The following is a 56,450-nucleotide window of genomic DNA, read 5'->3' as shown; positions in this document are numbered from 1 at the left end:
GCTCCAAGGAAAAATAAGATAATTGCTTTCATACCTATTAGTTCGCAAAAGGGAGAGGAAAATGAGATATTTTTTAAAATTTTTTTACAAAATTTCGATGGTACTCTGGATAATGCCAAAGGAATGGAGAGAATTCCGTATTTTTGCTTTGGTCTTGTCTGCTACAGCAGGATTTGTCAGTTTGACCGTCACAGTCGCACAATGGTCATATCCATCCATGGTCCAGACATTTAGCTGAGTGATTTCGTGAACATTTTCAAGAGCCAGGAGGACTCCTTTAACTTCTTCAAGATTTACTCCTTGCGGACTGGTTTCAAGTAAAATCTTAACATTGTTCCAAGCTTTTGGCAGGGCTTTGGAGAGGATGAAGATAGCAATACCGAGTGAGAGTAATGGGTCTAGAAAGTACCAATCAGTGAATTGAAGAATGATGGAAACAAGGATGACCGCCAGCCATCCCAAAATATCCTCTAAAAAGTGTAAGCTGAGAATGGATTCATTATGGCTATGGCCATTTTTTACAATACGAGAAGCAAAGAAATTGATGATGACAGCGATAATCCCAAGTATCAGCATCCCATCCTGATTGACAGGCTGGGGATGGAAAAGATTGGGAATGTTTTCTACAAGGATCAAGCTGGAGCCGATAATCAGAATGCTGGAAGTCAAGAGAGCAGCCAAAATATTCCATCTCTTGTAGCCAAAAGGATAGAACTTGTCAGCAGGTTTATTGGCATAGGTTTGCATGATGGCAGAGCTTCCGATGGCGAGGGCGTCACCCAAATCATGAACAGCATCTGCTAAGATGGCGCTGGAACCAAAGAGCCAGCCAAAGATAAACTCGATGATAGAAAAGCTGAGATTGAGGAGAAAAGCGATAAATGTATTTTTAGAAGATGACATGAGATTCCCTTTCTGTGTTATACTGTTTATAGGTTTATTATGTACTGTAATGAGCCGAAAAACTAGAAACAAGAGAAACGGTTTGTCTTTTTCTGAACAAATTGTTTGAAATGTACGAAAAATGGATAGACGAATTGCAAAAACAAAAAGAGCTATTTTTCAGGCTTTTTTGACCTTATTAAATGATAAAGGTTATGATGACATGCGCGTGCAGGATGTTATTGACCTGGCAGATGTGGGGCGTTCCACTTTCTATGCCCACTATGCCAGTAAAGAGGCTCTTTTGGAAGAACTTTGTCATGACCTCTTTCACCACTTATTTACAGGTCGTGAAGATGCGGATGTGAAGACTTTGTTGGCTCATATTTTCAAACACTTTCGAACCAATCAAGACCGAGTTGCCAGCCTTTTATTGTCCCGCAATGCCTATTTTCTAAGAGAACTGGAAGCGGAGCTGAAACACGACATTTTTCCAAAAGTGGTTGAAGACTACATGCAGGGCAAGGGGAATCTTCCAGAGGATTTGCTGGTACATTTTGTTGTGACCACTTTTGTGGAGACGGTCAGCTGGTGGTTGCAGCAACGCAAAAAGGTGGACGAAGCCACCTTGACCGAATATTATGTAAGATTATTAGCTTAAGGAGTGAAAATGCTTAGACCTTTACACATGGCTCATGCCTTTTTAGAAGAGATTTTAACAGACCAGGACCTAGCGGTCGATGCGACTATGGGAAATGGCCATGACACGCTATTTTTAGCCCAGCGAGCAGGAAAAGTTGTGGCCTTTGATATTCAGGAACAAGCCCTGACCACAACAGCTGAAAAACTAGAAAAAGCTGGCTTGACCAACGCCCAATTGGTCTTGACTGGTCATGAAAACCTGGACCAGTATGTAGATGAGTGTAAGGTAGCTATTTTTAATCTAGGCTATTTACCGTCAGCGGATAAATCGGTCATCACCCTACCTGATACGACCTTGGAGGCCATTCAAAAAGTCCTGGACCGCCTGGTGGTAGGTGGCCGTCTGGCCATCATGATTTACTATGGTCATGAGGGTGGAAGTAGAGAAAAGGATGCTGTGCTGGACTTTGTGAAAGGATTGGACCAGACTGTCTTTACAGCCATGCTCTACCAGCCCCTCAATCAGGTCAATACACCGCCATTTTTGGTCATGGTAGAACGGATGAAGTAGTTTAGTGCTATCCTACTGAGAAAGCGGAGGTGATTCTATCAGTCATACATTTATCTTGATACTCTTATTGATTCTATTGATTGTGTCCAATACCCTTTATAGGCTCAATCCAAAACTGCCCCTGCCCTTTGTCCAGCTGCTCTTGGGGGTCCTGGTCGGTGCCTTGTTTGGTGACGAAACTGTAGGGATTGACGCCGGGCTTTTCCTGGCCCTGGTCATTGCTCCCCTCAACTTCCGTGAGGGACAGGAGAGTGATATTGAGAGCTTGAAGCGACATAAGTCTACTATTGCTTACTTGATTTTTCCTCTGGTCTTTTTGACCACTCTGGCTATTGGTGGTTTGGCAGGCTATCTTCTCCCAGTGGAAATTCCCCTGCCACTTAGCTTTGCCCTGGGAGCTGCCTTAGCTCCGACGGATGCTGTGGCCTTTCTGGCCTTGTCCAAACGCTTTAAGTTTCCCAAGAAGTTAGAAGAAATCCTGACCCTGGAAGGCTTGCTCAACGACGCGAGTGGCCTGGTTGCCTTCCAATTTGCCATCCTGGCCTTGACGACCGGGACCTTTTCCCTCCTGCAGGCCAGTGGGCAATTGGGCTGGGTTTTGCTTGCTGGTGCCCTTGTTGGCTTACTCTTTGTATTCTTGCACCGAGCGGCCGTTTCTATTCTGGAAAAATTAGATGCGGCTGATGTTGCTGGGGTCCTCTTGCTGGAAATCTCCTTGCCTCTCTTGGCCTATCTAGTAGCTAGTTATCTAGGCGGGTCAGGCATTATCGCCGTCGTGATTGCAGGTCTTTTCCAGTCCAAGCAATTGAAGAAAATGTCCCTCTTTGATGCGCGTGTCAACCGAGTGACGTTCATTATCTGGGAGACTCTGAGCTTTATTCTCAATGGCTTTGTCTTTATCGTTTTTGGTTATGAATTTACCCGGATTGTCCAGCCGGCCTTGAAGAATCCCTTCATCAGTAATGCTTGGCTGATGACGACGGTCTTGGTCTTGACTGCCAGTCTCTTTCTGGTTCGATTTGTGGGTATTTTCCTGTTGAAATTAGTTAAGAAATCTGGCGATTACCAACTAAAGAACCTGCTTATCTTGACCTTTTCTGGAATGAAGGGCTCGGTTTCCATAGCAACCATTCTCCTGCTGCCGGAAGTGGATCAGACAACCTACAGTCTCATCCTCTTTACGGTCGGCATGGTTACCCTCTTTAGTTTCCTGACCGGTCTCCTTGTCCTGCCCCTTTTAGCAGAACCTCGAACAGAGGCGACCATCCCAGAAGGTCCCGCACGCTTGGCGATTTTGAAGGAAGTGATTGATGTCTTGGAAATGGATGTGGAGCATGCCAACAATCCTAGTACTATCTATGCAGTTATCGGTCAATACTATAAGCGGATGGAAAATCTGCAACGCCAGCTCATTCCTGTGGAGCAACGACGTGAAGTTGCCAAATTACGCTTGAAAATCCTAGAAATTGAACGAGCTGGTCTTGAAAAACGGTTTGAAGAGGGCCTGTTGGATATGCCTTCCTACCGGATTTACCAATCCTATCTCAGCGAAATGGAGCAGGACATCAACCGAGACTTGGTAGCTACCTGGACCTATCTATTTATGATTGGTCGCCGGGTCCTGGCCAAGTGGTACCATGAATGGGTGGAATTGGTGAAAAACAAGGGACGACGGATGAAAGCTGACAATCAACATGGTCATCCAGCCCTGTCAGATTTGTTTATTGCAAATACGGTTGATATCATTGCCTTCCTCAATAGTTGCCAGTCAAACTATCCCAAGGACTATCTGACTATTCTCAAGCACTACCGGGTCTACCAGTCCAAGCTTGTCTTGGCTGGGGTTCGAGTAGAAGACCTGATTGGTCGTCTCAAGCCGGATAATTTGGAGGATTTGCTGCGAGGATTTTACCTGGAAAGGAAGATTGTGGCCGAATACGAGGCAGATCAGCTCATTTCCAATCAGGTTGCCAAGGACCTTCGCCGCAATATCAACCAGCTGGAAAGCTACAGTTTACGGGAATTTGATTCATTTTAATAGTGGGCTCGTAAGCTAATTCAAATAAACAGCAAAAAACCAGGTTTTCCTGGTTTTTTAGTCTAATATTGGCTTGATAAAAATCCGTTCCTCCCCGAGTTCAATCAGTTCGACCTGATTGCCATAGAAGTCACCCAAAAGTTCAGGCGTCAGGATTTTCTCCTTTGGTCCTTGGGTCAAAACCTTGCCTTCCTTGAGCAGGAGGACATGGCTGAAGTTGCTGGTGATTTCCTCCGCATGGTGGGTCACAAAGATGATAGCAGGCGCCGTCGGTAGCTGACAGATATGGTCGATATGCTGGAGTAGGCGCTCACGAGCCAAGAGGTCCAGACCAACCGTCGCCTCGTCCAAAATCAAAATTGCTGGATTTTCCATAAGACTGCGGGCAATCAGCAGCAGCTGACGCTCCCCCTGCGACAGACTAGCATAGGTCCGCCCAATCAAATGCCCCGCACGAATTTCCCGCAACATGGCTGTGGCCTCATCGATTTCTGCCTGACCGTATTCCTTGTAAAGAATGGAGGACTTATACTTTCCTGTCAGGACAATCTGCTCTGCCGTCAGGTCGATAGGAAAACGTTCGGCTAGAAAGGAGCCAACCACACCGATTTTTGTACGGAGGCTGGGGATGTCCCCTCTGCCAAATTCAACTCCGAGAACAGTCAGGTCCCCAGACGATTTCCAAAATTCTGCCATGAGAATGCGTAGCAGTGTAGATTTTCCAGCCCCGTTAAGACCCAGGATGGCCCAGCGCTCGCCTTCCTTGAATTCCCAGTTGATGTCCTCTAGTAAGTTTTTACCCTGTCGGCGGTAGCTGACATTTTTCATTGAAATAATCATGACCCATCTCCTCATCTTTTTGACCATTTTACCACAGAATGAAAGATTCAGCACATTTCTAGCAAATTTTAGAAATTGTGGTATAATAGGAATGCTATAACTTTTATTTTAGGAGACATTCATATCATGGAAGACCCCGGTAGTCAGACCATTTACATTCAATTATTTGTTTTGCTCTTGTTGACCCTGCTCAACGCCTTTTTCTCGGCTTCAGAGATGGCCCTGGTGTCGCTCAACCGCTCTCGTGTGGAGCAGAAGGCAGCCGAGGGGGAGAAGAAGTACATTCGCCTGGTTTCCGTCTTGGAAAATCCAAATAACTTCTTATCGACCATACAAGTCGGCATCACCTTCATCTCCATTCTTTCGGGTGCAAGTTTGGCTAGTGATTTAGGTGCGATTTTGGCCCAGTGGCTGGGCGATTCGGCTACAGCTCAGACAGCTGGCTATTGGTTGGCTCTGGCACTTTTGACCTTTATTTCCATTGTCCTTGGTGAGCTTTATCCCAAGCGGATTGCCATGAATATGAAGGAAAATCTAGCAGTTGTAACGGCTCCTGTCATTATTTTTCTTGGCAAGATTGTCAGCCCCTTTGTCTGGCTGCTTTCAGCTGCGACCAACCTGATTAGCCGTATCACACCTATGAATTTTGATGATGCGGATGACCAGATGACCCGTGACGAGATTGAGTATATCTTGACCAAGAGCGAGCAGACCTTGGATGCGGAAGAAATCGAGATGCTGCAGGGGATTTTCAATCTGGACGAGCTCATGGCCCGTGAGGTTATGGTTCCTCGTACCGATGCTTTCATGGTGGATATTGATGATGAAATTGCCGCCATTATGGCTGAAATTCTCAAGCAAAACTTTTCTCGTATCCCAGTCTACGAAGGCGACAAGGACAATGTGATTGGCCTGATTCATACAAAGAAAATCTTGGCGGAAGGCTTTACCAACGGCTTTGATAATCTCAATATTCGCCGCATCATGCAAGAACCGCTCTTCGTACCGGAGACAATTTTTGTGGATGATTTGCTCAAGGCCCTTCGCAATACCCAAAACCAAATGGCTATTTTGCTGGACGAATACGGTGGCGTTGCTGGTCTTGCTACCTTGGAAGACCTTCTGGAAGAAATTGTCGGTGAAATCGATGATGAGACCGATAAGACAGAAGTCTTTGTCCGTGAAATTGCAGACAATACCTTTATCGTTCAGGGGAATATGACCCTCAACGACTTCAATGAACATTTTGATATGGAGTTGGAGAGCGATGATGTGGATACCATTGCCGGCTATTATCTGACAGGTGTGGGTACCATTCCAAGCCAGGAGGAAAAAGTTTCCTTTGAGGTGGACAGCAAGGGCCACCACCTGGTTCTCAGCAATGATAAGGTGAAAAATGGTCGTGTGACCAAGCTGAAGATTCTTATCACACCGATTGAAGAAGATTCAAACGAGAAGGATTAGGAAACTAGTCCTTCTTTTTTTGCATTTTTATCGGAAATAGGCTAGACTAATAGCTTATTAAGAAAAGTGGAGAAGTGTTATGAGAAATTTGATTGTATTTTTGCATTCGTCAGTAGACGGCATGGTTGAGGGACCAAATGGTACCATGGATATTGGCTTTGTAGCTTACAATGAAGAATTGGAGGCGGTAGCCAATCAGGTCCTGTCTACTGTCGATACAATCCTGTGGGGACGCAAGACCTATGAGATGATGTATGGCTACTGGCCGACTATGCTGGACAATCCTGATGCTAGTGACCATGAGAGAAACCATGCTGCCTGGATTGAGAAGGTTGAAAAGTTGGTCTGCTCGACCAGCCTAGAGAAAGCGGGTTGGAACAATACGAGCTTGCTTAAAGGTGACATTGTTTGACAGTTGAAGCAGCTAAAAATGCAAGAAGGTGGAGATATTCTGGTCTTGGTGAGCTCACGTCTGGCTAAATTTCTCATGGAAGAAGGCCTAGTAGATGTATTGAAATTAAGCATTTCTCCTGTATCTTTCGGTGGTGGATTCCGTCTTTTGGAGGGGATTACAGCAGAATTTCAGCTTCAATAGAGCCAGGTTCTGAAGTCTGGCGTGCTGGCTGTGACTTATGAGATAAAATAAAAATCCTGAATATAGGATTTTAAATAAAATTTGGTAAAAAGAAGAGGCATCCCGATTGGAATGCCTTTTTCTACCGATTAAGCTAGCCTCTGGGACTATCTTAACGACGGATTTCTTTGATACGAGCTGCTTTACCTTGAAGAGCACGCAAGTAGTACAATTTAGCACGACGTACTTTACCGTAACGAACAACCTCAATCTTGTCAACACGTGGAGTGTGGATTGGGAATGTACGTTCAACACCTACACCACCAGAGATTTTACGTACAGTGTACATTTCTGAGATGCCTTGGCCTTTACGAGAGATAACAACACCCTCGAAAATCTGGATACGTTCGCGGTTACCTTCGACAACCTTAGCGTGAACACGTACAGTGTCACCAGGACGGAAAGAAGGGATGTCAGTGCGAAGTTGACCTTCTGTCAAACTTTGGATCAATGGATTCATTTTTTTCTCCTATCTTTGTCAATCATAGGTGCTTTTAAACCCAGCGGATAAACTGTATTTTTGTGCGTCCATTACACACGAAAAATATTCTACCTTATTTTGATAGATTTGTAAAGTAATATGCTGGATCTTAGAAAAAAGTGAAAGAAGGATGGGCTCGGTTTTGGGACAAATCATGAAAACGTATTATTTTTCTTTTCAAGGTAAATCCCAACCTTTCTCTCGGGTTTGTGTTATACTGGATAAGTTGCAAGTCTGATGTCGGCTCGTTCGCGACCGATAGAATGTATTGTTACAAAAAAAGCCGTATAAGACAGCTTCGCACTGTCTTGTTAGAAAAGAGAAAACATTGAAATTTACAGATTTACAGTTGTCCGAAGACATTTTGCTTGCCGTTGAGAAGGCGGGGTTTGAAACACCGTCACCTATCCAAGAGCAGACTATTCCGCTTGCTCTTGAAGGCAAGGATGTGATTGGTCAGGCCCAGACGGGGACTGGGAAAACCGCAGCTTTTGGTCTGCCAACCCTCAACAAAATTGACATCGACAATCAAGCTGTTCAAGCCTTAATTATTGCTCCAACACGTGAGTTGGCAGTGCAAAGTCAGGAAGAACTCTTCAAATTTGGTCGTGAAAAGGGTGTAAAAGTTCGCTCTGTTTACGGAGGTTCTAGCATTGAAAAACAAATCAAGGCCCTTCGTTCAGGTGCCCATATCGTAGTTGGTACACCTGGTCGTCTTTTGGACTTGATTAAGAGAAAAGCCCTCAAGCTTGACGGAGTTGAAACCCTCATTCTTGATGAGGCGGATGAAATGCTCAACATGGGCTTCTTGGACGATATTGAAGCGATTATCGAACGTGTGCCAGCAAGTCGCCAGACCCTTCTATTTTCTGCGACCATGCCTGAGCCAATCAAGCGTATCGGTGTCAAGTTCATGAAAGAGCCTGAGCACGTTAAGATTGCGGCCAAGGAATTGACCAACGTCAACGTGGATCAATACTATATCCGTGTCAAAGAAAATGAGAAATTTGACACTATGACACGCCTCATGGATGTTGACCAGCCAGAATTGTCTATCGTCTTCGGTCGTACCAAACGCCGTGTCGATGAATTGACTCGTGGACTCAAACTGCGTGGCTTCCGTGCAGAAGGGATTCACGGAGATTTAGATCAAAATAAACGCCTGCGTGTTATCCGCGATTTCAAGGGAGATCAAATTGATGTTCTCGTTGCGACAGACGTTGCAGCGCGTGGATTGGATATCTCAGGTGTGACACATGTCTACAACTACGATATTCCACAAGACCCTGAAAGTTACGTACACCGTATCGGTCGTACAGGTCGTGCTGGCCAGTCTGGTCAATCGATCACCTTTGTTTCGCCAAATGAAATGGGTTACTTGGCTATCATCGAAGAGTTGACCAAGAAGCGTATGAAGGGGCTCAAGCCTGCGACCGCTGAAGAGGCTTTTGAAGCCAAGAAGAAAGTTGCTTTGAAAAAGATTGAGCGTGACTTCGCAGACGAGACCATTCGTGGAAACTTTGATAAGTTTAAGAAAGACGCAGTTAAGTTGGCGGCCGAATTTACCCCTGAAGAGCTTGCTCTATACGTACTCAGCCTGACCGTACAAGATCCAGATAGCTTGCCAGAAGTGGAAATCGCGCGTGAAAAACCATTGCCATTCAAGTTTGCTCCTGGTCAAGCCAAGGGCAAAGGTGGACGTGGTGGTCGCGACCGTGATCGCGGTGGCCGTCGTGATGGAGACCGCAACCGAGACCGTGGAGGACGCCGTGGAGACCGCAACCGTCGCGATGACAAGTTCAAACGTGATAACCGCCGTCAAGACAACAAAAAACCACACCAACGCACCTCAAGTGAAAAGCAAACAGGCTTTGTAATTCGCAATAAGGGTGAGAGATAAAGTTGAAACTGCTTCCTAATTGGAGCAGTTTTTGTTATACTAGAAGTAGTAAAACAGGAGGGTTGACCATGGGCATTTTGACAATGGATAAAGCCTTTGTATTCTAAAAAACAATACAAAGGAGAAAGACATGATTACTTACAAACAAAATCCTCAACTCGACTTTCAAGCAGTCATTGAAATCTATGATTCAGTTGGTTGGACAAATTATACTGACCGGCCTACCATGTTACAGAAGGCCTTGGAACATAGTCTGCTCGTTCTTGCGGCCTTTGACGGTGACCGTCTAGTGGGTCTCTTGCGAGCAGTTGGTGACGGGCAATCAATCGTTTTTATTCAGGACATCTTGGTTCTGCCAACCTATCAACGACAAGGGATTGGGCGTCATCTTTTGGAACAGGTCATTGCCTATTTCCCAGGTATTTATCAGCTTCATCTCTTGACGGACAATACTGAGAAAACACGGTCTTTTTATGAGGAACTTGGCTTTACAGCTGTTGAAAGATTGGACTGTGTTGCTTATACTTATGTAAAATTAAGAACAATTTAGAAATGGAGAGGCTGGTCGACCAGCCTCTTGCTTTGAGCAGATAATTTGAATTTCAAATCAAAAAGAGTAGAATATAATTATCAATAGTTAGTAACACGGAGAAAAACAATGGCAAGTCTATTAATCGTAAAAGCCCACCCACTTGATGCCCAAAAATCCTACGCCTTACGAGCCTTGGAAGAGTTTCAAACTCGTTACGCCAGTTTGCACCCAGAAGATCAGATAGAAGTAGTGGATGTTTTTGAAGACCAGATTCCAGCCTTGGACAAATCCTTGTTAGCGGCTATGGGAGCAGCTAAAAAAGGCGAGAATATTAGTCCTGAACAAGCAAAGCAATTGGACCGTTACAATGCCTTGACCCAGCAATTTCTTGCAGCTGATAAGATTGTCGTCGTCAATCCTCTCTGGAATCTCAATGTGCCAAGTCAGTTGGTATCTTGGGTCAATACCATCAATGTAGCAGGCCTGACCTTTAAGTATGGTTCAGAAGGCTCTATCGGTTTGGTCAAGGACAAAAAGCTCCTGCACATCCAGTCCAATGGTGGTGTTTATGCAGGTCAGGATCCAGCTGCCCAGTACATCAAGTCTATCTTTGAATTTTTAGGCTTTGAAGATATTCATCAAGTCTTTATCGAAGGGCAATCGGCTGATCCGAGCCAGGCTCAGGCTATTTTTGAAGAGGTAATGGCTAAAATTGATCGGATTTTAGAAAGATTTTAAACCAAAACCTCGACCTATTTGGGTCGAGGTTTTTTTGTCATTTCTGCGATGTAGTCTAACTTGCTCTGCCGACTGCGTTTCTTAAACAAAGCCTCGGCAGACATGGCTTCCTGCTTGCTGGAAAAGGCTTCTTGGTAGACCAGGCTGACAGGCAAGCGTGCGCGGGTGTACTTGGCCCCTTTCCCACGATTATGGGTAGCAAGCCGCTTCTCCACATCAGTCGTATAGCCAGTATAAAGACTCCCGTCGGTACATTCCAAGACATAAAAGTAGGCCTTATTTACCATAATAAATCTCACGAATGGCAGGAGTGTAGTCGCCGTTTTCCTCATGGACAACCAGAGGTGGCAGGATGTGTAGCCCATCTACCGATCCGTCCTTGATAGCCTCAATTAGCAACATATTGGCCTCCTTGCTGGCCTTGGGATAGACAAACTGGATGCGTTTGGGAGCCAATTTGTAGGTTCTCAGCGTGTCTAAAATATCCAAAAATCGATCTGGTCTATGCACCATGGCCAAGCGACCATTGGACTTGAGCACCTGTTGGGCCATCTGACAAATGCTGTCTAGGTTGGTTGCAATCTCGTGTCTGGCTAGCAGGTAATGCTCGCTTTCATTGAGGTTTGACTCTTTATCTACCTTGAAGTAGGGAGGATTGCAGAGCATCAAATCAACCTTGGACCGCAGATCATACTGGGGTAGATTTGCCAAGTCATCATTGATAACGGAAAGTTGTTCCTCCAGACCGTTGAGGACAATGGAACGGCGGTTCATATCCGCCAAGCGTTCCTGTAATTCAACCTGAATAATCTGGGCCTTGGTGCGTGTAGAAGCAAAGAGCCCCACCGCCCCATTTCCGCTACAAAGATCAACAATTAGCCCCTTCTGAGCAGGCATTTTTGGAAAGCGAGAGAGGAGGACGCTGTCAATCGAGTAGCTAAAAACCTCCCGATTTTGAATAATCTGAACATCTGTCGAGAAGAGCTGGTCAATCCGCTCCCCGTCTAATAAAACTGGATTGTGCATGAGATTATTATAGCATATCGCAGGCTGTTTAGGTGGGGAAGGAAACACGGAGGTCTAGGATTTTTCTTTCAAATGGATTTTTTAAAACAAGTTTGTTTACATTTGTAGTCAATTGTTGTAAAATATAATTACAAATGTAGTCAAAGGAGAGAAAAAAGAAAAATGCAAAAAGAAAGTATTAGTGTATCAGGCATGACCTGTGCCTCTTGTGCCATGACAGTGGAAAAAGCTGTTGGGAAATTGACAGGAGTAGAGGAAGCCAGCGTCAATTTGGCAACTGAAAAATTGAGTGTCAGTTTTGATGAAAATGTCTTGAGCCTTAGCGACATTGGTCATGCAGTTGAAAAGGCTGGTTATGGCTTGGTCCGCAACCTTATTACAGAAACCTATGCTATTGAGGGCATGACCTGTGCTTCCTGTGCCATGACGGTAGAAAAGGCGCTAGGGAAACTGGCTGGTATGGAAGAAGTGGCTGTCAATCTGGCAACGGAAAAGGCAACGATGACATATGACAAGGATCGCTTAGATGCAGCTGCGATTCTGTCTGCCGTTGAGCAGGCTGGTTACAAGGCTGTCTTGCCACAAACAAATTCGCCTGTTACAGCTGTCGAAAGTAAGGAACAATATCAATCAGATTTGTGGTCCCGTTTTATCTGGTCAACTGTGTTCACCCTGCCCGTACTCTATATCGCCATGGGGCCAATGTTACCGGGTGGTGGTTTACCTTTACCTGCCTTTCTTCATCAACCCTTGACTTTCGCCTTGGTTCAACTATTTCTGACTCTGCCGGTCATGTATATTGGGCGCGCCTTCTATCAAAAAGGTTTTAAGACACTGTTTGCAGGCCATCCCAATATGGACAGCTTGATTGCGGTGGGAACTAGCGCAGCTCTTGTGCAAGGTCTGATTATGACGGTTCTGATTGCGAGAGGTCAGGCGGATCTGTCGCATGGGCACCCCGAGCTCTATTTCGAGTCTGCCGCTGTGATTTTAACCTTGATTACCCTTGGGAAACACATGGAGGCCCTGTCCAAAGGATGGACGTCCGATGCCATCAAGAAATTGATGAACCTAGCTCCTAAGACAGCCAGACTAATCCGCGACGGGCAAGAAGTCACCCTTCCCTTAGAACAAGTCCAAGTTGGGGATGTCTTGCAGGTCCGTCCGGGTGAACAAATTCCAGTTGACGGAAAAGTTCTCCAAGGTCAATCGACCGTGGATGAGTCTATGCTGACGGGAGAAAGTTTGCCGGTCAAAAAAGCAGTCGGTGATAGCGTAGTGGGTGCCACACTCAATCAGCATGGTGCCTTTCAAATGCAAGCGACCAAGGTTGGAGCAGATACGACTCTGGCACAAATTATTCGGCTGGTTGAAGAGGCACAGGGTTCTAAAGCGCCCATTGCCCAGCTGGCTGACCGTGTTTCAGCGGTTTTTGTGCCGATTGTTATGGTCCTGGCCCTCCTATCTGGGTTAGCATGGTGGACCTTGGGGCAAGAGCCTTGGATTTTCTCTCTTTCCATCACTATTTCAGTGCTGGTCATTGCCTGTCCTTGTGCTCTGGGACTTGCGACACCGACGGCTATTATGGTCGGGACTGGTAAGGGGGCGGAAAATGGTCTCCTCTTCAAGTCAGGTCAAGCCGTTGAGGTCCTTCAAAAGGTCGACACCATCGTTTTCGACAAGACGGGAACCATTACCCAAGGCAAACCTCAAGTGACGGACATGACAGTTTTCAGTTCTGCCACTGAGGAAGAAGTTCTCCAGCTGGCAGCAAGTGCGGAGCAATACTCTGAGCATCCGCTGGCTCAAGCCCTGCTCAAATCCGCAGAGGACGCTGGATTATCTCTTCTCCCTAGTCAGGATTTCCAAGCCCTTTCCGGTCGCGGTTTGTCGGTGAAAATAGCAGAGCAGACTATTTTGTTGGGCAATGAAAAGCTGATGAAGGAGTCTGGGATTGCGCTTGGCTCTGCCATTGCGACAGCAGAAACCTACGCCAACCAAGCCAAGACGCCTGTCTATCTGGCAGCAGACGGACACTTGTTGGTAGTCATTGCCATTGCTGACCAAGTAAAACCATCCAGTCACGCAGCCATCCAGGCTTTGCACCAGATGGGATTGGAAGTGGTCATGCTGACAGGGGACAATGAGAAAACAGCTCAGGCCATTGCTGACCAAGTGGGAATTGACACCGTCATCAGCCAAGTCTTGCCAGAGGACAAGGCCAATCAGGTCAAGGCCCTACAAGCCCAAGGCAAGCAGGTAGCTATGGTCGGAGACGGCATCAATGATGCTCCTGCCTTGGCCCAAGCCGAGGTTGGTATTGCCATTGGTTCTGGTACTGATGTCGCTATCGAAACGGCAGACTTGGTTCTCATGCACAGTGATTTGATGGATGTTCCTAAGGCTGTTCGACTGAGCCAATTGACCATGAAAACCATCAAGCAAAATCTCTTCTGGGCCTTTGCCTACAATGTCATCGGCATTCCGATTGCCATGGGCCTCCTCCATCTCTTCGGCGGTCCCCTTCTCAATCCAATGCTGGCTGGAGCAGCCATGGCCCTCAGCTCTGTATCTGTCCTGCTCAATGCCCTGCGTTTGCGGACCAGAAAATTGATTTAAGCAAATTTGTGTCAATCTCTACATCTTTAGTCAAATTAGTGGTAATTTTTTCAAAAAACGCTTACAATGGGTATAGCAATCGGAAGGAGATTGAAAATGACGACATTTATCGGAAAAGAAGTGACCCTAGTAGGTCCACGTTTGCAGGTTGGTGACAAGGCGCCTGACTTTGTCCTCATGGACAATGAACTCAATCTCAAGAGTCTCAAGGACTATGGCAAGAAGACCAAGATTATCAGCGTCGTGCCGTCCATTGATACAGGTATTTGTGATACCCAGACCCGCCGTTTTAATGAAGAGCTGGCTGGCAAGGAAGACACAGTGGTTATCACGGTTTCTGTCGACCTACCATTTGCCCAAAAGCGCTGGTGTGGAAATTCTGGCCTGGAGTCTGCAGTGACCCTGTCCGACTATTATGACCATGCCTTTGGAAAATCCTATGGCCTTCTCATGCAGGAGTGGAACCTCTTGGCGCGTGCGGTCTTTGTCCTCAATGCCGACAATGAAATCACCTACGTAGAATACCTGGACAATGTCAACGAACACCCAGACTATGAAGCGGCTTTAGAGGCTGTCAAATAAAAGAATATAACGGTGTCTGAACAGGCATCGTTTTTTGATAGCAAAAAGCCACCATTTTCGAGGTGGCTTATTTTAGCTTATATCTTTGTAGGACTTTAGCAGTTGCTAATCGGATAAAGGTCAGATAGAAAACTGTCACTCCAGCCATTACCAGCAGGAGTTTCTGTAATTGTTCCCTGATAGATATGGTAGATAGAGTATTTGTGCCGACAAGTAGAGGATAGTCTTCTTGGAAGGTAAATTGGAACTGATGTGCCAATAGAAGTAGCATGAACAGGATGAGAGTATAGATCGCAACTTGGAGGAGAAGAGCAAGTAAGGTCAGGCTAGTGGCATATTGACTAGGGGATAGTCCGTTGATAAGGAGGAGGCCACGATGTTTGGAAAGGTCGGTCATGAGGAGCCAGACTATCAAAGAGCAGATGACAAGGGGGATGATATAGATACTAGCTGGAAGAAATTGTAACAAGGTCAGATAAAAGTCCTTGGGAGCAGTAGGGTAGTGAAAGGTAAGAGTTTGCTCTAGAACTTTTTTATAGACTGTGATACGTTCTGCCAGTTCGCTACTCGTAAAATGATTGACTCTATTTCCCTTTGCCTCCCAGTTTTGCAAGGTCTGGTAGAGTTCTAACTCCGTTTCCAAGACCTCCTGACTTTTTCCTTGGATATGTTCCTTTTCTAAGTAGGTGGTCGTCAGTTCCAAGAGTTTTTTATAATAATCCATGCTTTCCTGGTCTAAGGCTTGGACTTCCTTATCGTCAGCATACAAGACAATTTCAGCTTCTTTTTTGATTTGTATGATACGGGTTCGATCCTCAAATCGTAGGTTTTCGGCCTCTAGAACATTCCGATAGGACAGAGCAAGTGGGATAAGAGCCACAGCAGTCATGAGGGCTAGAAAAATAGCATTACGTTTCAGTCGTAGAATGAAAAGAGTTAGGGTGTTCATAGTCAGACCTCCCTATTCAAATAGTTCTTTATAGATTTCTTCGGACTGGTGCTCCTGAATGCTAATATCCAAAATTTTCACCTGACAAGTCATGACTTGGTCAAGGTAGAAATGCAGACTATGAACACTGGTATCTACCTGAATGCTATCATTGACCAAAGTCAATCCCTCTACTTGTCTAAGTTTCTGATAAACTGTCTGATTGTCACTAGTCTGAACGGTATATTGTCGCCCAACCTGTTCCAGTTTCCACTCAATGATTTTTCCCTGTTTAAGAAAGAGCAGTTGGTCGGTTAGTTGGTCCACTTCGTTTAATTGGTGGGAAGACACGATAATGGTTGAACCATTTTTGGCTAGTTTCTGGAGCAATTTTCTGGTCTGGATGTAGCTGGTTGGGTCCAAGCCGTTCAAGGGTTCATCCAAGAGCATGACCTGGGGCTTGTTCATAATACCGATAGCCAGCAGGAGATGTTGTTTCATTCCTAGGGAATAATTTTTGACAGGGATATTCACATAATCACGGATGCCGATTTCTTGGATGACTTCCTCAATCCGCTCTTTTGGTAAACCTTGGATAGTTTGGACCAATCGCAAATGCTCCAGCCCCGTCAATTCAGGGTAGAGGACACGGTTGTCCTGCAGGTAGGCAAAGGTTTGGTAGACAGTTGGATTATCGTGCTTTTTGCCATTTATTGAAATCTCTCCCGAATCAAAGGTTTGCAGGTTGGCAATGCAGTCTAGGAGGGTTGTCTTTCCAGAACCGTTTGGTCCAATCAAGGCCCAGATTCCAGGTTCCACCAGTTCTAGGTTTAGCTGGTCTAGTATTTTCTTTTTTCCGTAGGATTTGCACAAATTGTGAATGGATAATCGCATGGTTAGACCTCACTTTTTCTTGTCAGGAGATAGAATTGCAGGATATAGATGAGCAGGTTACTGATGAGAAGAACCATAAAGACTTTTGGAATGCTGTATCCTGTTAATTGTTGGTAGATGATAGCACTTCCGTCCGCCAGATTGCCTGCATTCCAAAGGCTGAATGGATTGAAGATATGGGGATAGAAGTTGGCAGAGATGACAAGTCCTAGTGTGACAACCAGTCCAGCCAGTCCATTTTTTAAGACTCTAGCCAAGGTCTGTGCCACTCCCAGCAGAAATAGAAGGTAGAGATAGTGCATGCCACAGGCCAGCAAGATGACTTGATATATAGGTTTAATGGCTGTAGTGATAAAACTGTAAGCCAGTCCACTACTGCTATAGGTGGTAACGGGATAGATCCAGCTACTATTGCCATTTAGCAAAAATGCGATGAGCAAATGGCTCAGATAGAGGGTGAGAAAGAGGGCAGTATAGAGTGTTAGGAAGGCTAGGTATTTATTGGTTGTGATTCGGATTCTAGTCAGCCCTAGGGTCTGTAAAAGGCGAATCTGCCGGCTAGTTCCCTGCTGGTCTTTGATGAAAAAATTGGTGAAAGTTAAGAGAAAGAGGGGAAGGGTGATGACCAGGCCCAGCTGTTTTTGTCCCTGCCAGATTTCATGACTGGTTCCTTTTAAGGCCTGCTGGCCCAGGCTCTTGACGATTTCTCTATCTGTTGGTGTTTGGGGATGTTCAAAGGCTGTTAGGTAAAGCTCAGTTGGAAAGGCTGAGGGTATCTCCTTTTCTAGCAGATACTTGGAAATCAAGTAGGTATTTTCGATAGTTTGTGGGGTAAATTCATAGCTTCGGTAGGAATGGCTGATGTATTGGCCATCCCGCTGATAGTGCTGGATATTTTTCTCATAAAAATAGGTCCAGTCCTCCTTCTTGACCGCCTCAATCTCCTTTTGGTAGTTGGCAATATAGTCTGTAAAGAAGTCCTTTTCAGCCTGATAATCTTCTTTGCTGAGGGCTTGTTTCTGATACTGTGTTTCTAAATCTTGTATGATATTTTCAAATTTTTGAATGTATTGTTCATAGTTCTGGATGACCTTTAATTTAGCTTGCCGATTGTGGTAGCCTGCTAGAAATGAACTAGACAGGATGGCAATCAGCATGACCAAGATAGCGAACAAGTTTTTCTTGCTACGGAAAAATAGCTTACCTTCAATTTGAAACATAGATACCTCCAAAAGAGAAGAGATTGTAGGGACAGGTATTAATTTTTATCTAGAGATAGTTCCTGAATAATATGCTAAGTAACTACCGTCACTAGTTTTTTGATAATCGGTTAAGCATAAAGAGCCAGAATATCTTACGCTATTTCGGTATTCTGTCTATTATTTAGTTTGAGTTAGATTACGAACTACAAAAAATTTTCTGTCAATGTAATAGGAACGAGGGATTGCTGCCACTCTTAGAGAGGTTTCAGCATTTACAGATAGAGTTGTAGTTGTTGCTAGTATAGGGCTAATGATAGATAGTAGCAAGGCTGAACGCAAAACAATCTTTTTTATGTTGTATTCTCCATTCTTTTGTAGAAAACCTCTTTTCTGCATACTATTATATTAATTTTTTTAAATGTAGTCAATATAAAAATGAAAATTTTAATATAAAAATGAGTAAATTCATTCCGGAATAGTGTATAATATTATTAAATAAATTTGGAGTATGTTATGAATAGTATAAGTGGTAGTCGTTTTAAGCAACGAAGAAAAGAACTTGGACTGACTCAGAGTGCTTTAGCTAAGGATATTTGTGAGCAGAGTTTGATTAGTAGAATCGAAAATACCAACCTTTCTCCCTCATCGGAAATTCTTTTCCTATTGTCTAATAGGCTGGGTGTGACCATGAATTATTTTTTTGAGGAATTTGTTCAAGAAAGTAGACATAGTATAGGGAAAATACGAACTATTTTCTCCCAACAATTGCTTCTCAGAAATTATGAAATTGTAGAGCAATTGTATGTGAAAGAGGTGGAAAGCAAGCACTTATTGAATGAGGAAGATAAGGCCTATTTAGATTATATTTTTATCTTGGTTCGATTTTACTTATACAATGAAAGGGATTTTGCGACAAAAGAGTTTGATAGACTAAGTGCCATTATCGCTCCTCATTACTATTTTTATTTAGATTTTTTGAACAGCTACGCCAGTTTTCTAGGTGAAGTTGGTGAAGATGACAAATATATGGAGTTAATCAGCAATGTAAAATCAGAGGTAAATAAGCTTGATTTATCAACCAATGCCGACTTTCAAGCCTATATAAAGATTGGTTACAATTATGCTAGATTTCTTCTAAAACGAAAACAGACGAACTTAGCTTTAGATGAAGTGACAGAGCTAATCAACCAATTGAATGCCTACAACAGTAGTTTTTTATTGCCAGATTTACTATGTTTGTTGGGGAATATCAGCAAAGGCTTATTGAGAGAAGATGAAGTTTTAGATTTGTATGAGCAGGCACTAGTTTTATACAAGTTACAAGGAAATACAAAGTTATATTTGTCATTGAAGAATTTTTTAGTAACAATGGGTAAGGAAATATATTGAAAAATTAGTTATATCAAAAAGGAGGTAGTTATGAAACGGATAATTAAATTCGTGTGTCTGTTTCTCGCAATCGCAATAGTAATCATTCCCCTTAAACGAACCGTTACGAGAACTTCTGATGGATTTGATCCTGGGGGAATTAATATTATGAAATAATAAACAACTTGAATATCTTCGTCTAATTTGATATACTAAATTTATCAAAAACAAGGAGGGTCTTTTATGGAAAAGACACGGATTATTCAGGATGTTTTGGCCCTCATTCAAGACTTGAATCGGGCCTTCCAAGCAGACAAGCTAGGAACAGCTGATGAACAACGACTCCAGCATAATCTGACAGAGACGACACGCATATTGTCGGAGGCAGAGTCTGTTACCAATTCTGAGCTGATTGCGATTGAGAAATTTTATCGTTCGACCAGTTTTTTGGTTGGACTGGGCGATCTGCGGTTGAGTGAGACTAGCAGGCAGGCTTGGAAGGCCTTTGATCGTTACTACTACCAAACAATCAGAGAAGAGTTAAAACTCTATGGTGGCTCTGCTATTGCCCAAGTGTAAAAGATGAAGGAGAGGGTAAAAACCCTCTTTTGTGCTATAATAAGTAGTAAGAATACAGTTGTTAGGAAGAGAAGTAGCGAGGTGTACCATGTCCTATATCCAAGTAATCAATTCGTCAAAATACTACCAAATGGGGGATGCGACCATTGTGGCCAATGACGGTGTGTCCTTTGAGATTGAAAAGGGAGAGCTGGTCATCATTCTTGGTTCATCTGGTGCGGGAAAATCCACCCTGCTCAATATTTTGGGTGGTATGGACTCGGCTGATGAGGGGCAAATTCTGATTGACGGCGTTGATATTGCCCAATTGACCAGTCACCAGCTGACCAATTACCGCCGAGATGATGTGGGTTTTGTCTTCCAATTTTACAATTTAGTGGCTAATTTAACGGCCAAAGAAAATGTAGAGCTGGCAGCGGAAATCGTCCAGGATGCCCTGGATGCGGAAGAGGTCTTGGAGCAGGTTGGCCTGGGTCATCGAATCAATAATTTTCCAGCCCAGCTATCAGGCGGTGAGCAGCAACGGGTTGCCATTGCCAGAGCCGTCGCCAAAAAGCCTAAGCTCTTACTCTGTGACGAGCCGACAGGTGCCCTGGACTACCAGACAGGCAAGCAGGTCCTGCAAATCCTCCAGGACATGTCCCGCAAGCAGGGGGCGACCGTGATTATTGTCACCCACAATGCGGCGCTTGCTCCTATCGCGGACCGGGTCATTCGGATGCGGGATGCGCGTGTGCATGAGATTGTTCTCAATCCTTATCCCCAGGACATCGCCAGTCTGGAGTACTAGGAGGTGGCTATGAAAAAGAAGATTTATTGGAAGGACATTGGTCAGGCCCTGACGACTTCCAAGGGGCGTTTCCTGTCTATCTTTAGCCTCATGATGCTTGGAGCTCTTGCTCTGACAGGGCTCAAGGTCACGGCCCCAAATATGGAGAGAACTGCCCAGGCGTATTTGCAAGAGCATCAGACCATGGACTTGGCTGTCCTATCTGGTCTGGGAATTTCTCGGGATGACATCAAGGAGCTAGAGTCCGTCGAGGGTGCGCGGGTTGAGGCTGGATATTTTAAGGATGTGACTCTTGAAAAGGACCAGGCAGTTCGCCTCTTTTCGGCCAGTCCGACCATTTCAGGCTATCAGCTCTTGGAAGGAAATTTTCCCAAGCAAAAAGACGAAATTGCCCTGTCACCCTCGCTTCAATCATCCTTCAAAATCGGTGACAGGATAGACATGACGGAGCCAGACAAGGGTGGAACTCTTCTCGCGCAAAACCAGTTCAAGGTAGTTGGCTTTGTGGCCTCTTCGGAAATCTTGGACAACACGACCATGGGTCTGGCCTCTAGCGGCAATGGACAGCTGGCTGGCTACGGTCTGGCCATGGAAGAAGCCTTCGACTCGGACGTTTACACCATTGCCCGGATCCGCTACGATGATTTGGCAGGCTTGGATTATGCCAGTCCAGCCTATGAAGACAAGTTGGAGCAGCACCAGGAAGACTTGGAAAAGCTCCTGTCTGATAACGACGAGCTCCGTTTGGCCAGCATCCAGTCGGAAGGCCAGGAAGAGATTGCCAAGGGAGAGCAGGATATTTCTAAGGCCAAGGCTGATTTGGAAAAGGCAGAGCAGGACCTCCAGTCTGGTAAAGAGCAGCTGGAAACGGGTAGGTCAGAATTTGCCCGTGGCAGAGCCAAGATTATCCAATCTGAAGCAGAATTGCAAGCGGCCTATGACCAACTCATGGTCAGCAAGGCCCAATTAGAAGCCAGCAAAGCAGAGTTGGATGCCAGCAAGCTCCAGCTGGACCAGACAGGTGTCTTCCTAGAAGAAAACTATGCCCAGCTGGAAGTATCTGCCAATCAGCTTAACCAGGCCAAGGCCCAGCTGGATGCAGACCTAGAAAAATTGGATCCCAATGCTGCGGATTACGACACAGCCTATCAGACCTACATGTCAGGCTACAGCCTCTACCAAGCTAAGTTAGGCGAGTACGAGGCAGGTCTTGCCAGCTTCAATGAATGGAACGCCCAGCACCAAGCAGGTCTAGCCCAATACCAGGCGGGTCTGGCCCAATACGAGCAAGGTCTGGCAGCCTATCAGGCTGGTTTCGCTGATTATGAATGGGGGGCTAGTCTTCTGGAATCATCCAGTCTGACCCTCAATCAAGAGGCTCTCCGTCTCAATCAGGCGGATCAGGACTTGAACCAGGTCCAAGCAGAGCTCAGCAACAAAAAAGCAGATGCCACCAAGGACATCAAGGAGGCCGAGGATGAATTGGCCCATGCCAAGGAAGACTTGACCAAGCTGGAGAAATCACCCTATCAGGTCTTTACTCGGTCCAGCCTACCAGGTGGAGACGGCTATACGACCTACAGCAATGCTACTCGCTCTATTGCCGCAGTGGGTAATGTCTTTCCAGTAGTCCTCTATCTGGTAGCGGCCCTGGTTACCTTTACCACTATGGCTCGATTTGTCGACGAGGAGCGCAGCCAGTCGGGTCTCTTCAAGGCTCTGGGCTACACCAACCGTCAGATTATGACCAAGTTCATCCTCTATGGTCTAGGTGCCGGTCTATTGGGCACCTTGGTTGGTATTTTGGCAGGCAATTTCGCCCTGTCGCCCATGATTTCGGATATCATCACCAAGACCACGGTGATTGGCCCTGCCAAGCTCCATTTCTATCCCCTCTGGACCCTGCTAGCCCTGGTCCTGTCCCTCATTTCCTCGGTTCTGCCGGCCTATCTGGTGGTCCACCGGGAACTCAAGGAAAAGCCAGCCCATTTGCTCCTGCCCAAACCTCCAGCAGCGGGCTCCAAGATTCTTTTGGAGAAGTGGCAGGCAGTCTGGTCTCGTCTCAGCTTTACTCACAAGGTGACGGCCCGCAATATCTTCCGCTACAAGCTCCGCATGCTCATGACCATCTTTGGCGTGGCCGGCACCGTCGCCCTCCTCTTTGGCGGTCTGGGGATTCGCTCCTCTATCTCTGGGGTGGTCGATCGCCAGTTTGGAGACCTGCTCCATTATGACCTACTGGTGGTGGAAAATGGCAGAGCTTCTGAGGAGGACTTGGACAAGTTGACTGCCTTTCTCCAGTCAAACCAGGTCCGCCAGTCCTTGCCAATTGCCTTTGAACAGACCAATCAGACCCTGCAGATTGGCGATGTGAGAAAAAAACTGTCTGTCGGTATCTATGTGACGGACAGAGAGGATATAGGAAATCTGGTCAGCCTGGAAAATAAGGCTGGTCAGTCCATCCAGCTTAGTGGCAGGGGCATTGTCCTAACGGAAAAACTGGCCCAGCTCTACGGTGTCGGAAGGGGTGATAAGCTCAAGCTGACTCTGGAAGATGAGCAAGTGACCGTCCGTGTGGCCGATGTAGCCGAGATGTATGCAGGTCACTTCATCTATATGACGGACGCCTACTATGAGCAGGTGACGGGCAAGCGGCGGACGGCTAATGGCTATCTGGTCCAGCTCAAGCAGGGGCAAGTCGACCAGGTCCAAGATACAGCCAGTCAGCTCCTAGCCATGCCTGGAGTCAAGAGTCTGGTGCAAAATACTTCGCTCATGAACATGCTGACGGCCATGGCAGGCTCCTTGCAGTCGGTCATGACCATCTTAGTGGTTCTCTCTATCCTGCTGGGCTTGGTCATCCTCTACAATCTGACCATCATCAACATGTCCGAGCGAATCCGGGAGCTGTCTACCATTCGGGTGCTGGGATTCCACAATAAGGAAGTGACCATGTATATCTACCGGGAAACCATTGCCCTGTCCTTGATTGGCGTGCTGGTCGGTCTGGTATCAGGTTTTTACCTGCACCGCCTGCTCCTGGCCATGATTGGCTCAGACTCCATTCGCTTTAATCCCCATGTGGGTGCAGAAGTCTACATCATCCCTGTCCTAGCCATAGTGGGCATTCTGGCAGGCTTGGGCTGGTATGTCAACCACCAGCTCAGAAAGGTCGACATGCTGGAAGCCCTCAAGTCAGTGGAGTAGAATTTATTTGATGAAACCTTCAGGAAGTCCTAGCAACCTAGCTAGGATTTTTCTTTTTCCAGCCCTCCCCAGCCCACCAAAACCTCTTTTTCATGCTATAATAGACCTATGAATAAAAACAAGCTTTTACTAATCGACGGCTCTTCTGTAGCCTTCCGTGCTTTCTTTGCACTCTACAACCAAATTGACCGTTTTAAGAGTCCGACTGGGCTCCACACCAACGCGATTTATGGCTTTAACCTCATGCTGGACCACATGATGAAGCGGATTGAGCCGACCCACATTCTTGTGGCTTTTGATGCTGGAAAGACCACCTTCCGGACGGAGATGTACGCCGACTACAAGGCGGGCCGCGCCAAGACACCGGACGAGTTCCGCGAGCAGTTCCCTTTTATCCGTCAGATGCTGGATGCCATGGGGGTCAAGCACTATGAGCTGGCACAGTACGAGGCAGATGATATTATCGGTACCTTGGACAAAATGGCAGAGCGGATAGAGACTCCTTTTGATGTAACCATTGTCAGTGGTGACAAGGACTTGATCCAGCTGACAGATGAAAATACAGTTGTGGAGATTTCCAAGAAAGGCGTGGCAGAATTTGAGGAATTTACCCCAGCTTACCTCATGGAAAAAATGGGGATTACCCCAGCCCAGTTTATCGACCTCAAGGCCCTCATGGGGGATAAGTCGGATAATATCCCTGGCGTGACTAAAATCGGTGAAAAGACGGGTCTCAAGCTCCTCATTGAACACGGCAGCTTAGAGGGGATCTACGAAAATATAGACAGCATGAAGGCCTCCAAGATGAAGGAAAACCTCATCAACGACAAGGACCAGGCCTTCCTGTCTAAGACCCTTGCGACTATTGATACCAATGCTCCGATTGAGATTGGCCTGGACGACATTGCCTACACTGGTTCAAATATTGAGGAGCTGGCTCAATTCTACGATGACATGGGATTTAAGCAACTCCGGGCCCAGCTGGGAGTGACCGAGACCCAAGAGGAAGTAGTACTGGATTTCCAAACGGTTACAGATGTGACGGCTGATATGCTCAAGAAGGACCAGTTCTTCTATTTTGAGATTCTAGGTGAAAATTACCACCGAGAGGAAATTGTTGGCCTGGCCTGGGGCGATAAGGACGGGATTTATGTCGGTGGTCCAGAATTACTGGACAGTCCTATCCTGCGTGATTTCTTGGAACATCAGACCATTAAGACCTATGATTTCAAACGTGGTAAGGTTCTCTTGGCTAGAAAGAGCCTGAACCTTCCTCTTGCCAGCTTTGACAGTCGCTTGGCCAAGTATCTCCTGTCAACAGTTGAGGACAATACCTTGACCACCATTGCCAACCTCTACGGTCAGACTAGCTTGGTGCCAGATGAGGCGGTCTATGGTAAGGGAGCCAAATTGGCCCTACCAGCCCGTGAGGAATTCTTCCCGCATCTGGCTCGTAAGGTCCAGGTCTTGATTGAGACTGAGCAAGCTATGCTGGCAAAACTCGAAGAACATGAGCAATTGGCGCTCTTCTACGAGATGGAATTGCCCCTGGCGGATGTCCTTGCCAAGATGGAAATTGCCGGTATCAAGGTAGAAAAAGAGACTCTCCAAGCCATGCAGGCTGAAAATGAGATCCTCATCGACCAACTGACCAAGGAAATCTATGAGCTGGCTGGTCAGGAATTCAATATAAATTCGCCTAAGCAGCTGGGCACCATTCTCTTTGAGGATATGGGCCTACCATTGGAATATACTAAAAAGACCAAGACGGGCTATTCAACGGCCGTTGATGTCCTGGAGCGTCTGGCGCCTATTGCCCCAGTCGTGTCGAAAATTTTGGAATACCGTCAGATTAGCAAGCTCCAGTCTACTTATGTCATTGGCTTGCAGGATGCTATCCTAGCAGATGGCAAGATTCACACCCGCTATGTCCAGGACCTGACCCAGACAGGGCGTCTGTCTTCAACAGACCCCAACCTGCAGAATATTCCGGTCCGCCTGGAGCAGGGTCGTCTCATTCGTAAGGCCTTTGTGCCTTCGCTGGAAGACAGCGTTCTTCTGGCATCGGACTATTCGCAGATTGAGCTCCGTGTCCTGGCCCATATTTCCCAGGACCAGCACTTGATTGAGGCCTTCCAGCAGGGGGCAGACATTCATACCTCGACAGCTATGCGGGTCTTTGGCATTGAAAAATCAGAAGATGTGACAGCTAACGACCGTCGCAATGCCAAGGCTGTCAACTTTGGTGTGGTCTACGGCATTTCTGACTTCGGACTTTCTAACAACCTCGGAATCACGAGAAAAGAGGCTAAGAATTACATCGACACCTATTTTGAACGTTTCCCAGGTATCAAGAACTACATGGAGACCATCGTCCGTGAGGCACGAGATAAGGGCTTTGTAGAAACCATCTACAAGCGCCGTCGAGAATTACCAGATATTAACTCTCGCAACTTCAACGTCCGGAATTTTGCGGAGCGGACAGCCATCAACTCACCGATTCAAGGATCGGCCGCAGACATTCTCAAGGTGGCTATGATTAACTTGGACAAGGCCCTGACCGAGGCTGGTCTATCTACCCGCATGCTCCTTCAGGTCCATGATGAGATTGTTTTGGAGGTACCAATGGCAGAGCTGGAAACGGTCAAAGCTATGGTTAAGGAAACGATGGAAAGCGCCATTGCCCTGTCTGTGCCACTGCTTGCGGATGAAAATGCCGGTCAGACCTGGTATGAAGCTAAATAAGAAAGGAAATAACGTGAAAAAATCAATTCTTCTACTTGCCTTGTTTAGTGTGATTCTCGTTGGCTGTGGCCAGAAGAAAGAAAACAAGGGAACCAATCCTTCGGGTGATGATTTCTCAACTCAATTGCCTATTTTAAAAGAAAAACAAGACACCACAAATGAACATTTCAATGTTCTTGTCAATGTCCCAGTCGTTGCTGTCAATGATAATCCGCCAGCTGATGAGACGCAAAAAGGTCATAAGATACATGCGGCTAACAATGGTGTTGCGGAACGTGATGAAAACGGCAATATCAAAGAAAATTGGCGCTACTACGATGTGCCTGCCAACTGGACCATCAATAAAGAAAACACAGAAGATGAGACCCTAGCTGCGGTTTACGATGTCAAGGAAGGCGCTAACAACTACATGGTTCAACTCTACAATATCAATGCTTTCAACAAGTCACCACTGGAAGAAGGTGTTAACATGAACGAAGAAGAGTTGGCTGCCCGTATGGCGGAAACCAACCACAATTTCATTGAGCAGTCAGTTGTGATCATCAATGACCAGGAGTGGAAGGCCGGTCGTCAGATTATGAACGATCAAAAAATGGCCCGCCTGACCTTCTATCGGATGGAATCAACTGGAGAGTATGATGATTCTGTTGTTGTAGGCTCTATCTACTACTCGTTGGATCCAGGCTTGGACAAGGACCGTACAGCACTCAAGAAAGCTATCGGTCAGCTTAAGGATGTAGTTTATTCCCTTTCTAAGAAATAAGAACACTCAGAGGACGACCATGATGCAAGAATGGCTGCAAACACGGACCTATGGGCAAATGATTCTGTTGGGAGTAGGACTTACATTTCTGAGCTTCCTACTGGCAAGTCTGACCAAGATGGCCTATCTGGCCAATATAGGTCTGGCTGCTACGGCAGTTTTGGTGGCCCTCTTTCCCCAAATGCCAGGTCGTTCGATACTGAGCAAGAGAGAAGTCAGGCTTATCCGCCCGGTGTGCCTGCTTGCCCTCTTGATTTTCCTATTTGTCTATCATTATCACTCTTAAAAGGAGGTAGTTATGACCTATTCTTTTCAAAATCCAGATCAGAATGTCATCTTTGATTATCTGAGAAACGCCAAGACCATTGCGGTTGTGGGCTTGTCTGCTCGTGAGGATGCCACATCCTATCGGGTTTCCAAGCTCATTCAGGAGGCTGGTTACAAGATTATTCCTGTTAATCCGACGGCAGTTGGCCAAACCATTCTTGGTGAGCCAGTCTATGCTAGTCTGCTGGATATTGACCAGCCGATTGACATTGTCGATATTTTCCGTCGCAGTGAATTCTTGCCCGATGTAGCGCGTGAATTTATCCAAACAGATGCTAAAATCTTTTGGGCTCAGCTGGGTTTGGAGAGCCAAGAAGCAGAAGAGATCCTGCGTCAGGCTGGGCGCTCTGCCATTGTCATGAACAAGTGCATCAAGATTGAATACTTGGCCATGACAGGAGCATAGTATTAACTAAAAACATAAATAAAAAGCGATGCCGCAAGTGAGCGGACATCGCTTTTTGAATGGTCGAATTATATTGATTTGGTACTTTTTTCTTCCAGAATAGCCTGATAGAAATAAATCTGGGCAGTCTTGTGATAGGGAAGAACATAGAAATCCGCAAGTCCGCTAGTGATAATGGTCAAGATAAACCATCCCAAGAAGCTCAAATCCAAGAGGAATCGTTTCCATTTGTAGCCCTTCATCAATTGACGGCTTTCCTTCAAAATGGCTCTGGCACTGGTATAAGTGTCCGCTTCCAAGCGTTGGAAGAGAATGTTCTCAGCCTGGGAATAGGCATAGACCTGTGGCAAATAGATGGCCAGACCAATGCAGACCAGGAACAAACCAGCAATAAAAACCAAAAAGCCGATAGCTATCATGCCAGTCAGGCTTTCCTGTACTTCAACCGAGTTGGCTTGAAGCAGTTCTGCGGACAGGTTGCCGATGAGGATACTAGACCCTAGCAGCAAGAAGGCACCGATGTAGAAAATCAAGCTCCAGAGAATGAGCAGGATTGTTTTTAAACTGAAAACCGCCAAGAATTTTCCAAATGATGGATGGCTGAAGATAGCTAGGCTATCAGAAAGTTTCCCTGTCGCTTTTTTGCCCAACATCAATAGGAATAGGCTGTAGGAGACGGAGAGTAGCAGAAGAGCAAGGAGCAACCTGTAGAAGCTTGTAAATCCTAAAATGGACAGTAGGTAATAAATGCTAGCCTGGGTGTCCTGGCTAATGTCTGCAACACGCTCCATATCTGTCTGGGAATTTGTAAATAGATTGATCAGCAGAGTGAGAAGGACAGGAAGTAAAACGATTTTAAAGCTAGTAGGATTCCTTCTCAGGCTCAGGCGAGCTTTTTGGCGAATAGATGATAGTGTAAACATAAAGCCTTCCTTTCCTCCATATTTTAACACAGTTTCAAGTGACAAGAAAGGTAAATTTTGATAGACTAGATTAGTTGCAGGCTCAGCTGAGCCCTGTTGATTTTCCCAGGACTGTTTTTCCTGGTAGGAGGTAAATATATATGACAGATGTACCAATCAAGTATCGCTTGATCAAGAAAGAAAAGCACACAGGTGCTCGTTTGGGTGAGATTATCACACCACACGGGACCTTCCCAACGCCTATGTTTATGCCAGTGGGAACGCAAGCGACGGTCAAGACCATGTCGCCTGAGGAGCTGAAAGAAATGGGGTCGGGCATTATTTTGTCCAATACCTATCATCTCTGGCTTCGTCCTGGTGATGAGCTGATTGCGCGTGCCGGTGGACTCCACAAATTCATGAATTGGGACCAGCCGATTTTGACAGATTCGGGCGGTTTCCAGGTTTATTCGCTGGCAGATAGCCGCAATATTTCCGAGGAAGGTGTGACCTTTAAAAACCATCTCAATGGTAGTAAGATGTTCCTGTCGCCGGAAAAAGCCATTTCCATCCAGAATAATCTTGGTTCTGACATCATGATGAGCTTTGATGAATGCCCGCAATTCTACCAACCGTATGACTATGTCAAGAAGTCCATTGAACGGACCAGCCGTTGGGCGGAGCGTGGTCTAAAGGCTCACCGTCGCCCGCATGACCAAGGGCTCTTCGGGATTGTCCAAGGGGCTGGTTTTGAAGACCTCCGTCGCCAATCAGCTAGCGATCTGGTCAGCATGGATTTTCCGGGCTATTCCATCGGTGGTTTGGCTGTCGGTGAGACCCATGATGAGATGAATGCAGTCTTGGATTTCACCACCCCACTATTGCCAGAGAATAAGCCTCGTTACCTCATGGGTGTTGGAGCACCAGATAGCTTGATTGATGGTGTGATTCGTGGGGTTGATATGTTTGACTGTGTACTACCAACACGCATTGCACGTAATGGAACTTGCATGACCAGTCAAGGACGTCTTGTGGTTAAAAACGCTCAGTTCGCTGAGGACTTTACACCATTAGATCCAGAGTGCGATTGCTACACATGTAAAAACTACACACGTGCGTATCTCCGTCATTTACTTAAGGCCGACGAGACATTTGGTATCCGCTTGACCAGCTACCACAATCTCTTCTTCTTGATTAACCTCATGAAAAATGTTCGTCAGGCTATCATGGACGATAACCTGCTCGAATTCCGTCAGGACTTTATGGAAAAATATGGCTACGGCAAAAATGGACGAAATTTTTAATCAAGTATGAATGTAATTCTTAAAAGAGCGGGTCTGATATTAGGGACTTTGTTGGTATCGATGAGTCTCCCTTTCATATTTTGGCTCCTTTATTTAGTCGAAAACTGGCTAATTTTACTACTTATTATTGCTACGCTAGTTGGAAATGCCTTGATTTATAGATTTTTATATCACTATTGGACCAAAGGTATTTATGTTATTTTTTTCATTTTGGCATCCAGCTATTTATATATGATGTACTTGAGTAACAGAGCTGAGATAGAAGATGCAACTATCATTGCTATATATGGACTTGCTTTCGTAATAATACCACTTCTTATCAATGTTATTGCTATTCTTGTTATTCTAATGATCCATGCTTTTCGACTATTAACAACTTTTCTAAAAAAATAGGTAAGTAAATGACCTCCTACAAAATAGTAGGAGGTTCTCTTTTTATACATCAAAATACAAGAGTTCTTTAGGCGTTTTGGTAAAGACATTAAAGCCGTTCTCGGTCACATGACCGCAATCCTCAATGCGGACGCCGACCTTGCCCGGAATGTAGATACCTGGCTCAACAGAGAAACACATGCCCTCTTGAATAACCAAATCATTGCCTTCCATGATAGATGGAAATTCATGAACGCTCATTCCCAAACCGTGGCCCAGGCGGTGGTTGAAATACTCACCATAACCAGATTTTTCAATAACAGAGCGAGCAGCGTAGTCAATTTCACCAGCAGTCACACCGGGTTTAATCATCTCGACAGCTGCCATGTGGGCCTCTAAACAGAGATTGTAAATGTCTTTTTTGAATTGATCAGGCTGACCGACCGCAATTGTCCGTGTCATATCAGAAGTGTAGCCTAGCGTTTCTACGCCCAAGTCAAACAAAAGCAGGGCATTGTTTTCAATCTTATTAGTAGCGGGAATGCCGTGAGGATTAGCTGCATTATTACCGGTCAAGACCATGGTATCGAAACTCATTTTTGAAATGCCTTGTTTTTTCATTTCAAATTCAATCTGGGCGATAATGTCGGTTTCTGTGACATTCAAGGAAATGTTGTCAAATCCGACCTGCATGGCCTTATCCGCAAATTCACCTGCGATAAACATTTTTTCAATTTCATCGCGGGATTTAATCAATTTCATGGTATTGATCAGCGGAGTGATGTCTGAGAAAGGCTGATTAAAAATAGACTGGAGACCGTGGTAGCGGGTCAAATTCATATTGTCAAATTCAGCACCGATTGTCTTGAAGGCCTTGTTTGGCAGACTTGCCTGGATGATTTTCCAAGGATTTTCAGAATCCATGTAGCCAGTTACGGGGAATGAAACAGTTGCACGAGCGCGCTCGACATCGAGAGCTGGTAGGAAGAGGAGCGGTTCATGGTCTGGCATGACAAAGAGGAACATGTGGCGTTCGTGTGGGTCAGCGTGATAGCCGGTCAGGTAGTAGATACTGGAAGGATCTGAGAAAATGGCCAATTCAAGTTGATTGTTTTCTAGGTAATCTTGCACATATTGTAATTTAGACATAGGCATACCTTTCTTTTGATGATAAGAAAAATGAAATTTTCGTTTATTATATGGACTATTGTTTCAAAAAATCAAAAAATTTGCAAGTCCTAGCGAAAAAAGTCCTATTTTTCTCTTGAAAGTGTTTACAAAAAGTGATACACTATAAGAGAGTGAAAGCGTAATTTTCATAGAAAAAGAAAGATGAAAGGAAACACAAATATGTTGAATACTGATGATACGGTAACGATATATGACGTTGCCCGCGAAGCCGGGGTCTCTATGGCGACCGTTTCCCGCGTTGTCAATGGAAATAAGAACGTTAAGGAAAATACCCGCAAAAAAGTCTTAGAGGTCATCGAGCGCTTGGATTACCGTCCTAACGCCGTTGCCCGTGGCTTGGCCAGCAAGAAGACGACGACTGTTGGTGTGGTTATCCCAAATATTGCTAACGCTTACTTTGCAACCCTGGCTAAGGGGATTGATGACATTGCCGATATGTATAAGTATAATATCGTCCTTGCCAATAGCGATGAGAACGATGAAAAAGAGATTAATGTGGTCAACACCCTCTTTTCAAAACAGGTGGATGGTATCATTTTCATGGGCTACCATTTGACAGATAAGATTCGTGCGGAGTTTTCTCGTTCACGTACACCGATTGTTCTGGCTGGTACGGTTGATTTGGAAAAACAATTGCCGAGCGTAAACATTGACTACGCTGCAGCAAGCAAGGATGCGGTTACCCTGTTGGCTAAAAACAACAAGAAAATCGCCTTTGTATCTGGACCGTTGGTTGATGATATCAATGGCAAGGTCCGCTTTGCTGGTTATAAGGATGGCTTGCAAGAAGCGGGCTTGGACTTTAGCGAAGGCCTAGTCTTTGAATCTAAGTATAAGTATGAAGAAGGCTATGCTCTTGCTGAACGTATCTTGAACGCAGGTGCGACGGCAGCCTTGGTGGCAGAAGATGAAATTGCAGCAGGTCTCTTGAATGGTATTTCAGACAAGGGTCTCAGCGTTCCAGAAGATTTTGAAATCATTACAAGCGATGATTCACTGGTGACCAAGTTTACACGACCTAACCTGACTTCTATCAATCAGCCATTGTATGATATTGGTGCCATTGCCATGCGGATGCTGACCAAAATCATGCACAAGGAAGAATTGGAAAACCGTGAAGTCATTCTGAATCACGGCATTAAGGTTCGCAAATCTACCAAATAGTTCAAAGGATCCGGACGATTTTCCGGATTTTTTGATTTTTTCAGGGATAGCTTCCTATTCCTGATAAAAATGTGTTATAATGAATATTATTAAACCGAAATCTAACTAGTCTAGAAGTCTAAGTGGACATGAGGTTTTCAATTTTCAGCTAAGGATGGGAAATGTTCTTGCTGAGATGGGGAGTTTCCTTTTGCGACTAGTCTTGATGTTCTAAAATATAAAAATGGAGGTGACCTATGAACAAGCCAGTTCCACCGTCAATCTTGTCAGATTTGCGCCAGGATATTGTGCAGATGCCTAATATTATCAAAGAATGTAGCGGTATCATGATTTACGGACGCAGAATCCGCTCGATTTTGTTTACGACGGATGTTGCGATTATTGCCAATCATAATGCAGACGCTGTGCTAGCAGTCTATCCTTTTACGCCTAGTCCAGCTATTCTTAAGAGCATCATGCTGGTAGCTTCAGTTCCTGTACTTGCAGGTGTGGGTGGTGGCTTGACCACAGGTCTCCGCTCTGCTAATATGAGCCTCTTTTCTGAATCAGAAGGTGCCTATGCGGTTGTTGTCAATGGTCCGACCAATGTCGATACTATACAGGAAATCAACAAGGTTGTGGATATTCCTATCATCTATACGGTAGTTTCTGAGAAATCAAATATTAAGGCCCGGATTGAGGCTGGTGTTGATATTCTCAATGTTTCTTGTGGAGCAGATACTGCGCGGGTTGTGGCCAAGATTCGTCAAGATTTCCCCGAATTTCCGATTATTGCAACAGGCGGTCCGACCGAAGGCAGCATTCGCGCAGTCATTGAGGCTGGAGCGAATGCGGTTACCTACACGGCACCTAGCAATGGGGAATTGTTCAAAGCCAAAATGGAAAAATACCGTAAGCACGCAGCAGACTAATCCAGTCTTGCAATCCTTTCCCTTCTAGGTTACAATAGAAGGGTAACCTTCCCTTAGTTAAATGGATATAACAAATTCCTCCTAAGAATTAGTTACTGGTTCGATTCCAGTAGGGGAGATAGATATGACTTGAGAAACGTTGTAACATCAGCGTTTCTTTTTGAATTTTTGAGAAAGAAAAAAGCCTACTAATCAGACTTTTCTATCTATTCAATGAATTTGTTGCCCGTAGATGGTTTGTTTACGGTTGAGGAAATAAGCGACTCCGAGCACAGGTAGGGCAAATGGAAGAATGGCAGAACCGAACACCTCGTAGCTAATCAAAATAGGAGCAAGGAGTGTATTGGTCGCAGTGCCAAATACAGCGCAATAACCTAGTGCAGCAACCAATTCTGGTGGGAGACCAAGCCACTGTGCCAAAACAAGTCCTGCACTTGCACCGATGGCAAAGAGTGGGGTGACTTCACCGCCTTGGAAACCTGCAATTAAGCACAAGCAGGTAAAGACCAACTTGAGTAGCCAGTCATAAGCAAAAATTGTATTTCCAGATAGACTAGCCTCAATTAAATTAGTCCCCAAACCAGAATAGCGACCGAGGTGTGCTAAATAGAGAAAGAGCGAGAGTAACAAGCCCAGTGCAAGCATTCTCCAGTAAGGATTGGGAAGAAAAGTAGATATTTCTGCTTTGGCATGTGTGAGGATCCAAGCGAAGCAGTTACCGATCAGTCCGAGACAGATGGCCACTAACATCCACTTGAATAGATCTTCAAATTGGAAGGGAAAAGCTGACAGGGAATGGCTGAATTTTTCCAAGCCTAGCCAATGTGAGGTAGAAGAGGCGATGATAGCAGCAAGGAGACAGTAAGGCAGGGCAACCCAAGAAATGCTCCCGACCACCAAGACCTCGACAGCAAATAAACTAGCAGCCAAAGGCGTTTGAAAGAGCCCAGCAAAGCCAGCAGCCATCCCAATTTGCGTCATAGTGTCTTTAGGAAGTGCGCTTTTCCAGAGCTTACCCAGCCAGTGCGATATGCTGGCACCCAATTGAACAGCGACCCCCTCGCGTCCTACTGATGCGCCAACCAGATGTCCCAGCCAAGTGGTTGTGGTAATCAGTGGGATTAGAATAGGGGAAATAGTGGTGTCTTGTCCTTGTCCTGACTGAAACACCAAATTCATCCCAGCTTGGACGGATTTCCCCCATTTTTGATAGACAAAGATGATGAGAAGTCCGGCAAGACTGAGTAAGGGAATGAGGTAGGAGAAGTAATTGGTACGGATAGTGCCTATAGCCAACAAGACTCTGCCAAAAATTGTTTCAATCACTCCTGCGGCGAGACCAATGATAAGGGAAAAGAGACTGAGCTGTCCAGTGCGTGAAATTTTGTTATTCATAGTCAGCCAATTTTTCCGCCTGGTAGATCCTGGACTGGGCCATAATGTCACTGAAGGTGGCGACAATGGCAGAGCGGTAAGCTGGATTTTCCACCAGGCTACCGACTCTATCTAGAACAGCTTGTTCGCGGCTGGCATCCAGGACTGGCTTTCCAGTCGCACGTTTGTAGGCTGTGACCTGATCGACCAATTCCATGCGTTGTTCCAGTAAGCTGACAAGTTGGCAGTCCAAGTCGTTAATGTCTTTTCGAATGTCTTCTAATAGCATCCCATTCTCCTTTAAGAAAACCAGTAACACCTGTTACTGGTTGAGTTTGTAGACAAAGTCTCTTTTCGGACTTTCCTGAGGTGATGTTGGACGGTAGCGACTTCCTTCGGAATTCCATACCTAGTCATTGAGCCTAAGGTCTCAATGACTCCGAACGCTAGAAACGACAACGTTTCTAGCGTTTTCATCACAGCAGAAAGTCCCGACTTAAGGCTCACTCCGCTCGCGAAATAAACTTAATTTTTATTTTTTCTTAGCAGAGCTATTCAGTTTATTTATCCAGAGTTTAGTTTGTCTACGTTCTGAACCAGTAACACCTGTTACTGGTTATTTTGTTCTGCATCTTAATCTAATTTTGCAGCTAAATCGCTGGCAAATTTTTCCAAGTTAACGATGTCTTCGTCTTCAGCAGCCAGGTCTACCTTGACATTTTCAGCACCTTTGACCGCGCCACGTGACCCCAACATAGTGTCGAAATCATCTACCGCACTACAGAAATCATCATAGAAGGTATCGCCAGAACCACAGACACCGTAGACCTTACCAGTCAAGTCCAGGTCAGCTAGGTCAGCGTAGAAATCAATGATTTCATCTGGCAATTCACCGTCGCCACCATAAGAATAAGTATAGGTCGCAACGACAATCAAGTCAGCATCTAGGATTTCTTCCGTCTCAATTGTGGTACATTCATGAACCTGTACCTCCAAACCTAATTCCTCTAGTTTGCTAGCTACGATATCCGCAATTTCTTCTGTGTTACCAGTCATACTAGCGTAAACAATTTTTGCTAGTGCCATAATTTCCTCCAAGTTACATAGTAATCCCATTATACCACACTCCCTTATTTTTCAAAAGGGGGAGATTGTGCTAAAATATTGGGAAAGGAGTTGCTATGACTATTACTACAGATATTTTAGAAACCATTAAGAAGTACGACACTATTATCATTCACCGTCACCAGCGGCCAGACCCAGATGCCATTGGTAGTCAGGTGGGTTTGAAGAAATTATTGCAGGCCAATTTTCCTGAAAAAAACGTCAAGGCGACAGGTGTGGATGAACCAACCCTGGCTTGGCTGGCTAGCATGGACTCAGTCGCAGATGAGGAGTATCACGGAGCCTTGGTCATCGTAACAGACACGGCCAATACGCCGCGAGTGGATGACAATCGATATACCACTGGGGATTTTCTCATCAAAATCGACCACCATCCAAACGAAGAGCCTTACGGTGACCTGCTCTGGGTCAACACAGCTGCCAGCTCTTGTAGCGAAATGATTACGGAGTTTGCTCTGGGCAACAACCTCAAACTAGACGGGGAAATCGCCCGCCTGCTTTACGCAGGGATTGTCGGAGATACGGGTCGTTTCCTTTACCCTGCGACGACTGCTCGCACCTTTGAAATTGTGGCCCGCCTGCGTCAGGAGGACTTTGATTTTACCAGGATGAGCCGCCAAATGGACACCATTGACTACAATATTGCCAAGCTGACAGGCTATGTCTATGACAATTTAGAGGTGGATGAACATGGTGCTGCTCGGGTGACCTTGACCCGCGCTACTCTTGAAAAATACGGCGTGACAGATGCGGAAACCTCCTTTATCGTTGGCGCTCCGGGTCGTATTGGTGATGTCCAGTCCTGGGGGATTTTTGTGGAACAAGCAGATGGTAACTACCGTGTCCGTCTCCGCAGCAAGTATATTCCTATTTCGGCTATTGCCCAGCGGCATGACGGCGGGGGGCATCCATTAGCCAGCGGTGCTAATTCCTATTCCCTAGCCGAAAATGAAGCCATTTATCAAGAAATCCAGCAGGTTGTCCGAGATGCAAGCAAGTAGCAGAAGCGTCCGTCTCATGGGGACGGTCATTGAAACCAAGATTTGGCATGAGAATCCTGAGCCAATTTTAGACCAGGTGGAAAACCTCCTTATTCTGTACAAGGACCGTTTTTCAGCCAATGACCTGACTTCGGAACTCATGGAAGTCAATCTCAATGCAGGTGTACAGGCGGTTCCTGTTGCAGAGGATTTGTACGAACTGATCAAGCTGGGCAAGGAACACAGCCTGGCTGACAAGAGTTTTCTCAATATCACCATTGGTCCGCTGGTCCAGACCTGGCGGATTGGTTTTTCCGATGCCAAGCTGCCTAGTCAGGAAGAAATTGATGAAAAGCTGGCTATCATTGACCCAGCTGATATTGAATTGGACGATGAGGACATGCTGGTCTATCTGAAAAAAGAGGGCATGGCCATTGACCTGGGAGCCTTAGCCAAGGGCTATGTGGCAGACCGCATCGTCGAATTTTTAGAGCGAATGGGTGTGACTGCTGGCTTGATTAACCTGGGTGGCAATGTAAAGACATTTGGACAGGCACCTCATAATCCTGATGGTAACTGGCTAATCGGTATTCAGGATCCTGGAAAAGAACGAGGGCAGAACATCTTGGTTCTGCAAATCATTCAAGAATCGGTGGTCACCTCTGGCATTTACGAAAGGAGCCTAACGGTTGAAGGCAAGACCTATCACCATATCCTCAGTCCGCAGACAGGCTATCCCATTGCCTCTGAACTGGCCAGTATTTCCATTGTCTCCAAGCGGTCGGTCGATGGCGAGATTTGGACCACACGTCTCTTTGGTCAGTCCATGGCTGAGATTTATAGGACGGTTTGCCAGACGGAGGGTATTGAGGCTGTGCTGATTGGCCTGGATGGCAAGGTTTTTGTGACGCCGGGATTGGTGGACAGGGTTGTGGCTAGGAAACAGCATTTGTCAGACGGTTTGGCCAGCCCTTCAAGAGGCGGTTTTGGGGCGCGTGTGGCCTCGGATGTGGCCTCCGGAGCCTCTGCTTTGTAAAATGTTGAGAAAATAGGGGAAAAGACTTGCAAGTCTGCCTAACTTTTGGTAAACTTAAATGGTTATAATCTATGGCTCGGAAAGAGACCATGGCAGAAAGGAATTTTTATAATGAAAAAAGATATCCATCCAGAATATCGCACTGTTGTCTTCATGGACACAACTACTGGTTACAAGTTCCTTAGCGGTTCTACTAAGAACTCTAATGAAACTGTTGAGTTTGAAGGTGAAACTTACCCATTGATCCGTGTGGAAATTTCATCAGATTCACACCCATTCTATACTGGACGTCAAAAATTCACTCAAGCAGACGGCCGCGTGGACAAGTTCAACAAAAAATACGGTCTCAAAGACGCAAACGCTGCGAACTAAGAGAAACATTGATTTTAAGCCTTTTCCGAGTTTCGGAGAGGGCTTTTTTGTGCGCGTGATTGCCATTGGTTTAGATTTCCAGATGAAGCGGTTTAAATATATCGTAGGTATTTCAGATTTGTCTGTTATAAATTTTTAACCCCACATACTAAAACAGTTTTATTTGGTTGCAAGGAACAACTATTACCAAAAATACCACTTGTTAATAAATCAAGTGGTATTTTCTATTCTTTAAGTAAATCAATAATCGCTTGAACCTTTTTCTCTTGTTTGTCTTTGGGAAGTTTTGATAGAGCTACAAGTAACTCATCAATTAAGTTAGAGTTGGCTTGAATGTCAAACTTAAAAAACTCACTATAAGTTAGTCCCAAAGCTAATAGAAGCTGTTCTAGTGTTTCTAAGCGAGCTGTATGCCTGTAGTTCTCTAATTTATTCACATATTTAATATCAAGACTTGCTATTTCTGATAATGCTTCCTGAGTTAAGCCTTTTTCTTTTCTCAAAAATTTAATTCTTTCAACGACAAACTGAGATAAGGTGTTATTACGATCCATTCATTATTCCTCTTTATGTCAAAGGATAACACTTATCATAAAAGAGACAAACCTATATTTTTAGAACTATTTAACAATAACGTTCTAAAAACAGAACGTTTATGTTATAATGTATTTTAAAGAGAAACATTATTAGCCTAAAGAATAAAAATTAAGAATCGTTTTGAATCTATATGTGAGTTCAATTGTCAAAAACAGATATGTATTATTCTACAATGTATATTCGTTCTTATTGGAAAGTGGAGAAAAATGATGGGTCGCAATAAACTATATTTAAAATTATCAAGAATAAAGATAGTAACAGTACAAAAATAAAAGTGATAATATTAAATATTTTTACGAGGAGAAACATAATGAAAAAGTTAACAAAAATTACACTGCTTTCAACTGCACTACTTATTATTTTAGTTGGCTGTAGCAGTAAATCTAGTGAGGAAACAACTGCAAGCTCTGAAACAGTTGAAACAACACAATCATCATCAGAAGAGAAAGTACAGGCTGAGACTGTCTCATTTTTTGCTGATGGAGAATATAAGGCAGGAACAGATATTGAACCTGGAACGTATTATGTTGTTTTGACAGAATTACAAGCCGAGGGTAGTAAGGCTTATGTTGGATTTCAATATGGAGTAGACCTAAATTCGTTGGATTACGAGTATGAACAACTTAACACGATTGGAAAACCATATAAAGTAGAGATAGATAGCGACACCAAATTTAAATTTGAAAGCTGGGAAGGTGCCACAATCTGGAAAATCACATTTTTTACAGACGAAGATTTCAAGGAGTACCAATCATCTGAAAAAAAGTAACGGAAGCTAGTACACAAGCGTCTACTAGCTCTACAACAAGTGAATCAACCACACAAGCAACTACAACGCCAAGCTCAGCGGGCACCAGTCCTTCCACACCTCCTGTAGCTGATTCAGACATTGAAGCTATCAAAACTTACAATGACTACATAACAGTCTACGGTAAAATTGTAAACCACTATCTGGATAGCTATAAAGCTAAAATGGATGAGTATGGACTAGCTGATGAAGCAACCTTCCAAAGCATGAAGGAAGGTATAGACCAAGGCGTCCAACAACAAAAAGACGCCTATGGTAGTATGGGAACTAAGAAGCTAATGGGTAAAGAGGAACTCGTTAAATTCTTGAAAGAATACCGAGATGAGTTAAAGAAAGCAGTAGATGCAATCGGACAATAATCACATACACAATTTAGTTCTCACTTGCAAATTCCCCACCAATAGCTTATAATGGAATTATAAAAGGGAGTTGCTCCAACAACTCCCAGTGTAAATCCGTTTAAGACGGTAGCTAAGTTTTAGATTAAGAAATAACCGTCAACTCGCTAAAGTTTGAGACGGTTATTTCTTTTTATCATTCAGCTTAATAAGGACAATAATCAGCGATAAGAGACTGAGGACAAAGCCACCGAACTCCAACATCAACTGTAAAGCCTCCGCTGTGGACAAAAGAGCTACTCCTTTCTATCCAGATTTTAGCACTTACTTTCATAAGCACCACCACCTTTCTACGAAACTCGTAGCTACCACCATAACTTATTTACCGTTCCATTATACCACGGCTAAATCATTTCTTCAAATGGATTCCTTTTATCTGCCGACAAGACTTTAGTTTTTGATTGCCAAAATGATTGCCATCTAAATGAAATGATGATAGCAGACGACAACCATTTTTAGCTTAATACCTGATAAGATTGCCTTTCTAAGTTTATTGAAAACTGATGACCGACTAACTGATAATAAATACGGTCTCAAAGACGCAAACGCTGCGAACTAAGAGAAACATTGATTTTAAGCCTTTTCCGAGTTTTGGAGAGGGCTTTTTTTGTGCGCGTGATAGCTATTTTGATTGCTCTAGACTATAGTTAGCCAACCGCATCTGCGATTTTTGATAGGAATCTTGGGTTTGATAAAATACGGTGCGTTATTTTCTGTTATAATAGTAGAAGATCAGATTTAGAAAGCAGGAGACATGAGCACTCGAAAGATTGATTTAGATAATCGGATTGATTACGGTCTGATATTACCTGTATTTTTACTATTGTTGATAGGTATCTTATCCCTCTATATAGCGGTTAGCATTGATTTTCCGGAAAGCCTGGTGCGGATAGTCAGCCAGCAGCTGCTATGGATTGCCTTAGGTATCGGTTTGGCCTTCCTAGTTATGTTCTTTTCCAATAAGTTTTTATGGAAAATGGCTCCGCTTCTTTACATGCTGGGACTGGGATTGATGATTTTGCCCCTCTATTATTTTAGTCCAGAGCTGGTTGCCTCTACAGGGGCTAAAAACTGGGTAACGGTCAGTGATATGACACTGTTTCAACCGTCGGAATTCATGAAGATTTCCTACATTGTCATGTCAGCCAGATTGATTGTCAGCTTTCAACAGCGGAATCCAGTGCGGCAGTTAAAGGAAGATTTTCGTCTGATTGCCTTTCTGACCCTCTTGACCTTACCAGTCTTGGGCTTGCTTTATCTACAGCGAGATTTGGGGACTTCCTTGGTTTTCGTGGCCATATACGGTGGCATGTTGCTCCTGTCGGGAATTTCCTGGAAAATTTTACTACCAGCCGTCTTGACAGCTGTCGTCTTGGTCGGAGTTTTTCTGCTGATATTCATCAGTCCTGGTGGGCGGTCTTTTCTTCATAATATGGGGATGGACACCTATCAAATCAACCGAATTTTGGGCTGGCTAGATCCCTTTGAAAATGCCCAATCAACGACCTATCAGCAAGCCCAAAGCTTGATTGCGATTGGCAGTGGCGGTCTTACGGGTATCGGCATCAATAAAACCAATCTGCTGATTCCTGTTCGCGAAAGTGACATGATTTTCACGGTTATTGCAGAAGATTTTGGTTTTATCGGAGCCTCGGTGGTTATTGCGCTCTATCTGCTCTTGATCTATCGCATGTTGAAAATAACTGTCGAGTCCAACAATCGTTTTTACACCTATATTTCGACAGGTTTCATTGTCATGTTGCTCTTTCACGTCTTTGAAAATATCGGTGCAGCAACAGGTATCTTGCCTCTGACCGGGATTCCCTTGCCTTTTATATCTCAGGGTGGGTCTTCTATGGTTTCCAACTTGATTGGCATTGGCCTGATATTATCCATGAGTTACCAATTTACCCTGTTTGACGAGGCTCAGACTCGCCAAGCATCATCCTATAAGAAAATCACGATAAAGCGTGTAGAAAGAAGGGAAAAATGAAAAAAGTAGCGGTTTTATTTGCAGAAGGTTTTGAAGAAATCGAAGCCCTGACACCGGTTGATGTCCTTCGTCGGGCCAATATGGATTGCCAGATGGTTGGCTTGACCAGCCAGACGGTGACAGGTTCTCATGGGATTCCTGTTCAGACTGATTCTGTCTTTGATGGCGATTTGTCAGCCTATGATTTGATTGTCCTGCCAGGCGGTATGCCAGGGGCGACCAATCTACGTGACCATTCTGGTTTGATTGAGGAATTGAAAACTCAAGCTGCGGCTGGTAAATTTGTGGCAGCAATCTGTGCGGCACCCATTGTTTTAGAGAGAGCGGAGCTTCTCAAGGACCGTCATTTTACCTGCTATCCAGGCATGGAAGAGCAGATTGCCTCAGGGATTCACCAGACGGATGAGGTGGTTGTCGATGGCAATATCGTGACCAGTCGAGGTGCCGGAACCAGTCTGCCATTTGCCTATAAACTGGTTGAGTTGCTGGGTGGTGACGGTCAAGCACTTGCGCAGACCATGGTTTACCAACAGGGCTAGTTAAGAAAGCAAAGGAGTAAACTATGTCAAATTTGAAAGAACAAGTTGGGATTAAGGCTGCTGAATTTGTCACGGACGGGATGATTGTGGGCCTGGGAACAGGATCGACTGCCTATTATTTCGTCCAGGAAATCGGTCGCCGGGTCCAGGAAGAAGGCCTGGACATCATCGGTGTGACGACTTCGCATGCCACAGCGAAACACGCTGCTTCACTGGGGATTCCTCTGAAGAATATTGATGAGGTGGATTATGTTGACTTGACGGTGGACGGAGCAGATGAAGTAGACGGAGCTTTTAACGGCATCAAGGGTGGCGGTGCAGCCCTGCTCATGGAAAAGGTCGTTGCCAGCTATTCCAAGGACTCTATCTGGATTGTCGATGAAAGCAAGCTAGTGGAAACACTCGGAGCCTTCAAACTGCCGGTTGAAGTGGTTCAATACGGTTCTGAAAATCTTTTCCGACTGTTTGAGAAGAAGGGCTATCGTCCAAGTTTCCGTATGAAGGACGGCCAGAAATTGGTGACCGATATGCAGAATTTCATCATTGACCTGGATTTGCAACGAATTTTGGATACGCTTGCTTTGGCTAATGAACTGGACCACACAGTTGGAGTAGTAGAGCACGGTCTCTTCATCAACTTGATTTCAAGAGTCATCGTGGGAACAGCAGAAGGTCCTAAAATCCTTACTAAAGAATAGTTGAAAACGCTTCTCATTTTTTTAGAAAATGAGAGCTTTTTTATGTTATAATTAAAAGACGAACGTTTATTTACAAAAAAAAGGAGAGAAATATGCCTAAATTTAAACGTATTCACCTGGTTGTCCTGGATTCTGTGGGAATCGGTGCGGCGCCAGATGCCAACAACTTTACCAATGCAGGCGTGCCAGACGGTGCATCAGACACCTTGGGACACATTTCAAAAACAGTCGGCTTGAATGTGCCAAATATGGCTAAACTGGGCCTCGGCAATATCCCTCGTGAAACACCTCTGAAAACAGTTCCTGCCGAGGAAAATCCGACAGGTTATGCAACAAAATTGGAAGAAGTATCACTTGGTAAGGATACTATGACGGGTCACTGGGAAATCATGGGCCTCAACATTACCGAACCTTTCGATACCTTCTGGAATGGTTTCCCTGAGGAAATTTTGACCAAAATTGAAGAATTTTCAGGTCGTAAGGTCATCCGCGAGGCCAATAAGCCTTATTCTGGAACGGCTGTGATTGATGATTTTGGTCCTCGTCAAATGGAAACTGGGGAGCTCATCATTTACACCTCCGCAGACCCTGTCCTTCAGATTGCCGCTCATGAGGACATTATTCCGCTTGAGGAGCTTTATCGCATCTGTGAGTACGCGCGTTCTATAACCTTAGAGCGTCCAGCCCTTCTGGGTCGTATCATTGCCCGTCCTTATGTTGGTGAGCCTGGTAACTTTACCCGCACAGCCAACCGCCACGACTATGCCGTTTCTCCATTTGAGCCTACTGTTCTCAATAAACTGGCAGATGCTGGTATCTCGACCTACTCTGTTGGTAAAATTAGCGATATTTTCAACGCCTCAGGCATTACCAACGACATGGGCCACAACAAAAATAACAACCACGGTGTCGATACCCTCTTGACAACCATGGGTCTGGCTGAGTTTGAGACAGGATTCTCCTTCACCAATCTGGTGGATTTTGATGCCAACTTTGGTCACCGCCGTGATGCCAAGGGCTACCGTGATTGCTTGCATGAGTTTGATGCTCGCTTACCAGAGATTATGGCTGCCATGCGTGAGGACGACCTGCTCCTCATCACAGCTGACCATGGGAATGACCCGACCTATGTCGGTACGGACCATACTCGTGAGTACATTCCGCTCTTGGCTTACAGCCCCTCCTTTACTGGCAACGGCTTGATTCCACAGGGACATTTTGCGGATATTTCGGCGACCATTGCTGAAAACTTCGGTGTGGACAATGCCATGATTGGTGAGTCATTCTTGGATAAATTAGTCTAATGAAAAAAGTAACCGTTTATTACAATCACGATTGTAGCAAGTGCAAGAAATTGCGGGTCCTTCTCGCTCATCAAGATCTGGAAGTGACCTGGGTTAATTATCTGGAAAATCCCCTGTCCAAGGCAGATTTGGAAAGGATTTTGGCTAAAATGGATGCCCAGCCTTCCCAACTTATCCGCCTGGCACAGGACGATTTTGTAGGAAAATCCGAGCCAGAAATTCTGGAACTCATGGTAGCTGAACCCAGTCTTGTCAACAGACCCATTGTCGAGCGAGAAAGTACCGCTTTTCTCTGCAGACCGCTGGACGTAATCGTAGAAAAAATGCCAGAATACGACTGGTCAAGATATTTGTAAAAGGAGAAATTATGTCACTATTAGAAAAAATCAATGAAACAAAGGCTTTTTTAGAAGAAAAAGGCTTGATTAAGCCAGAATTTGGCTTGATTTTGGGCTCAGGTTTGGGCGAATTGGCAGAAGAAGTCGAAAATGCGATTGTCATCGACTATTCTGACATTCCAAACTGGGGCAAGTCAACAGTTGTTGGGCATGCAGGCAAGCTGGTCTACGGTGACTTGGCTGGTCGCAAGGTCTTGGCGTTGCAAGGGCGTTTCCATTTCTACGAAGGAAATCCGATGGAAGTGGTGACCTTCCCAGTCCGTGTTATGAAAGCTCTTGGTTGTGAAGGTGTGATTGTTACCAATGCCGCAGGAGGTATCGGCTACGGTCCAGGTACCCTTATGGCCATTACAGACCACATCAACATGACTGGTCAAAACCCATTGATTGGTGAAAACTTGGAAGAATTTGGTCCACGTTTCCCAGATATGTCCAATGCCTATACCAAAGCATACCGAGAAAAAGCACATGCAGTTGCGGAAAAATTGGGCATCAAGTTGGACAATGGTGTCTACCTCGGTGTGACAGGTCCTACTTACGAAACACCAGCTGAAATCTTGGCCTTCAAGACCATGGGTGCCCATGCAGTTGGTATGTCAACTGTTCCAGAAGTCATCGTTGCAGCTCACTCAGGCATGAATGTCTTGGGAATTTCAGCTATCACTAACTTTGCAGCTGGTTTCCAATCAGAACTCAACCACGAAGAAGTGGTAGAAGTGACGGAACAAATCAAAGAAGATTTCAAGGGCTTGATTAAAGCGATTTTGGCTGAGTTGTAAGAATTTGAACATAGAATAATAAAGAGGTACAATACATGTCTATCCATATTTCTGCCAAACCTGGCGATATTGCTGATAAAATTCTCCTTCCGGGAGATCCGCTCCGTGCTAAATTTATTGCTGAAAACTTCCTTGAAGACGCTGTGTGCTTCAACGAGGTCCGCAATATGTTCGGCTACACAGGTACTTATAAGGGCCACCGTGTTTCTGTCATGGGAACTGGTATGGGGATGCCATCCATTTCCATCTACGCCCACGAGCTCATCAACGAATACGGTGTGAAAAAATTAATCCGCGTTGGAACCGCGGGCTCACTGAGTGCTGATGTTCATGTTCGTGAATTGGTCTTGGCGCAAGCAGCTGCAACCAACTCTCGTATGATCAATATTGACTGGCCAGAGTACGATTTGCCACAAATTGCAAGCTTCAACCTTTTGGACAAGGCCTACCACATTGCTAAAGACTTTGGCTTGACCACTCACGTGGGAAATGTCCTTTCATCAGACAGTTTCTATTCTCCAAAACTCTTCAGTCGTAACTTGGAACTGGGGCAAATCGGTGTCAAGGCGGTTGAAATGGAAGCGGCAGCTCTTTACTACTTGGGAGCTAAATTTGGTGTAGAAACGCTGGCTATCATGACCATTTCTGATAGCTTGGTCAATTCAGATGAGGATACAACGGCAGAAGAACGCCAAAATACCTTCACAGACATGATGAAGGTTGGTCTGGAAACCTTGATTGCGGAATAGGCCGGACTAAGGAGTAACTTGTGATAAGGAGGAATGTATGACATTTGCACACTTTGAACCAACTCGAAATGTAGAAGATTTTCACTTGGCAGGATTTGCTTATTATGACGGATTAGATGTTGTCGAAGAGTTAAAATTGGGAACTTCTCTAGATTTACTGGCTGAACCAACTAATCCTTATGATTCAGAAGCGGTGCTTATTCTTTATCGGGGGAAGAAATTGGGCTACATTCCAAAATACAAGAACAGTTTAATCAGCCGGATGCTTTTTTATGGACACGGGGATATTTTGGAAGCTCGCGTTCAAATGATTGATTTGACGGAACATCCTGACCGTCAACTACGCGTGGTTGTTAAGTTTAAGGACAATCGTCCGACAGCCTAAATCAGTAGACAGAGAAGTTATCAGGTTAATCTGTAACCGTTTGAAAGACGAACTAAGTTCTATTTGTATGGAACTTAGCTTGTCTTTTTTTGTTTTTTAGTGTATAATAGAAAACGGTTACATATAGTAACGAAATAATCATGAACACTTACATATATTAGTTTCATTTAGGAGATTAGGAATGATTAATTTACAAAATTTTGTCCAGTCCATGTACGCTAAGCGGATTGAAGACTGTTCTGACCATGAACTTTACTATGCTTTGCTCGCATTTACAAAGCAACAGAGCGAGGCTAAATATACCAATGAGCAGAAGAAAAAAGTCTACTACATTTCTGCGGAGTTCTTGATTGGTAAACTCTTGTCTAACAACTTGATTAACTTGGGTGTTTATGATGAGGTGAAGAGCCAGCTTGCAGCGGCAGGGAAGGACTTAATCGCCATTGAAGATGTGGAGATGGAGCCATCTCTTGGTAATGGTGGCTTGGGTCGCTTGGCTGCCTGCTTCCTTGATTCCATTGCCAGTCTTGGTCTCAATGGAGATGGTGTCGGTCTTAACTACCACTTTGGACTTTTCCGTCAACTGTTTGAGTACCACCAGCAGTCTGCGGTGCCAAATGAGTGGATTACGCCACGTTCTTGGTTGACAGAATCCCCAATTTCTTACCAAGTGCCATTCGCCAACTTTACCTTGACATCTAAGTTGTATGATATTGATGTTCCTGGCTATAAGACAGAGCGTAAGAATCGTTTGCGTCTGTTTGACCTTGGTTCTGTAGATGACAATATCATCTATGACGGTATCGAGTTTGACAAGGAAGACATTTTCCGCAATCTGACCCTCTTCCTCTATCCAGATGATTCGACAGATGAGGGCAAGGTGCTGCGTATCTTCCAGCAGTATTTTATGGTGTCCAATGCTGCCCAGCTCTTGATTGATGAGGCTGTTGCTAAAGGTTCAAATCTTCATGACTTGCCGGATTACGCTGTAGTTCAAATCAATGATACCCACCCATCCCTTGTCATTCCAGAATTGATTCGTCTCTTGGAACTTCGTGGTATTTCCTTTGATGAGGCAATTGAAATTGTCAAGAAGATGACGGCCTATACCAACCACACCATCTTGTCTGAAGCCCTTGAAAAATGGCCGCTTGATTTCTTGAATCGTGTAGTTCCACACTTGGTGCCATTTATCGAGGAATTGGACCGTCGTGCAAAGGAAGTGAAGAATGACCCAGCGGTTAATATTATCGATGAGCATGGTCGTGTCCATATGGCCCACATGGATATTCACTACGGCTACTCTATCAACGGTGTAGCAGCCCTTCATACTGAGATTTTGAAGACTTCTGAGTTAAAAGCCTTCTACGAGCTTTACCCAGAGAAATTTAACAACAAGACTAACGGTATCACCTTCCGCCGTTGGCTCATGCATGCTAACCCAAGATTGGCTAGCTATCTTGATGGACTACTTGGACATGGCTACCACCATGATGCTAGCGAGTTGGAAAAACTCTTAGAATATAAGAATGACAAGGAATTAAAATCTTGGTTAGAAAAAACCAAGCAGCACAACAAGCGTAAGTTGCAACGTCATATTGCTAAGACGCAAGGTGTGGAGGTCAATCCAGAGTCTATCTTTGACGTGCAAATCAAGCGTATGCACGAGTACAAGCGTCAACAGATGAATGTTCTCTATGTTATCCACAAGTATTTGGATATCAAGGCTGGCAATATCCCAACTCGTCCATTGACAGTCTTCTTCGGAGGAAAAGCTGCACCAGCTTACACAACGGCTCAAGATATTATCCACTTGATTTTGGTCTTGTCACAGGTTATCAAAAATGACCCAGAAGTGGCACCACACTTGCAGTTGGTCATGATTGAAAACTACAACGTAACGGAAGCCAGCTTCATCATTCCAGCGGCAGATATTTCAGAGCAGATTTCTCTTGCATCTAAAGAAGCATCTGGTACTGGTAACATGAAATTCATGCTCAACGGTGCCTTGACTATCGGTACAGATGACGGTGCCAACGTGGAAATTCATGAATTGGTCGGCGATGAAAATATCTACATCTTCGGTCAAGATAGCCAAACTGTTATTGACCACTATGCAAATGGAACCTATCATCCTTATGCCTTCTATGAGCGTGAAGCTATCCGTCCATTGATCGATTTCATTACATCTGATACCATTCGTCATGCTGGAGGTATTGATGAACGCCTCTGGCGCTTACAGGACAATCTCAAGCACAATGACCACTTCATGACCTTGCTGGACTTGGAAGACTATATTGAAACTAAGGAAAGAATGTTGGCAGACTATGAAGACCGTGACAGCTGGTTGGACAAAGTCATCGTCAACATTGCCAAAGCAGGCTTCTTCTCATCAGACCGTACTATTCAACAGTACAACGAAGATATTTGGCATTTGGAAGCTAAGTAAATAAAATAAATTAAAAATGACCTTTTGGGGTCATTTTCAGACTGAAGACAAAGTCCTTAGAATTGATTTTCTAAGGGCTTTTCTTCGTATTTAGGAGTATAATATAAGAAAAAGGACTTATGAGGTTCTCCTATGCTACACAAAGAAAAACCTGACTACAACCGCAATCAGTACGGTTTCTATACCCTTGACCAGCTTGTGCCTGCAGATCATTTCCTGCGCCAAGTGGAAGCTGTGATTGACTTCGACTTCATTTATGATCTAGTAGAAGATACCTATTCGTCTGATAATGGTCGTCCTAGTCTTGACCCTGTCATGTTAGTTAAAATTCCTCTGATTCAGTGCTTTTATGGTATTCGTTCCATGCGTCAGACCATCAAGGATATTGAAGTGAATACTGCCTATCGCTGGTTTCTTGGTTTAACCCTAGATGACAAGGCGCCTCACTTCACGACATACGGCAAAAATTATTCGCGTCGCTTTCAAGAGAAAGGTTTGATTGAGTCCATTTTCACGCATATTCTTGGGCTGTGTATCAATGCAGGCCTAATTGACCCGACGGAGATGTTCATAGACGGAACTCATATTAAAGCTGCGGCCAATAATCGTAAGTTTATCAACCAAGAGGTGGAAAAGCAGGCCAAATTCATGAGTGAACAGCTGGAAATCGAAATGAATCAAGATCGGGTAAAGCACGGAAAAAAGCCACTAAAGCCCGTCGAAAAAAGAGAGGTTAAAAACCAGAAACTATCCACTACCGACCCTGAGAGTGGCTGGTTCCACAAAGGAGACCATAAGGAGGTATTTGCTTATTCTGCCCAAGTTGCCTGTGATAAGTATGGCTGGGCACTTGCTTATAGTGTTGAGGCTGGCAATATCCATGACAGCCAGGCTTTTCCTGCACTTTTTGCCAAGCTTGAACCCTTGAAACCCAAGTCTATCATTGCGGATTCAGGCTATAAAACTCCCAGTATTGCCAAGTTTTTGCTTGATAAGGAAATCACTCCTGTCCTTCCCTACACCCGTCCTCGTGGGAAGAAGGGACAACTTCGGCCTAAAGATTTTGTCTATGACGAACACTTCGATTGTGTCCTGTGTCCTGAACATCAGGTGTTGACCTATCGCACGACCACCCGAGAAGGCTACCGAGAATACAAAAGTGACCCTGCAATTTGTGCCAACTGTCCCCTATTATCAGTATGTACGACCAGTAAGAACCATCAAAAAGTTGTCACGCGGCATATTTGGAAGGAGTATTTGGAACAGTGCGAAGATATTCGTCATCAAAGAGGGATGAAGGAGCTCTACCAACATCGGAAAGAGACGATTGAACGGCTATTTGGCACAGCCAAGGAATACCATAATCTGCGCTACACGAGGGAAAAAGGCAAGTCCAAAATGGAGGATAAGATTGGACTGACTTTGGCGTGCTTAAATCTCAAAAAACTGGTCAAAAGGATGGCGGGAGAGCCTTTTTATTTTGTCCAGATGAGGTGGTTTAAGCGCCAAAACAGACATTTTTCTCTAAAAATAGTAAAAAAGACAAACACCGAAACGATGTTTGTCTGCAATCTGAAATGACCTTTTGGGGTCATTTTTTCTGTATTCTATTTTTGAAAGCTTGAGCCATTGCGGATTGTCCCAAGAAGTTTCCAAAGGCGAAGCCAGAAGTGTTCAGCAAGATGTCGCCAAGGTCAAAGAAGCCTAGTGAAAAGAAGAATTGACAGGCTTCAACTAGCAATATGGCACCTACAAAGAGAGAAAGTTTTTTCCAAGAAAATGAAAAAAGCAACCCAAGTGGTAAAAAGAGTAAGAGATTAAAGACCAATATAGCAGGATTGAGAAATAGGTCTTGAGAGAAGGTGCTAAGGAGATCCCAGTTGACACCTCTGACGCCCATGCTTTTGAAAAAGAGAAGAAAGACTAGCAGAAGCCCGTAGCAAGCGTAGAAAAACCAAAGTGTCAGTCGCGAAATATGGGGCTTATAGACAAGTCGAAATAGGGTAAAGCAAAATCCGGTCATCAGTAAGACTGCTGCAAATGCTGGCCAAAAATCAACCGTCATGAAAATGTTTGAAAATTGGTGAAAAAGAAAGGTCATAAAGAGCCAGCGACAGAGCAGAAATGACAGGATCAGGTTAATACAGTCATAGATAGCTTCTTTTCTCATAGAAGGCCTCCTTTTTATTTCATTATATCATTATTTGAGGGGGGGGTAAAGGCTGTAAAAAATATTTTTATAGACAGTGTGCTATAATAGTTCTTATGAAAAAACGACCGACATCTGCCTATATCCACATTCCATTTTGTACCCAGATTTGTTACTACTGTGACTTTTCCAAGGTCTTTATCAAGAATCAGCCAGTTGACGAGTATTTGGCAGCCCTCATGGAAGAGGTCAAGTTTTACGACCTGCCAGCTCTCCGCACACTTTATATCGGAGGCGGAACACCATCGGCTCTCTCGGCAGACCAGCTAGATTATCTCCTGACCAATCTGGAGAACTTGCTGGACTTGTCACAGCTGGAAGAATTCACTATTGAGGCCAATCCAGGTGACTTGACGGCGGATAAGATTGCGGTTCTGAAAAAATCCAAGTGCAATCGAGTGTCGCTTGGCGTTCAGACTTTTGACGACCGTATGTTGAAAAAAATCGGTCGCAGTCACAACCAAGCCCAGATTTATGAAACCATTGCAGCTCTCAAGGAAGCAGGTTTTCACAACATTTCCATTGACCTGATTTATGCCCTGCCTGGTCAGACCATGGAGCAGGTGGTGGACAATGTCGCCAAGGCCTTGGAGCTGGACATTCCCCACATGAGCCTCTATAGCTTGATTTTGGAGAACCACACGGTCTTCATGAATCGCCAACGCCGCGGCAACCTCCATCTGCCCAACGAAGATGTGGAGTCCGATATGTTCGACTACATTCTTCAGGAGTTGGAGAAAAACGGCTTCGAGCACTACGAAATCTCCAACTTCACCAAACCTGGTTTTGAAAGTCGCCACAACCTCATGTACTGGGACAACTCGGAGTACTATGGTCTAGGAGCTGGAGCATCTGGCTACATCGACGGCATGCGCTACCGCAACCGCGGCCCCATCCAGCACTATCTTAAATCCATCCGTGAAAAAGGCCATTCCCGCTTACATGAAGAATTTCTCAGCCAGACCGAGCAGATGGAAGAAGAGATGTTTTTAGGTTTACGGAAAAAAACTGGCGTGTCCATTGAGCGATTCGAGGAAAAGTTTGGCATTTCCTTTGAAGACCGCTACGGTCAGGTGGTCAGAGACTTGAAAAATGAAGGTCTCTTGCAAGAAGAAGACCGTTGGCTTCGGATGACCAAAAAGGGATTGTTTCTTGGCGATACAGTTGCCGAGCGTTTTATTATAGAAGATTAGAAAGAGGACATAATGGGAGTAAGCTACCAAGAAGAGTTCACCATTCCCTTTGATATGGTGGATGTCAAACAAGAAATCAAACTGCCTGACTTTATTTCCTACTGTCTGGGTGTGTCAGGTCGGCAGTCGGAGGAACTGGGGCGCAGTGACCTCTATGTGTTTCAGGAATTTGGCTTGATTTGGGTGGTGACAGACTATGAACTGACTATTCAAGGCCTACCTAAATACAATGAAACCATTACCATTAAAACAGAAGCGGTTGCCTATAACAAGTTTTTCTGTCATCGGATGTTTTATATCTATGATGAGGCTGGCAATCTCTTGCTGGATATTCTCTGTTATTTTGTTCTGATTGATTTTGAAACTCGCAAGGTGGTACCTGTGCCAGAAGCCTTGATTGCTCCTTATCAGTCTGAGCAGGTCAAGAAATTGCCTCGGGCTCCCAAGTATCAGCTTTTGGAAAATCCATCTGTCCAAGAATTTCCTGTTCGCTATTTTGACTTGGATATGAATGGTCATGTCAATAATGGCAAGTACCTGGAATGGATGTATGAAGCACTGGGCTATGATTTTCTGCTTTGCCATGTCCCTAAAAAAATCCAACTCAAGTATCTCAAGGAAGTAGAGGCGACTAGCTTGGTGAGTTCACGTATGGTGGCGGAAGCTGGGGTCAGTCAGCATGAGATAGTGATAGATGGGCATATCCATGCGCAAGCTGTCATAGAATGGAGGGAAGATCATGTCACAGGATAAGTGGTTGGAATGGGCCGTACGTTTACAAGCCTTGGCTCAGACAGGCTTGGCCTATGGAAAAGATGTTTATGACATAGAGCGTTTCGAAGAAATCAGACAGATTGCGGCAGAGATGCTAGTAGAACCGTCTGGGCAGCCCTTGGAAGTGGTGAATGACCTGTTTTGCAATGAAACAGGCTATCAGACCCCTAAGTTGGATACCCGCGCAGCCATTTTCCAAGAGGATAAAATCCTACTGGTCCAGGAAAACGATGGGTTCTGGTCCTTGCCAGGTGGGGATTGTGTCATAATAATGACAGGTGCTTAAAACGCTGTCAAATCAAGGATTTGAGTGTTCTACAATCTGTCATTAAGGAGGAAAAATTTATTTTTTGTTTATAATATCATATCGCACAAGCGAGGACATTTTAATAAGTGTTCTCGTTTTTTTATTTTCAGGAGGAATTCATGCAAAAGTATGAACAATCATCACGCCAAATCGTGATGTGTCATCTTGTGGCTATTTTAGGAGTTGATATTGTGAAAGCAACTCATCTGGTTGATGAATTGGAACAAGTAGGTTTAATCCGATTTGATGAATTCGGAAATGTTGGACTTTTAGTCTTGGAGGGATAATCATGAAACGTATTACCGCTAATCAGTATCAAACATCAGAGCGTTATTATAAACTCCCTAAAATTTTGTTTGAGAGTGAACGTTATAAGGATATGAAGCTGGAGGTTAAGGTAGCCTACGCGGTTTTAAAGGATCGGTTGGAGTTATCTTTGAGTAAGGGCTGGATTGATGAGGATGGGGCTATTTATTTGATTTATTCCAATTCAAATCTGATGGCACTTTTAGGCTGTTCAAAGTCAAAACTACTCTCTATCAAGAAAACCTTACGCGAATATGGCTTAATTGATGAAGTCCAACAGTCCTCTAGTGAAAAAGGTCGTATGGCAAATAAAATTTACTTGGGGGAATTAGAACATGAAACTACCCCAGTCTTACATACAGACGGGGCTAGTGTTAAAAAAACACTAGGGGGGTCTCAAAGAAAGACGGGGCCGGTCTTAAATTCAGCCCCTAGTGAGACTGAAGGAAGTGAGACTAAATATAGTGAAACTAAAGGGAGTGGTTTCCTTATTGAGGACGAGGAGGAGAGGCAGCAAGTAGATGAGAAACAAGAAGAGAACTTTACTTCAAAAGTCGATGGCGTGACCAAGTACGATCGAGATTATATTTGGGGTTTGGTTCATGACCAGTTAAGACAGTCGGGGCTATCTCAGTCAGCTAGTGACTATGCCATGATTTATTTTAGTGACCGTTATCAGTATGCTTTGGAACATATGCGATTTGCTCGGTCAGCGGAAGTAATAGCTGAATACGTATTTAATGGTGTGCTGTCAGAGTGGACCAAGCAACTGAGACGACACGAAGTAAAGGGAGGTGATTAAGATGATTTAGTGGATACTAGGTGGAATCTATCTGATTTCTATCGTCATTTTGATTGTTGAAATCATCTGTGCACCAGAAATGGATGATCATATATAAGCAAGAGTTTTACAAGTGTAAGGCTCTTTTTTAGTTGGAAAGAGAGGAAAAATGAAATTTTTAGATTTATTTGCTGGGATAGGTGGTTTTAGGATAGGGTTGGAATCACAGGGTCATAAATGCGTGGGCTTTTGTGAAATTGATAAATTCGCCAGAACATCTTATAAAGCCATGTTTAACACAGAAGGGGAAATAGAATACCATGACATTAAAGAGGTCACAGACCATGACTTTAGACAATTTAGAGGGCAAGTGGACATCATCTGCGGGGGATTTCCTTGCCAAGCATTTTCACTCGCAGGAAGACGACTGGGATTTGAAGATACTCGAGGGACTCTCTTTTTTGAGATTGCTCGAGCGGCCAAACAAATCCAACCACGTTTTCTATTTTTGGAAAACGTCAAAGGCCTACTCAATCACGACGAGGGACGGACGTTCGCCACAATCCTCTCCACGATGGATGAATTGGGGTATGATGTCGAATGGCAGGTGCTTAACAGTAAGGACTTCCAAGTCCCGCAAAACAGAGAGCGGGTCTTTATTATCGGACATTCTAGAAGATACCGTTCCAGATTCATATTTCCTCTCAGAAGAGAAAACAGCCCAGCTCATCTTGAAAGGCTAGGAAATATCAATCCCTCTAAACGTGGTTTGAATGGCGAAGTCTATCTGACGAGTGGACTTGCTCCTACACTAACGAGAGGTAAAGGAGAGGGAGCTAAAATCGCCATTCCAGTCTTAACACCAGATAGACTAGAAAAACGGCAACATGGTCG

General features: G+C 44.7%; 57 protein-coding genes and 2 pseudogenes (1 of these 59 running past the window's edge). 42 read left to right on the top strand and 17 right to left on the bottom strand.

The annotated features are described in order from the left end of the window. Both ACHBHN_RS01830 and ACHBHN_RS01825 read right to left on the bottom strand, forming a co-directional pair. Positions 1–32: the beginning of a prepilin peptidase gene (locus ACHBHN_RS01830; RefSeq protein ID WP_172074201.1), read on the bottom strand. 613 nt of this gene lie to the left of the window's left edge; only the first 32 of its 645 coding nucleotides appear in the window; it begins with the start codon at positions 30–32; its stop codon lies off the left edge, out of view. Between the two features lie 52 nt (positions 33–84). Beyond that, positions 85–903: a cation diffusion facilitator family transporter gene (locus ACHBHN_RS01825; protein WP_105110446.1), complete on the bottom strand. Its 819-nt coding sequence runs from the start codon at positions 901–903 to the stop codon at positions 85–87. 121 nt (positions 904–1,024) lie between these two features. Here ACHBHN_RS01825 and ACHBHN_RS01820 point away from each other — a divergent pair, with 121 nt between their 5' ends. The 3 genes from ACHBHN_RS01820 to ACHBHN_RS01810 are packed head-to-tail and all read left to right on the top strand — an operon-like array spanning position 1,025 to position 4,133. After that, positions 1,025–1,543, top strand: coding sequence for a TetR/AcrR family transcriptional regulator (locus ACHBHN_RS01820; protein WP_024419426.1), 519 nt, complete (start codon positions 1,025–1,027; stop codon positions 1,541–1,543). 9 nt (positions 1,544–1,552) lie between these two features. Beyond that, positions 1,553–2,095, top strand: coding sequence for a tRNA (mnm(5)s(2)U34)-methyltransferase (locus ACHBHN_RS01815; RefSeq protein ID WP_394733541.1), 543 nt, complete (start codon positions 1,553–1,555; stop codon positions 2,093–2,095). A 37-nt stretch (positions 2,096–2,132) separates the two neighbouring features. Further along, positions 2,133–4,133: a cation:proton antiporter gene (locus ACHBHN_RS01810; RefSeq protein ID WP_394733564.1), complete on the top strand. Its 2,001-nt coding sequence runs from the start codon at positions 2,133–2,135 to the stop codon at positions 4,131–4,133. A gap of 57 nt (positions 4,134–4,190) precedes the next feature. Here ACHBHN_RS01810 and ACHBHN_RS01805 read toward each other — a convergent pair whose 3' ends face one another. Further along, entirely contained in the window at positions 4,191–4,973 is a 783-nt protein-coding gene (locus ACHBHN_RS01805; RefSeq protein WP_257117523.1) for an ABC transporter ATP-binding protein, read from the bottom strand. Between the two features lie 126 nt (positions 4,974–5,099). Between ACHBHN_RS01805 and ACHBHN_RS01800 the strand changes: the two genes are divergently transcribed. Both ACHBHN_RS01800 and ACHBHN_RS01795 read left to right on the top strand, forming a co-directional pair. Beyond that, positions 5,100–6,437: a hemolysin family protein gene (locus ACHBHN_RS01800; protein WP_105110442.1), complete on the top strand. Its 1,338-nt coding sequence runs from the start codon at positions 5,100–5,102 to the stop codon at positions 6,435–6,437. A gap of 79 nt (positions 6,438–6,516) precedes the next feature. After that, positions 6,517–7,032: pseudogene (locus tag ACHBHN_RS01795) on the top strand (dihydrofolate reductase family protein). Positions 7,033–7,183: 151 nt separating this feature from the next. Here the strand turns inward: ACHBHN_RS01795 and rplS are convergent. Next, the gene (gene rplS, locus ACHBHN_RS01790) at positions 7,184–7,531 is read right to left on the bottom strand and encodes a 50S ribosomal protein L19 (RefSeq protein ID WP_011921928.1); all 348 of its coding nucleotides are present in this window, start codon (positions 7,529–7,531) and stop codon (positions 7,184–7,186) included. Between the two features lie 349 nt (positions 7,532–7,880). Here rplS and ACHBHN_RS01785 point away from each other — a divergent pair, with 349 nt between their 5' ends. The 3 genes from ACHBHN_RS01785 to ACHBHN_RS01775 all read left to right on the top strand — a co-directional run bounded on the left by ACHBHN_RS01785 (position 7,881) and on the right by ACHBHN_RS01775 (position 10,722). Beyond that, positions 7,881–9,452 carry a DEAD/DEAH box helicase gene (locus ACHBHN_RS01785; protein ID WP_105123540.1) on the top strand — a complete coding sequence of 524 codons (1,572 nt, stop codon included), beginning with the start codon at positions 7,881–7,883 and terminating at the stop codon, positions 9,450–9,452. 130 nt (positions 9,453–9,582) lie between these two features. Further along, positions 9,583–10,002, top strand: coding sequence for a GNAT family N-acetyltransferase (locus tag ACHBHN_RS01780; protein WP_105123541.1), 420 nt, complete (start codon positions 9,583–9,585; stop codon positions 10,000–10,002). 108 nt (positions 10,003–10,110) lie between these two features. Then, a complete protein-coding gene (locus ACHBHN_RS01775) occupies positions 10,111–10,722 on the top strand; it encodes an FMN-dependent NADH-azoreductase (protein WP_105123542.1) in 612 nt (203 codons plus the stop codon). 14 nt (positions 10,723–10,736) lie between these two features. On the opposite strand, the gene ACHBHN_RS01770 is transcribed toward ACHBHN_RS01775, so the two are convergent. Beyond that, positions 10,737–11,009 carry a GIY-YIG nuclease family protein gene (locus ACHBHN_RS01770; protein ID WP_394732784.1) on the bottom strand — a complete coding sequence of 91 codons (273 nt, stop codon included), beginning with the start codon at positions 11,007–11,009 and terminating at the stop codon, positions 10,737–10,739. Next, positions 10,999–11,748, bottom strand: coding sequence for a tRNA1(Val) (adenine(37)-N6)-methyltransferase (locus ACHBHN_RS01765; protein WP_105123544.1), 750 nt, complete (start codon positions 11,746–11,748; stop codon positions 10,999–11,001). The genes ACHBHN_RS01770 and ACHBHN_RS01765 overlap by 11 nt, the downstream gene beginning before the upstream one ends. Before the next feature lie 162 nt (positions 11,749–11,910). On the opposite strand from ACHBHN_RS01765, the gene ACHBHN_RS01760 reads away from it, so the two are divergent. Together ACHBHN_RS01760 and tpx are read left to right on the top strand one after the other, a co-directional pair. Continuing rightward, on the top strand, positions 11,911–14,367 hold the full coding sequence (locus tag ACHBHN_RS01760; RefSeq protein ID WP_394733539.1) for a heavy metal translocating P-type ATPase: 2,457 nt from the start codon (positions 11,911–11,913) through the stop codon (positions 14,365–14,367). Between the two features lie 96 nt (positions 14,368–14,463). Next, positions 14,464–14,949 carry a thiol peroxidase gene (gene tpx, locus ACHBHN_RS01755; protein WP_105160587.1) on the top strand — a complete coding sequence of 162 codons (486 nt, stop codon included), beginning with the start codon at positions 14,464–14,466 and terminating at the stop codon, positions 14,947–14,949. Positions 14,950–15,016: 67 nt separating this feature from the next. Here tpx and ACHBHN_RS01750 read toward each other — a convergent pair whose 3' ends face one another. From ACHBHN_RS01750 to ACHBHN_RS01740, 3 genes are read right to left on the bottom strand one after another with little or no spacing between them, the layout of a single operon-like run. Continuing rightward, positions 15,017–15,898 (bottom strand): hypothetical protein, encoded by an 882-nt coding sequence (locus tag ACHBHN_RS01750; protein ID WP_394733538.1) that lies wholly within the window; start codon positions 15,896–15,898, stop codon positions 15,017–15,019. Between the two features lie 12 nt (positions 15,899–15,910). Beyond that, on the bottom strand, positions 15,911–16,771 hold the full coding sequence (locus ACHBHN_RS01745) for an ABC transporter ATP-binding protein (protein WP_394732781.1): 861 nt from the start codon (positions 16,769–16,771) through the stop codon (positions 15,911–15,913). A gap of 2 nt (positions 16,772–16,773) precedes the next feature. After that, a complete protein-coding gene (locus ACHBHN_RS01740; RefSeq protein WP_394732780.1) occupies positions 16,774–17,991 on the bottom strand; it encodes a hypothetical protein in 1,218 nt (405 codons plus the stop codon). A gap of 495 nt (positions 17,992–18,486) precedes the next feature. Between ACHBHN_RS01740 and ACHBHN_RS01735 the strand changes: the two genes are divergently transcribed. The 8 genes from ACHBHN_RS01735 (at position 18,487) to ACHBHN_RS01700 (ending at position 28,158) form a co-directional block, all read left to right on the top strand. Next, positions 18,487–19,362 (top strand): helix-turn-helix domain-containing protein, encoded by an 876-nt coding sequence (locus ACHBHN_RS01735; RefSeq protein ID WP_105110428.1) that lies wholly within the window; start codon positions 18,487–18,489, stop codon positions 19,360–19,362. 222 nt (positions 19,363–19,584) lie between these two features. Next, the gene (locus tag ACHBHN_RS01730) at positions 19,585–19,920 is read left to right on the top strand and encodes a helicase BlpT (RefSeq protein ID WP_394733536.1); all 336 of its coding nucleotides are present in this window, start codon (positions 19,585–19,587) and stop codon (positions 19,918–19,920) included. A gap of 88 nt (positions 19,921–20,008) precedes the next feature. Continuing rightward, entirely contained in the window at positions 20,009–20,710 is a 702-nt protein-coding gene (locus tag ACHBHN_RS01725) for an ABC transporter ATP-binding protein (RefSeq protein ID WP_394733534.1), read from the top strand. Between the two features lie 9 nt (positions 20,711–20,719). Beyond that, entirely contained in the window at positions 20,720–23,917 is a 3,198-nt protein-coding gene (locus ACHBHN_RS01720; protein WP_394733533.1) for an FtsX-like permease family protein, read from the top strand. A 108-nt stretch (positions 23,918–24,025) separates the two neighbouring features. Further along, positions 24,026–26,662, top strand: a complete 2,637-nt coding sequence (gene polA / locus ACHBHN_RS01715) for a DNA polymerase I (protein ID WP_394732776.1) — start codon at positions 24,026–24,028, stop codon at positions 26,660–26,662. Next, positions 26,649–27,425 carry a glucose-6-phosphate isomerase gene (locus tag ACHBHN_RS01710; protein WP_394732775.1) on the top strand — a complete coding sequence of 259 codons (777 nt, stop codon included), beginning with the start codon at positions 26,649–26,651 and terminating at the stop codon, positions 27,423–27,425. Before polA ends, ACHBHN_RS01710 begins: the two co-directional genes overlap by 14 nt. 19 nt (positions 27,426–27,444) lie before the next feature. Beyond that, positions 27,445–27,711, top strand: a complete 267-nt coding sequence (locus ACHBHN_RS01705) for a hypothetical protein (RefSeq protein WP_394732774.1) — start codon at positions 27,445–27,447, stop codon at positions 27,709–27,711. Positions 27,712–27,723: 12 nt separating this feature from the next. Then, positions 27,724–28,158, top strand: coding sequence for a CoA-binding protein (locus tag ACHBHN_RS01700; protein ID WP_125266054.1), 435 nt, complete (start codon positions 27,724–27,726; stop codon positions 28,156–28,158). 68 nt (positions 28,159–28,226) lie between these two features. Here the strand turns inward: ACHBHN_RS01700 and ACHBHN_RS01695 are convergent, their stop codons facing one another. After that, the gene (locus tag ACHBHN_RS01695) at positions 28,227–29,081 is read right to left on the bottom strand and encodes a DUF975 family protein (protein ID WP_105110422.1); all 855 of its coding nucleotides are present in this window, start codon (positions 29,079–29,081) and stop codon (positions 28,227–28,229) included. A gap of 140 nt (positions 29,082–29,221) precedes the next feature. Here ACHBHN_RS01695 and tgt point away from each other — a divergent pair, with 140 nt between their 5' ends. Beyond that, the gene (gene tgt / locus ACHBHN_RS01690) at positions 29,222–30,364 is read left to right on the top strand and encodes a tRNA guanosine(34) transglycosylase Tgt (RefSeq protein ID WP_105110421.1); all 1,143 of its coding nucleotides are present in this window, start codon (positions 29,222–29,224) and stop codon (positions 30,362–30,364) included. 435 nt (positions 30,365–30,799) lie between these two features. Here tgt and ACHBHN_RS01685 read toward each other — a convergent pair whose 3' ends face one another. Next, positions 30,800–31,885 (bottom strand): Xaa-Pro peptidase family protein, encoded by a 1,086-nt coding sequence (locus tag ACHBHN_RS01685; protein ID WP_105160576.1) that lies wholly within the window; start codon positions 31,883–31,885, stop codon positions 30,800–30,802. Between the two features lie 204 nt (positions 31,886–32,089). On the opposite strand from ACHBHN_RS01685, the gene ccpA reads away from it, so the two are divergent. Further along, positions 32,090–33,091: a catabolite control protein A gene (gene ccpA, locus ACHBHN_RS01680; RefSeq protein WP_283241320.1), complete on the top strand. Its 1,002-nt coding sequence runs from the start codon at positions 32,090–32,092 to the stop codon at positions 33,089–33,091. 236 nt (positions 33,092–33,327) lie between these two features. Beyond that, positions 33,328–34,002 carry a hydrolase gene (locus ACHBHN_RS01675; protein ID WP_394733532.1) on the top strand — a complete coding sequence of 225 codons (675 nt, stop codon included), beginning with the start codon at positions 33,328–33,330 and terminating at the stop codon, positions 34,000–34,002. Positions 34,003–34,212: 210 nt separating this feature from the next. On the opposite strand, the gene ACHBHN_RS01670 is transcribed toward ACHBHN_RS01675, so the two are convergent. The 3 genes from ACHBHN_RS01670 to ACHBHN_RS01660 all read right to left on the bottom strand — a co-directional run bounded on the left by ACHBHN_RS01670 (position 34,213) and on the right by ACHBHN_RS01660 (position 36,462). Next, positions 34,213–35,397: a chloride channel protein gene (locus tag ACHBHN_RS01670; RefSeq protein WP_394733531.1), complete on the bottom strand. Its 1,185-nt coding sequence runs from the start codon at positions 35,395–35,397 to the stop codon at positions 34,213–34,215. After that, positions 35,390–35,665, bottom strand: coding sequence for a chorismate mutase (locus tag ACHBHN_RS01665; RefSeq protein ID WP_105122537.1), 276 nt, complete (start codon positions 35,663–35,665; stop codon positions 35,390–35,392). The genes ACHBHN_RS01670 and ACHBHN_RS01665 overlap by 8 nt, the downstream gene beginning before the upstream one ends. 344 nt (positions 35,666–36,009) lie before the next feature. Next, positions 36,010–36,462, bottom strand: coding sequence for a flavodoxin (locus ACHBHN_RS01660; RefSeq protein ID WP_105110414.1), 453 nt, complete (start codon positions 36,460–36,462; stop codon positions 36,010–36,012). Between the two features lie 95 nt (positions 36,463–36,557). On the opposite strand from ACHBHN_RS01660, the gene ACHBHN_RS01655 reads away from it, so the two are divergent. The 3 genes from ACHBHN_RS01655 to ACHBHN_RS01645 all read left to right on the top strand — a co-directional run bounded on the left by ACHBHN_RS01655 (position 36,558) and on the right by ACHBHN_RS01645 (position 38,889). Further along, entirely contained in the window at positions 36,558–37,502 is a 945-nt protein-coding gene (locus ACHBHN_RS01655) for a bifunctional oligoribonuclease/PAP phosphatase NrnA (RefSeq protein ID WP_394732761.1), read from the top strand. Then, the gene (locus ACHBHN_RS01650) at positions 37,489–38,517 is read left to right on the top strand and encodes an FAD:protein FMN transferase (protein WP_394733563.1); all 1,029 of its coding nucleotides are present in this window, start codon (positions 37,489–37,491) and stop codon (positions 38,515–38,517) included. The genes ACHBHN_RS01655 and ACHBHN_RS01650 overlap by 14 nt, the downstream gene beginning before the upstream one ends. A gap of 111 nt (positions 38,518–38,628) precedes the next feature. Beyond that, a complete protein-coding gene (locus tag ACHBHN_RS01645; RefSeq protein ID WP_105110411.1) occupies positions 38,629–38,889 on the top strand; it encodes a type B 50S ribosomal protein L31 in 261 nt (86 codons plus the stop codon). Between the two features lie 224 nt (positions 38,890–39,113). Here the strand turns inward: ACHBHN_RS01645 and ACHBHN_RS01640 are convergent, their stop codons facing one another. Next, positions 39,114–39,443 carry a helix-turn-helix domain-containing protein gene (locus ACHBHN_RS01640; RefSeq protein ID WP_394733529.1) on the bottom strand — a complete coding sequence of 110 codons (330 nt, stop codon included), beginning with the start codon at positions 39,441–39,443 and terminating at the stop codon, positions 39,114–39,116. A gap of 353 nt (positions 39,444–39,796) precedes the next feature. Between ACHBHN_RS01640 and ACHBHN_RS01635 the strand changes: the two genes are divergently transcribed. Further along, positions 39,797–40,255: a hypothetical protein gene (locus ACHBHN_RS01635; RefSeq protein ID WP_394720178.1), complete on the top strand. Its 459-nt coding sequence runs from the start codon at positions 39,797–39,799 to the stop codon at positions 40,253–40,255. 203 nt (positions 40,256–40,458) lie between these two features. Beyond that, positions 40,459–40,653, top strand: a complete 195-nt coding sequence (locus ACHBHN_RS01630) for a hypothetical protein (protein WP_172059413.1) — start codon at positions 40,459–40,461, stop codon at positions 40,651–40,653. A 162-nt stretch (positions 40,654–40,815) separates the two neighbouring features. On the opposite strand, the gene ACHBHN_RS01625 is transcribed toward ACHBHN_RS01630, so the two are convergent. Further along, the gene (locus tag ACHBHN_RS01625) at positions 40,816–40,923 is read right to left on the bottom strand and encodes a putative holin-like toxin (RefSeq protein ID WP_105125669.1); all 108 of its coding nucleotides are present in this window, start codon (positions 40,921–40,923) and stop codon (positions 40,816–40,818) included. 523 nt (positions 40,924–41,446) lie between these two features. Here ACHBHN_RS01625 and ACHBHN_RS01620 point away from each other — a divergent pair. From ACHBHN_RS01620 to ACHBHN_RS01575, 10 genes are all read left to right on the top strand, one after another. Further along, entirely contained in the window at positions 41,447–42,685 is a 1,239-nt protein-coding gene (locus ACHBHN_RS01620; RefSeq protein WP_394733528.1) for an FtsW/RodA/SpoVE family cell cycle protein, read from the top strand. Beyond that, positions 42,682–43,224 carry a DJ-1 family glyoxalase III gene (locus ACHBHN_RS01615; RefSeq protein ID WP_105122533.1) on the top strand — a complete coding sequence of 181 codons (543 nt, stop codon included), beginning with the start codon at positions 42,682–42,684 and terminating at the stop codon, positions 43,222–43,224. Before ACHBHN_RS01620 ends, ACHBHN_RS01615 begins: the two co-directional genes overlap by 4 nt. Positions 43,225–43,247: 23 nt before the next feature. Then, positions 43,248–43,922 (top strand): ribose-5-phosphate isomerase RpiA, encoded by a 675-nt coding sequence (gene rpiA, locus ACHBHN_RS01610; RefSeq protein WP_105122532.1) that lies wholly within the window; start codon positions 43,248–43,250, stop codon positions 43,920–43,922. Positions 43,923–44,014: 92 nt separating this feature from the next. Continuing rightward, positions 44,015–45,226, top strand: a complete 1,212-nt coding sequence (locus ACHBHN_RS01605) for a phosphopentomutase (protein WP_105160567.1) — start codon at positions 44,015–44,017, stop codon at positions 45,224–45,226. After that, entirely contained in the window at positions 45,226–45,582 is a 357-nt protein-coding gene (locus tag ACHBHN_RS01600) for an ArsC/Spx/MgsR family protein (protein WP_105160566.1), read from the top strand. The genes ACHBHN_RS01605 and ACHBHN_RS01600 overlap by 1 nt, the downstream gene beginning before the upstream one ends. A gap of 11 nt (positions 45,583–45,593) precedes the next feature. Beyond that, positions 45,594–46,403 carry a purine-nucleoside phosphorylase gene (locus ACHBHN_RS01595; RefSeq protein WP_105160565.1) on the top strand — a complete coding sequence of 270 codons (810 nt, stop codon included), beginning with the start codon at positions 45,594–45,596 and terminating at the stop codon, positions 46,401–46,403. A 35-nt stretch (positions 46,404–46,438) separates the two neighbouring features. Next, on the top strand, positions 46,439–47,152 hold the full coding sequence (gene deoD / locus ACHBHN_RS01590; RefSeq protein WP_105160564.1) for a purine-nucleoside phosphorylase: 714 nt from the start codon (positions 46,439–46,441) through the stop codon (positions 47,150–47,152). Between the two features lie 37 nt (positions 47,153–47,189). Further along, the gene (locus tag ACHBHN_RS01585) at positions 47,190–47,537 is read left to right on the top strand and encodes an HIRAN domain-containing protein (RefSeq protein WP_105122526.1); all 348 of its coding nucleotides are present in this window, start codon (positions 47,190–47,192) and stop codon (positions 47,535–47,537) included. A 181-nt stretch (positions 47,538–47,718) separates the two neighbouring features. Then, complete coding sequence (locus ACHBHN_RS01580; RefSeq protein ID WP_394733527.1) at positions 47,719–49,986, top strand: glycogen/starch/alpha-glucan phosphorylase; 2,268 nt, start codon at positions 47,719–47,721, stop codon at positions 49,984–49,986. A gap of 132 nt (positions 49,987–50,118) precedes the next feature. Continuing rightward, positions 50,119–51,567: an IS1182 family transposase gene (locus tag ACHBHN_RS01575; protein WP_394733526.1), complete on the top strand. Its 1,449-nt coding sequence runs from the start codon at positions 50,119–50,121 to the stop codon at positions 51,565–51,567. A 10-nt stretch (positions 51,568–51,577) separates the two neighbouring features. Here the strand turns inward: ACHBHN_RS01575 and ACHBHN_RS01570 are convergent, their stop codons facing one another. Beyond that, positions 51,578–52,156, bottom strand: a complete 579-nt coding sequence (locus ACHBHN_RS01570; protein WP_394733525.1) for a VanZ family protein — start codon at positions 52,154–52,156, stop codon at positions 51,578–51,580. 95 nt (positions 52,157–52,251) lie between these two features. Between ACHBHN_RS01570 and hemW the strand changes: the two genes are divergently transcribed. The 6 genes and pseudogenes from hemW to ACHBHN_RS01540 all read left to right on the top strand — a co-directional run. Next, positions 52,252–53,388 (top strand): radical SAM family heme chaperone HemW, encoded by a 1,137-nt coding sequence (hemW, locus tag ACHBHN_RS01565; protein ID WP_394733523.1) that lies wholly within the window; start codon positions 52,252–52,254, stop codon positions 53,386–53,388. A 12-nt stretch (positions 53,389–53,400) separates the two neighbouring features. Then, positions 53,401–54,141 carry an acyl-ACP thioesterase domain-containing protein gene (locus ACHBHN_RS01560; protein ID WP_394733521.1) on the top strand — a complete coding sequence of 247 codons (741 nt, stop codon included), beginning with the start codon at positions 53,401–53,403 and terminating at the stop codon, positions 54,139–54,141. Continuing rightward, positions 54,128–54,424: pseudogene (locus ACHBHN_RS01555) on the top strand (NUDIX hydrolase N-terminal domain-containing protein); the annotation flags it as partial. The gene ACHBHN_RS01560 and the pseudogene ACHBHN_RS01555, both read left to right, overlap by 14 nt. A 164-nt stretch (positions 54,425–54,588) precedes the next feature. Beyond that, positions 54,589–54,756, top strand: coding sequence for a hypothetical protein (locus ACHBHN_RS01550; protein ID WP_394733520.1), 168 nt, complete (start codon positions 54,589–54,591; stop codon positions 54,754–54,756). Between the two features lie 2 nt (positions 54,757–54,758). Next, the gene (locus tag ACHBHN_RS01545; RefSeq protein WP_394733519.1) at positions 54,759–55,577 is read left to right on the top strand and encodes a replication initiator protein A; all 819 of its coding nucleotides are present in this window, start codon (positions 54,759–54,761) and stop codon (positions 55,575–55,577) included. A 148-nt stretch (positions 55,578–55,725) separates the two neighbouring features. Beyond that, on the top strand, positions 55,726–56,450 hold a 725-nt coding region (locus tag ACHBHN_RS01540; RefSeq protein WP_394733518.1), incomplete at its 3' end, for a DNA cytosine methyltransferase.

It is taken from the genome of Streptococcus sp. A22, assembly GCF_043674215.1.
Lineage (GTDB): Bacteria > Bacillota > Bacilli > Lactobacillales > Streptococcaceae > Streptococcus > Streptococcus suis_V.
This window is presented reverse-complemented; position numbering and strand designations above follow the sequence as displayed.

What these genes read in the sequence shown, in the direction of transcription:
- ACHBHN_RS01775 (WP_105123542.1), top strand. Translation starts at nt 10,111, where the DNA reads ATGGCAAGTCTATTAATCGTAAAAGCCCACCCACTTGATGCCCAAAAA.
- ACHBHN_RS01585 (WP_105122526.1), top strand. Translation starts at nt 47,190, where the DNA reads ATGACATTTGCACACTTTGAACCAACTCGAAATGTAGAAGATTTTCAC.
- ACHBHN_RS01825 (WP_105110446.1), bottom strand. Translation starts at nt 903, where the DNA reads ATGTCATCTTCTAAAAATACATTTATCGCTTTTCTCCTCAATCTCAGC.
- polA (WP_394732776.1), top strand. Translation starts at nt 24,026, where the DNA reads ATGAATAAAAACAAGCTTTTACTAATCGACGGCTCTTCTGTAGCCTTC.
- ACHBHN_RS01710 (WP_394732775.1), top strand. Translation starts at nt 26,649, where the DNA reads ATGAAGCTAAATAAGAAAGGAAATAACGTGAAAAAATCAATTCTTCTA.
- ACHBHN_RS01720 (WP_394733533.1), top strand. Translation starts at nt 20,720, where the DNA reads ATGAAAAAGAAGATTTATTGGAAGGACATTGGTCAGGCCCTGACGACT.
- ACHBHN_RS01725 (WP_394733534.1), top strand. Translation starts at nt 20,009, where the DNA reads ATGTCCTATATCCAAGTAATCAATTCGTCAAAATACTACCAAATGGGG.
- ACHBHN_RS01760 (WP_394733539.1), top strand. Translation starts at nt 11,911, where the DNA reads ATGCAAAAAGAAAGTATTAGTGTATCAGGCATGACCTGTGCCTCTTGT.
- ACHBHN_RS01770 (WP_394732784.1), bottom strand. Translation starts at nt 11,009, where the DNA reads ATGGTAAATAAGGCCTACTTTTATGTCTTGGAATGTACCGACGGGAGT.
- ACHBHN_RS01780 (WP_105123541.1), top strand. Translation starts at nt 9,583, where the DNA reads ATGATTACTTACAAACAAAATCCTCAACTCGACTTTCAAGCAGTCATT.
- hemW (WP_394733523.1), top strand. Translation starts at nt 52,252, where the DNA reads ATGAAAAAACGACCGACATCTGCCTATATCCACATTCCATTTTGTACC.
- ACHBHN_RS01605 (WP_105160567.1), top strand. Translation starts at nt 44,015, where the DNA reads ATGCCTAAATTTAAACGTATTCACCTGGTTGTCCTGGATTCTGTGGGA.
- rplS (WP_011921928.1), bottom strand. Translation starts at nt 7,531, where the DNA reads ATGAATCCATTGATCCAAAGTTTGACAGAAGGTCAACTTCGCACTGAC.
- ACHBHN_RS01635 (WP_394720178.1), top strand. Translation starts at nt 39,797, where the DNA reads ATGAAAAAGTTAACAAAAATTACACTGCTTTCAACTGCACTACTTATT.
- ACHBHN_RS01600 (WP_105160566.1), top strand. Translation starts at nt 45,226, where the DNA reads ATGAAAAAAGTAACCGTTTATTACAATCACGATTGTAGCAAGTGCAAG.
- ACHBHN_RS01740 (WP_394732780.1), bottom strand. Translation starts at nt 17,991, where the DNA reads ATGTTTCAAATTGAAGGTAAGCTATTTTTCCGTAGCAAGAAAAACTTG.
- ACHBHN_RS01675 (WP_394733532.1), top strand. Translation starts at nt 33,328, where the DNA reads ATGAACAAGCCAGTTCCACCGTCAATCTTGTCAGATTTGCGCCAGGAT.
- ACHBHN_RS01570 (WP_394733525.1), bottom strand. Translation starts at nt 52,156, where the DNA reads ATGAGAAAAGAAGCTATCTATGACTGTATTAACCTGATCCTGTCATTT.
- ACHBHN_RS01640 (WP_394733529.1), bottom strand. Translation starts at nt 39,443, where the DNA reads ATGGATCGTAATAACACCTTATCTCAGTTTGTCGTTGAAAGAATTAAA.
- ACHBHN_RS01630 (WP_172059413.1), top strand. Translation starts at nt 40,459, where the DNA reads ATGGATGAGTATGGACTAGCTGATGAAGCAACCTTCCAAAGCATGAAG.
- ACHBHN_RS01685 (WP_105160576.1), bottom strand. Translation starts at nt 31,885, where the DNA reads ATGTCTAAATTACAATATGTGCAAGATTACCTAGAAAACAATCAACTT.
- ACHBHN_RS01745 (WP_394732781.1), bottom strand. Translation starts at nt 16,771, where the DNA reads ATGCGATTATCCATTCACAATTTGTGCAAATCCTACGGAAAAAAGAAA.
- ACHBHN_RS01580 (WP_394733527.1), top strand. Translation starts at nt 47,719, where the DNA reads ATGATTAATTTACAAAATTTTGTCCAGTCCATGTACGCTAAGCGGATT.
- tgt (WP_105110421.1), top strand. Translation starts at nt 29,222, where the DNA reads ATGACAGATGTACCAATCAAGTATCGCTTGATCAAGAAAGAAAAGCAC.
- ACHBHN_RS01730 (WP_394733536.1), top strand. Translation starts at nt 19,585, where the DNA reads ATGGAAAAGACACGGATTATTCAGGATGTTTTGGCCCTCATTCAAGAC.
- ACHBHN_RS01655 (WP_394732761.1), top strand. Translation starts at nt 36,558, where the DNA reads ATGACTATTACTACAGATATTTTAGAAACCATTAAGAAGTACGACACT.
- ACHBHN_RS01560 (WP_394733521.1), top strand. Translation starts at nt 53,401, where the DNA reads ATGGGAGTAAGCTACCAAGAAGAGTTCACCATTCCCTTTGATATGGTG.
- ACHBHN_RS01650 (WP_394733563.1), top strand. Translation starts at nt 37,489, where the DNA reads ATGCAAGCAAGTAGCAGAAGCGTCCGTCTCATGGGGACGGTCATTGAA.
- ACHBHN_RS01705 (WP_394732774.1), top strand. Translation starts at nt 27,445, where the DNA reads ATGATGCAAGAATGGCTGCAAACACGGACCTATGGGCAAATGATTCTG.
- ACHBHN_RS01620 (WP_394733528.1), top strand. Translation starts at nt 41,447, where the DNA reads ATGAGCACTCGAAAGATTGATTTAGATAATCGGATTGATTACGGTCTG.
- ACHBHN_RS01800 (WP_105110442.1), top strand. Translation starts at nt 5,100, where the DNA reads ATGGAAGACCCCGGTAGTCAGACCATTTACATTCAATTATTTGTTTTG.
- ACHBHN_RS01815 (WP_394733541.1), top strand. Translation starts at nt 1,553, where the DNA reads ATGCTTAGACCTTTACACATGGCTCATGCCTTTTTAGAAGAGATTTTA.
- ACHBHN_RS01665 (WP_105122537.1), bottom strand. Translation starts at nt 35,665, where the DNA reads ATGCTATTAGAAGACATTCGAAAAGACATTAACGACTTGGACTGCCAA.
- ACHBHN_RS01820 (WP_024419426.1), top strand. Translation starts at nt 1,025, where the DNA reads ATGGATAGACGAATTGCAAAAACAAAAAGAGCTATTTTTCAGGCTTTT.
- ACHBHN_RS01615 (WP_105122533.1), top strand. Translation starts at nt 42,682, where the DNA reads ATGAAAAAAGTAGCGGTTTTATTTGCAGAAGGTTTTGAAGAAATCGAA.
- ACHBHN_RS01545 (WP_394733519.1), top strand. Translation starts at nt 54,759, where the DNA reads ATGAAACGTATTACCGCTAATCAGTATCAAACATCAGAGCGTTATTAT.
- ACHBHN_RS01660 (WP_105110414.1), bottom strand. Translation starts at nt 36,462, where the DNA reads ATGGCACTAGCAAAAATTGTTTACGCTAGTATGACTGGTAACACAGAA.
- ACHBHN_RS01735 (WP_105110428.1), top strand. Translation starts at nt 18,487, where the DNA reads ATGAATAGTATAAGTGGTAGTCGTTTTAAGCAACGAAGAAAAGAACTT.
- ACHBHN_RS01700 (WP_125266054.1), top strand. Translation starts at nt 27,724, where the DNA reads ATGACCTATTCTTTTCAAAATCCAGATCAGAATGTCATCTTTGATTAT.
- ACHBHN_RS01695 (WP_105110422.1), bottom strand. Translation starts at nt 29,081, where the DNA reads ATGTTTACACTATCATCTATTCGCCAAAAAGCTCGCCTGAGCCTGAGA.
- ACHBHN_RS01765 (WP_105123544.1), bottom strand. Translation starts at nt 11,748, where the DNA reads ATGCACAATCCAGTTTTATTAGACGGGGAGCGGATTGACCAGCTCTTC.
- ACHBHN_RS01645 (WP_105110411.1), top strand. Translation starts at nt 38,629, where the DNA reads ATGAAAAAAGATATCCATCCAGAATATCGCACTGTTGTCTTCATGGAC.
- tpx (WP_105160587.1), top strand. Translation starts at nt 14,464, where the DNA reads ATGACGACATTTATCGGAAAAGAAGTGACCCTAGTAGGTCCACGTTTG.
- rpiA (WP_105122532.1), top strand. Translation starts at nt 43,248, where the DNA reads ATGTCAAATTTGAAAGAACAAGTTGGGATTAAGGCTGCTGAATTTGTC.
- ACHBHN_RS01595 (WP_105160565.1), top strand. Translation starts at nt 45,594, where the DNA reads ATGTCACTATTAGAAAAAATCAATGAAACAAAGGCTTTTTTAGAAGAA.
- ACHBHN_RS01550 (WP_394733520.1), top strand. Translation starts at nt 54,589, where the DNA reads ATGCAAAAGTATGAACAATCATCACGCCAAATCGTGATGTGTCATCTT.
- ACHBHN_RS01750 (WP_394733538.1), bottom strand. Translation starts at nt 15,898, where the DNA reads ATGAACACCCTAACTCTTTTCATTCTACGACTGAAACGTAATGCTATT.
- ACHBHN_RS01670 (WP_394733531.1), bottom strand. Translation starts at nt 35,397, where the DNA reads ATGAATAACAAAATTTCACGCACTGGACAGCTCAGTCTCTTTTCCCTT.
- deoD (WP_105160564.1), top strand. Translation starts at nt 46,439, where the DNA reads ATGTCTATCCATATTTCTGCCAAACCTGGCGATATTGCTGATAAAATT.
- ACHBHN_RS01575 (WP_394733526.1), top strand. Translation starts at nt 50,119, where the DNA reads ATGCTACACAAAGAAAAACCTGACTACAACCGCAATCAGTACGGTTTC.
- ACHBHN_RS01805 (WP_257117523.1), bottom strand. Translation starts at nt 4,973, where the DNA reads ATGATTATTTCAATGAAAAATGTCAGCTACCGCCGACAGGGTAAAAAC.